42 protein-coding genes, 1 tRNA gene and 1 riboswitch are annotated in these 42,038 nt (G+C 73.6%); of the genes, 30 read left to right on the top strand and 13 right to left on the bottom strand.

The genetic code is table 11. The features are described from left to right. Positions 1-195 precede the first annotated feature (195 nt). Positions 196-266, bottom strand: a tRNA-Cys gene (locus ACWEMJ_RS10765). Positions 267-535: 269 nt separating this feature from the next. Next, positions 536-602: riboswitch (guanidine-III (ykkC-III) riboswitch) on the top strand. Positions 603-635: 33 nt separating this feature from the next. Between ACWEMJ_RS10765 and sugE the strand changes: the two genes are divergently transcribed. Together sugE and ACWEMJ_RS10755 are read left to right on the top strand one after the other, a co-directional pair. Then, complete coding sequence (sugE, locus tag ACWEMJ_RS10760) at positions 636-950, top strand: quaternary ammonium compound efflux SMR transporter SugE (RefSeq protein WP_452136639.1); 315 nt, start codon at positions 636-638, stop codon at positions 948-950. Positions 951-1,083: 133 nt separating this feature from the next. Continuing rightward, positions 1,084-2,493: an MFS transporter gene (locus ACWEMJ_RS10755; RefSeq protein WP_452136647.1), complete on the top strand. Its 1,410-nt coding sequence runs from the start codon at positions 1,084-1,086 to the stop codon at positions 2,491-2,493. Between the two features lie 55 nt (positions 2,494-2,548). Here the strand turns inward: ACWEMJ_RS10755 and ACWEMJ_RS10750 are convergent, their stop codons facing one another. After that, on the bottom strand, positions 2,549-3,841 hold the full coding sequence (locus tag ACWEMJ_RS10750; RefSeq protein WP_452136638.1) for a hypothetical protein: 1,293 nt from the start codon (positions 3,839-3,841) through the stop codon (positions 2,549-2,551). A 286-nt stretch (positions 3,842-4,127) separates the two neighbouring features. Here ACWEMJ_RS10750 and ACWEMJ_RS10745 point away from each other — a divergent pair, with 286 nt between their 5' ends. Next, positions 4,128-6,632 (top strand): phosphatidylglycerol lysyltransferase domain-containing protein, encoded by a 2,505-nt coding sequence (locus tag ACWEMJ_RS10745; RefSeq protein ID WP_452136637.1) that lies wholly within the window; start codon positions 4,128-4,130, stop codon positions 6,630-6,632. 88 nt (positions 6,633-6,720) lie between these two features. Continuing rightward, positions 6,721-7,341 (top strand): class F sortase, encoded by a 621-nt coding sequence (locus tag ACWEMJ_RS10740; protein WP_452136636.1) that lies wholly within the window; start codon positions 6,721-6,723, stop codon positions 7,339-7,341. 53 nt (positions 7,342-7,394) lie between these two features. On the opposite strand, the gene ACWEMJ_RS10735 is transcribed toward ACWEMJ_RS10740, so the two are convergent. Further along, a complete protein-coding gene (locus ACWEMJ_RS10735) occupies positions 7,395-7,886 on the bottom strand; it encodes an SsgA family sporulation/cell division regulator (RefSeq protein WP_452136635.1) in 492 nt (163 codons plus the stop codon). Positions 7,887-8,346: 460 nt separating this feature from the next. On the opposite strand from ACWEMJ_RS10735, the gene ACWEMJ_RS10730 reads away from it, so the two are divergent. From ACWEMJ_RS10730 to ACWEMJ_RS10710, 5 genes are all read left to right on the top strand, one after another. Continuing rightward, a complete protein-coding gene (locus ACWEMJ_RS10730; protein WP_452136646.1) occupies positions 8,347-10,170 on the top strand; it encodes a DEAD/DEAH box helicase in 1,824 nt (607 codons plus the stop codon). 214 nt (positions 10,171-10,384) lie between these two features. Beyond that, on the top strand, positions 10,385-10,621 hold the full coding sequence (locus ACWEMJ_RS10725; protein WP_452136634.1) for a TM2 domain-containing protein: 237 nt from the start codon (positions 10,385-10,387) through the stop codon (positions 10,619-10,621). Between the two features lie 80 nt (positions 10,622-10,701). Further along, the gene (locus ACWEMJ_RS10720) at positions 10,702-11,079 is read left to right on the top strand and encodes a DUF2752 domain-containing protein (protein ID WP_452136645.1); all 378 of its coding nucleotides are present in this window, start codon (positions 10,702-10,704) and stop codon (positions 11,077-11,079) included. A 353-nt stretch (positions 11,080-11,432) separates the two neighbouring features. Next, positions 11,433-12,083: an IclR family transcriptional regulator gene (locus tag ACWEMJ_RS10715; RefSeq protein ID WP_043914174.1), complete on the top strand. Its 651-nt coding sequence runs from the start codon at positions 11,433-11,435 to the stop codon at positions 12,081-12,083. A gap of 58 nt (positions 12,084-12,141) precedes the next feature. Continuing rightward, positions 12,142-12,948, top strand: a complete 807-nt coding sequence (locus ACWEMJ_RS10710; RefSeq protein WP_452136633.1) for a S16 family serine protease — start codon at positions 12,142-12,144, stop codon at positions 12,946-12,948. Between the two features lie 20 nt (positions 12,949-12,968). On the opposite strand, the gene ACWEMJ_RS10705 is transcribed toward ACWEMJ_RS10710, so the two are convergent. The 3 genes from ACWEMJ_RS10705 to ACWEMJ_RS10695 form a co-directional block, all read right to left on the bottom strand. After that, positions 12,969-13,736 carry a helix-turn-helix domain-containing protein gene (locus tag ACWEMJ_RS10705; RefSeq protein ID WP_452136632.1) on the bottom strand — a complete coding sequence of 256 codons (768 nt, stop codon included), beginning with the start codon at positions 13,734-13,736 and terminating at the stop codon, positions 12,969-12,971. A 180-nt stretch (positions 13,737-13,916) separates the two neighbouring features. Continuing rightward, positions 13,917-14,411: an Lrp/AsnC family transcriptional regulator gene (locus tag ACWEMJ_RS10700; RefSeq protein WP_452136631.1), complete on the bottom strand. Its 495-nt coding sequence runs from the start codon at positions 14,409-14,411 to the stop codon at positions 13,917-13,919. Positions 14,412-14,493: 82 nt separating this feature from the next. Then, positions 14,494-15,117 (bottom strand): hypothetical protein, encoded by a 624-nt coding sequence (locus ACWEMJ_RS10695; RefSeq protein ID WP_452136630.1) that lies wholly within the window; start codon positions 15,115-15,117, stop codon positions 14,494-14,496. 167 nt (positions 15,118-15,284) lie between these two features. Here ACWEMJ_RS10695 and ACWEMJ_RS10690 point away from each other — a divergent pair, with 167 nt between their 5' ends. From ACWEMJ_RS10690 to ACWEMJ_RS10680, 3 genes are all read left to right on the top strand, one after another. Continuing rightward, a complete protein-coding gene (locus tag ACWEMJ_RS10690; protein ID WP_452136629.1) occupies positions 15,285-15,992 on the top strand; it encodes a response regulator transcription factor in 708 nt (235 codons plus the stop codon). A 17-nt stretch (positions 15,993-16,009) separates the two neighbouring features. Next, positions 16,010-17,401: an ATP-binding protein gene (locus ACWEMJ_RS10685; RefSeq protein ID WP_452136644.1), complete on the top strand. Its 1,392-nt coding sequence runs from the start codon at positions 16,010-16,012 to the stop codon at positions 17,399-17,401. A 417-nt stretch (positions 17,402-17,818) separates the two neighbouring features. Next, the gene (locus ACWEMJ_RS10680) at positions 17,819-19,219 is read left to right on the top strand and encodes a glycosyltransferase 87 family protein (RefSeq protein WP_452136628.1); all 1,401 of its coding nucleotides are present in this window, start codon (positions 17,819-17,821) and stop codon (positions 19,217-19,219) included. A gap of 67 nt (positions 19,220-19,286) precedes the next feature. Here the strand turns inward: ACWEMJ_RS10680 and ACWEMJ_RS10675 are convergent, their stop codons facing one another. After that, complete coding sequence (locus ACWEMJ_RS10675; RefSeq protein ID WP_387866798.1) at positions 19,287-19,706, bottom strand: SsgA family sporulation/cell division regulator; 420 nt, start codon at positions 19,704-19,706, stop codon at positions 19,287-19,289. Between the two features lie 404 nt (positions 19,707-20,110). On the opposite strand from ACWEMJ_RS10675, the gene ACWEMJ_RS10670 reads away from it, so the two are divergent. Further along, positions 20,111-21,811 carry an RDD family protein gene (locus ACWEMJ_RS10670; protein ID WP_452136627.1) on the top strand — a complete coding sequence of 567 codons (1,701 nt, stop codon included), beginning with the start codon at positions 20,111-20,113 and terminating at the stop codon, positions 21,809-21,811. 109 nt (positions 21,812-21,920) lie between these two features. Continuing rightward, positions 21,921-22,598 carry an RDD family protein gene (locus tag ACWEMJ_RS10665; protein WP_452136626.1) on the top strand — a complete coding sequence of 226 codons (678 nt, stop codon included), beginning with the start codon at positions 21,921-21,923 and terminating at the stop codon, positions 22,596-22,598. A 64-nt stretch (positions 22,599-22,662) separates the two neighbouring features. On the opposite strand, the gene ACWEMJ_RS10660 is transcribed toward ACWEMJ_RS10665, so the two are convergent. Further along, a complete protein-coding gene (locus ACWEMJ_RS10660; protein WP_452136625.1) occupies positions 22,663-22,971 on the bottom strand; it encodes a hypothetical protein in 309 nt (102 codons plus the stop codon). Positions 22,972-23,226: 255 nt separating this feature from the next. On the opposite strand from ACWEMJ_RS10660, the gene ACWEMJ_RS10655 reads away from it, so the two are divergent. From ACWEMJ_RS10655 to ACWEMJ_RS10625, 7 genes are all read left to right on the top strand, one after another. Next, the gene (locus ACWEMJ_RS10655; RefSeq protein ID WP_452136624.1) at positions 23,227-23,916 is read left to right on the top strand and encodes an endonuclease V; all 690 of its coding nucleotides are present in this window, start codon (positions 23,227-23,229) and stop codon (positions 23,914-23,916) included. 142 nt (positions 23,917-24,058) lie between these two features. Then, complete coding sequence (locus tag ACWEMJ_RS10650; RefSeq protein ID WP_452136623.1) at positions 24,059-24,520, top strand: hypothetical protein; 462 nt, start codon at positions 24,059-24,061, stop codon at positions 24,518-24,520. 64 nt (positions 24,521-24,584) lie between these two features. Then, a complete protein-coding gene (locus tag ACWEMJ_RS10645) occupies positions 24,585-26,048 on the top strand; it encodes a WXG100 family type VII secretion target (protein WP_452136622.1) in 1,464 nt (487 codons plus the stop codon). 87 nt (positions 26,049-26,135) lie between these two features. Next, positions 26,136-27,521, top strand: coding sequence for a S8 family serine peptidase (locus tag ACWEMJ_RS10640; RefSeq protein WP_452136621.1), 1,386 nt, complete (start codon positions 26,136-26,138; stop codon positions 27,519-27,521). 176 nt (positions 27,522-27,697) lie between these two features. After that, a complete protein-coding gene (gene mycP, locus ACWEMJ_RS10635; protein WP_452136620.1) occupies positions 27,698-29,110 on the top strand; it encodes a type VII secretion-associated serine protease mycosin in 1,413 nt (470 codons plus the stop codon). Positions 29,111-29,168: 58 nt separating this feature from the next. After that, the gene (locus tag ACWEMJ_RS10630) at positions 29,169-29,648 is read left to right on the top strand and encodes an HIT family protein (RefSeq protein WP_452136619.1); all 480 of its coding nucleotides are present in this window, start codon (positions 29,169-29,171) and stop codon (positions 29,646-29,648) included. 79 nt (positions 29,649-29,727) lie between these two features. Then, positions 29,728-30,267: a DinB family protein gene (locus ACWEMJ_RS10625; RefSeq protein ID WP_452136618.1), complete on the top strand. Its 540-nt coding sequence runs from the start codon at positions 29,728-29,730 to the stop codon at positions 30,265-30,267. Here the strand turns inward: ACWEMJ_RS10625 and ACWEMJ_RS10620 are convergent. From ACWEMJ_RS10620 to ACWEMJ_RS10610, 3 genes are all read right to left on the bottom strand, one after another. Next, a complete protein-coding gene (locus ACWEMJ_RS10620) occupies positions 30,239-31,366 on the bottom strand; it encodes a DUF2332 domain-containing protein (protein WP_452136617.1) in 1,128 nt (375 codons plus the stop codon). The two genes, ACWEMJ_RS10625 and ACWEMJ_RS10620, sit on opposite strands and share 29 nt — an antisense overlap. Positions 31,367-31,680: 314 nt before the next feature. After that, positions 31,681-32,133: a hypothetical protein gene (locus ACWEMJ_RS10615; protein WP_452136616.1), complete on the bottom strand. Its 453-nt coding sequence runs from the start codon at positions 32,131-32,133 to the stop codon at positions 31,681-31,683. A 647-nt stretch (positions 32,134-32,780) separates the two neighbouring features. Beyond that, positions 32,781-33,353, bottom strand: coding sequence for a hypothetical protein (locus ACWEMJ_RS10610; RefSeq protein WP_452136615.1), 573 nt, complete (start codon positions 33,351-33,353; stop codon positions 32,781-32,783). Positions 33,354-33,670: 317 nt separating this feature from the next. Here ACWEMJ_RS10610 and ACWEMJ_RS10605 point away from each other — a divergent pair, with 317 nt between their 5' ends. Further along, on the top strand, positions 33,671-34,738 hold the full coding sequence (locus tag ACWEMJ_RS10605; RefSeq protein ID WP_452136614.1) for a hypothetical protein: 1,068 nt from the start codon (positions 33,671-33,673) through the stop codon (positions 34,736-34,738). A gap of 59 nt (positions 34,739-34,797) precedes the next feature. Here the strand turns inward: ACWEMJ_RS10605 and ACWEMJ_RS10600 are convergent, their stop codons facing one another. Both ACWEMJ_RS10600 and ACWEMJ_RS10595 read right to left on the bottom strand, forming a co-directional pair. Then, positions 34,798-35,388, bottom strand: coding sequence for an isochorismatase family protein (locus ACWEMJ_RS10600; RefSeq protein ID WP_452136613.1), 591 nt, complete (start codon positions 35,386-35,388; stop codon positions 34,798-34,800). A 121-nt stretch (positions 35,389-35,509) separates the two neighbouring features. Continuing rightward, positions 35,510-36,817, bottom strand: coding sequence for a nicotinate phosphoribosyltransferase (locus ACWEMJ_RS10595; protein WP_452136612.1), 1,308 nt, complete (start codon positions 36,815-36,817; stop codon positions 35,510-35,512). Between the two features lie 142 nt (positions 36,818-36,959). Between ACWEMJ_RS10595 and clpS the strand changes: the two genes are divergently transcribed. From clpS to ACWEMJ_RS10555, 8 genes are all read left to right on the top strand, one after another. Beyond that, a complete protein-coding gene (clpS, locus tag ACWEMJ_RS10590) occupies positions 36,960-37,253 on the top strand; it encodes an ATP-dependent Clp protease adapter ClpS (protein WP_452136611.1) in 294 nt (97 codons plus the stop codon). 43 nt (positions 37,254-37,296) lie between these two features. Then, positions 37,297-37,872 carry a DUF2017 domain-containing protein gene (locus ACWEMJ_RS10585; protein ID WP_452136610.1) on the top strand — a complete coding sequence of 192 codons (576 nt, stop codon included), beginning with the start codon at positions 37,297-37,299 and terminating at the stop codon, positions 37,870-37,872. Between the two features lie 164 nt (positions 37,873-38,036). Next, entirely contained in the window at positions 38,037-39,476 is a 1,440-nt protein-coding gene (locus ACWEMJ_RS10580) for an amino acid permease (protein ID WP_452136609.1), read from the top strand. 20 nt (positions 39,477-39,496) lie between these two features. After that, entirely contained in the window at positions 39,497-39,928 is a 432-nt protein-coding gene (locus ACWEMJ_RS10575) for a Mov34/MPN/PAD-1 family protein (protein WP_452136608.1), read from the top strand. Between the two features lie 140 nt (positions 39,929-40,068). Further along, positions 40,069-40,182, top strand: coding sequence for a putative leader peptide (locus ACWEMJ_RS10570; RefSeq protein WP_338015809.1), 114 nt, complete (start codon positions 40,069-40,071; stop codon positions 40,180-40,182). Between the two features lie 115 nt (positions 40,183-40,297). Then, on the top strand, positions 40,298-40,576 hold the full coding sequence (locus tag ACWEMJ_RS10565; protein ID WP_452136607.1) for a MoaD/ThiS family protein: 279 nt from the start codon (positions 40,298-40,300) through the stop codon (positions 40,574-40,576). After that, positions 40,576-41,544 (top strand): PLP-dependent cysteine synthase family protein, encoded by a 969-nt coding sequence (locus ACWEMJ_RS10560; RefSeq protein WP_452136606.1) that lies wholly within the window; start codon positions 40,576-40,578, stop codon positions 41,542-41,544. Before ACWEMJ_RS10565 ends, ACWEMJ_RS10560 begins: the two co-directional genes overlap by 1 nt. A gap of 244 nt (positions 41,545-41,788) precedes the next feature. Beyond that, on the top strand, positions 41,789-41,977 hold the full coding sequence (locus ACWEMJ_RS10555) for a MerR family transcriptional regulator (protein WP_452136605.1): 189 nt from the start codon (positions 41,789-41,791) through the stop codon (positions 41,975-41,977). The last annotated feature ends 61 nt before the right edge of the window (positions 41,978-42,038 follow it).

Raw genomic sequence — 42,038 nt, 5'->3', positions numbered from 1 at the left:
TGCGGGGGGGGGGGGCCCCCCCCCCCGTGTTTGTGTTTTTTTGGCGGAGTACCACGCGGGGGGGGGGGGGGGGGCGGGGGGGGCGCGGGCCCCCCCCCCCCCCCCCCCGCCGCACTGTTCGGGGCGGAATGGAAATGGGCAGCGAAATTCACCGGGCGCGACGGTGCGGAAATCGCGCCCGGTGAATTCCGGAAGAGACCGTGACGGGAATCGAACCCGTGTAAACCGTTTTGCAGACGGTTCCCTGACCACTCGGGCACACGGTCGTGAAAAGGGTGCGCGCAGGCGTCAACGGGCCTGGCGGCAAAGGGGGTTGCGACTCAGGCGCAACAACGGGAGCCCGGACAGGGGGCACAGGTGCGGGGCACTGCGAGGGCCTCCGGCTTCCTGTTCATGGCCTTCTCCTGTCGTCGGGCGGTACTGCTCCGGATCGTTCCGGTGAATTGACTGTAGCGGACCGGGCGCGGGTGGTGTCAACGGAATACGCGAATTCCTTGATGAATTCCGTGTGTCGGCACTGTGCTACGGTCGGGAGCGAGGCGGGTGCTGGTGGCCCGTCCCGGACGAGGTGCGTCGTACCCGGTATGACAAGACGGCGCGGTAGGTGTTTCGACTACTGCGAGGAGTCCGTCGTCATGGCGTGGGTGGTTCTGGTCGTGGCCGGTGTGCTGGAGACCGTCTGGGCGGTGGCCCTGGAGGCCACCAAGGGGTTCTCCCGGCTGGTGCCGAGCGTGGTGTTCGCGGTGGCGTTGGCGCTGTCGATGGGCGGGCTGGCGTACGCGATGCGGTCGATTCCGTTGGGGACGGGCTACGCGGTGTGGGTGGGCATCGGCGCGGTGGGGACGGCGCTGTACGGGATGGCGGCGATGGGGGACGCGGCGAGCGCGGCCCGGATCACCTGCCTGGTGCTGATCCTCGCGGGAGTGGTGGGGCTCAAGGTGCTGCACTGAAGTGGCACTGAAGTCCCAGGGCCGGCGGAGGATGGCCGGTTCCACCCCGGGGTCAGGATCAAAACGCCGTAACGGCACTTACCATGTCGAGGTGACCACCACCTCCCAGGCCGACACGGCACCACCGCAGCAGATGTCCGACGACGGCGACGACGGCACGTCAGGCGTGCTCAGCGGCCCCTGGCGGGCGTTGACGCTGGGCATCGTCTCGGTGGTGCTGCTGCTCGCCTTCGAGGCCACCGCCGTGAACACCGCGATGCCGACCGCCGCCCAGCAGCTCGACGGCATCCCCCTGTTCGCCTTCGCGTTCTCCGCGTACTTCACCACCACGCTGCTGGCGATGGTGGTGTCGGGGCAGTGGTGCGACCGGCACGGGCCGCTCGCGCCGCTGTTCACCGGGATCGCGGTGTTCGCGGCCGGACTGGTGACCGCCGGCACCGCCGTGAACATGTGGATGTTCATCGCCGGCCGGGCGGTGCAGGGCCTGGGCGGCGGCCTGGTGATCGTGGCGCTGTACGTGGTGGTCGGCCGGGCCTTCCCGGAGCGGCTGCGCCCGGCGGTGTTCGCGGCGTTCTCGGCGGCCTGGGTGCTGCCGTCCATCCTCGGCCCGGTGATCTCCGGCGCGGTGACCCAGCACCTGGGCTGGCGCTGGGTGTTCCTCGCGGTGCCGGCGCTGGTGCTGCTGCCGCTGGCCGTGATGGGCCCGGCGCTGCGCCGCTCCGAGCGCCGGCAGCCGCCGCGCCGGCCGCAGCCGTACGACTGGCGGCGGACCCGGGACGCGGCGATGGTCGCGGTCGGCGCGGCGCTGCTCCAGTACGCGGGCCAGCGGCTGGACGGCTGGGCGCTGCTGCCGGCGGCCGCCGGGGTGGCGCTGATCGGCCCGGCGGTGCTGCGGCTGCTGCCGAAGGGGACGCTGCGGGCGGCCCGCGGCCTGCCGACGGTGATCCTGCTGCGCGGGCTGGCGGCGGGCGCGTTCTTCGCGTCCGAGCTGTTCATCCCGCTGATGATGCAGACCCAGCGCGGCCTGTCGGTGACGATGGCGGGCCTGACGCTGGCGCCGGGCGGGCTGTCCTGGTCGCTGGGGTCCTGGCTGCAGGGCCGGCCCGGGGCGGAGCGCCACCGGGGGGCGATGATCCGGTTCGGCTTCGTGCTGACGGCGGTGGCGATCGGCGCCCTGCCGCTGGTGCTGCTGGCGTCCGTGCCGGTGTGGGTGCCGGCGGTGGCCTGGGCGGTCGGCGGCATCGGGATGGGTCTGGCGATCGCCAGCATCAGCGTGCTGATGATGCGGCTGTCGGCGCCCGAGGAGACCGGCGAGAACTCGGCGGCGCTGCAGCTGAGCGACGCGCTGGGCAACGTCCTGCTGACCGGGCTGGCGGGCGTGCTGTTCGCGGCGCTCGGCGGCGGCGCGGTGAGCGCGGTGGCCGAGGACGCGTCGCTCCCGGCGGGGCCGTTCGCCGCGGTGTTCCTGGCCATGCCGGTGGTGGCGCTGCTCGGCGCGCTGCTCTCCGGCCGGGCGGCGGTGTCCGGGGCGAAGACGGCCTGACGGCCCGACGCACCCCGGCGGGCCGGCGACGGCGCGCGCGGGGTGCGTCGTCCGGCTACTTGCCGCCCGCCACCGGCGGGACGGACGGCCGGGGGGTGACCGGGCCGGAGCCGCCGAGGTAGGCGTTCCAGCCGCCGTCGGGGCTCTGGCCGGGGGTGAGGGCCTGGAGCTTCCTGAGCACGGCCGGGTCCTGCGCCTCCAGCCATTCGACGAGCTGCCGGAAGGACACCATCCGGACCTCGGGCTTGTCGGCGATCGCCTTCAGGACCTCCTCGACGGCGTTCATGTAGATGCCGCCGTTCCAGCCCTCGAAGTGGTTGCCGATGACGAACGGCGCCCGGTTGCCGTGGTAGGCGCGGTCGAAGCCGGCCAGGTAGGCGTCGCGGGCCTGGGTCTGCCAGAACGAGCGGCGGCCGGGGTCGCCCTTGGTGTTGTCGCCGGACTGGTTGTACATGATGTTGTAGTCCATCGAGAGCACCTGGAAGGTGTGCCCGGGGAACGGGATGGACTGCAGCGGCATGTCCCACAGCGCGCCGCCGGCGAACTTCTGCGGCCACATCTGTAGCCCGCCCGGGCCCGAACTGTCGTACTTCCAGCCGCGCTTGACGGCGGTGGGCAGCAGACCGCGCTGGCCCTCCAGGCAGGGGGTGCGGCCGCCGATCAGCTCCTTGCGGTAGTCGAAGGGCAGCGCGGGCAGGTCGGTGTTGCCGGTGTTGGTCTTCCAGTTCATGACGAAGTCCATCGCCTGCTGGATCTCGCTGTCCCAGTCCTCGGGGGACCAGCGGCCGCCGCCGTTGGCACCGCAGAAGTGCCCGTTGAAGTGGGTGCCGATCTCGTGGCCGTCCAGCCAGGCCGCGCCGATCTGCTCGATGGTGGCGCGGATGTGCGGGTCGCTCAGGTAGCCGATGTCGGAGGCGCCCACGGAGTGCTGCGGCGGGTGGTACATCGACCGCTTCGACTCCGGCAGCGTGTAGATGCCGGAGAGGAAGAACGTCATGGTGGCATTGTGGTCCTTGGCCAGCTGCCGGAAGCGGCTGAACAGGCGGTCGTCGAGCTCGCCCGCGCCGTCCCAGGAGAACACCACGAACTGCGGGGGCTTCTGGCCGGGTTCCAGCGGTTCGGGGACGGGCTGGTTCGGCTGCGGGCCGGTGTCGGAGGTGGAGCCGTCGCCGATCAGCGTGGCGGGGGGCTTCGGGACGGCGCTGGGGCTGCCGTTCGCGGTGAGGCCGTCGGCCTGGGCCGGCTGGGCGGGGCCGCCGCTCCCGGAGGTGCTCGCGCAGCCCGCCGCGAGGGTGGCGGCGGTCGCCGCTCCGGCGGCCAGCAGCGTCCTGCGGGAGAGGGCGTCCATGTCTCACATCCGTTCACCAGGGAGTAAGGGGAAGGCACCGGCCGGAGGAACGGTCCATCAGATGGAATGACCGATGCGTCGTCCGGGGGAGTCGCCCCAGCATCGCACGGGCCGGAGCCGCGCGCCGGGAAGCACACCCCGGGGTACGGATGACCGGGGGACGCCACGCCGAACAGCTCACCTGTTCGGCGCACCGGGACGCCACGGCGCGGGCGTCCGGGAGTTGAGCCGACATCAGGCGGCACGGTCGCGCGGACCGGGCCCGGACACGGAGGTGGGACCGCCGATGTGGCAGTCGCTGCTGGACGCCTACCGCGACCGGATCGTCGAGACCGGGCGGGAGCCGCTGTTCCTGCTGCTGCTCGGGCTGGTGCTGTCCTTCCTGTTCATCCGGCTCAGCACCCGGCTGATCCGCGCCCAGGTCCGCTGGTGGCCGGGCAACGTCACCCCCGGCGGACTGCACATCCACCACGTGGTGTTCGGCCAGGCCCTGCTGCTGATCTGCGGCGTCGGCGCGTTCGCGGTGCGCGGTGACGGTGGCGCCTGGTGGAAGCTGCTCGGCTTCGGGTTCGGCGTCGGCTGCGGCCTGGTGCTGGACGAGTTCGCGCTGGTGCTGCACCTGAAGGACGTCTACTGGTCGACCCAGGGCCGCACCTCGGTGGACGCCGTGATGCTCGCCGTCGCCACCATCGCCCTGCTGCTGCTCGGCGAACTCCCGCTCGGCGGCTTCGCCCGCCACCCCGACGGGACCACCCTGGCCGGGGCCTGCGCGCTGCTCGCGCTGGTGGTGGTCAGCCTGCTCAAGGGCAAGACCTGGACGGGGCTGCTCGGCATCATGCTCTGGCCGCTCGCGCTGGTCGGCGCGGTCCGGCTGGCCCGGCCGCAGAGCCCCTGGGCGCGCTGGCGCTACCGGGCCCGGCCGCGCCGGATGGCCCGCGCCGAACGCCGCGAGGACCGCATCCACCGCCGCCTGGTCGCCGCCAAGACCGCCGTCTACGACCTGGTGGCCGGCACCCCCGACGCCGGCCTCGAACCCGCCGAACCGGCGCCGGCGCTCCCCGCACCCGCGCCCGAGCCCCCGCCGCCCGCCGTCGAGCCGCCGCCGCCCGCGCCCTGGCGGCTGCGCTGCGCCGCGTCCGTACAGTGGTACCTGCGGATCGTCGCCCTGGTCGACCTGCTCGGCGCGGTCGTCGCCCCGTTCCGCGCGCAGGTCCAACGGGTCGACCGCGGCGAGTACTTCACGCCCGTGCTGGTCACCTCCGGGTTCACCGCCGCGCTGCTGGCCGGCCTGCTCGCCGTGATGCTGCGCCGCCGCAAGCGCGCCGCCTGGATCGCCGCGCTGGCCGTCGTCCTGGCGCACGCCGCGCTGTACGGGCTGGCGTTGGCCTTCCCCGAGTTCCGCGCCCACCCGTTCAACTGGTTCTCCGCCGCGCTCACCCTCGCCGTGCTGCTCGCCCTGCTGCTCGGCCGGCCGGTGTACCGGGTGCGCGGCGGACGCGGCAACCTGCCGCTGGCCGCCGCCGTGCTGGCGGTCGGCGCGGCGCTGCTCGCCGGACTCGGCGCGGTCGCCGTCCGGGTCGCCCACGCCGACGGCCTGCCGGACTGGGGCGAGGCCGCCCGCTACGGCCTGCTGCGGCTGGTCACCCTGTCCGGCGCCGTCCGGGTGCCCGGGGTGGACGCGCCGCGCTGGATCGACCTGGCGCTCAACCTGCTCGGCACCGCCCTGCTGCTGCTCGCCCTGCGGATCCTGCTGCGCTCCCCGCGCGGCACCGACCGGCAGAGCCCCGAGGAGGAGGCCGAGCTGCGCCGGCTGCTGGAGCGGCACGGCGGACGGGACTCGCTCGGCTACTTCGCGCTGCGCCGCGACAAGGCGCTGTGCTTCGCGCCGGACGGCGCGGCCGCCGTCGCCTACCGGGTGGTCAACGGCGTGGCGCTGGCCTCCGGCGACCCGATCGGCGACCCGGCGGCGTGGCCGCCCGCCATCGAGGAGTGGCGGCGGCGGGCCCGCGCGCACGCCTGGATCCCCGCCGTCACCGGCGCCGGCGAACGGGGCTGCGCCGCGTACGCCGGGGCGGCCGGGCTGCGGGCGCTGCACCTGGGCGACGAGGCGGTGGTCGAACCGGCCCGGTTCGCACCCGACGATCCCGGGCTGCGGCAGACCTGCGGCCGGGTCGGGCGGGCCGGGTACCGGGTGGTGGTCCGCCGTCACCGCGACATCCCCGCCGAGGAGTTCGCCGGCCTGGTCCGGCTCGCCGACGCCTGGCGGCACGGCCGCACCGAACGCGGCTTCTCGATGGCGCTCGGCCGGCTCGGCGACCCCGCCGACGGCGACTGCCTGATCGCCGAGTGCCGCGACGAGGCCGGCCGGACCGCCGCCCTGCTGTCCTTCGTCCCCTGGGGCGCGGACGGCCTGTCGCTCGACCTGATGCGCCGGGACCGGGAGTCCGACCCCGGGCTGGTCGACTACACCGTCGTGCGGCTGCTCGAACACGCCCGGGACGCCGTGCCCGCGGTGCGGCGGGTGTCGCTGAACTTCGCGATGCTGCGCGAGGTGTTCGAGGACCGGCTCGGCGCCGGGCCGGTGCGGCGGCTGTGGCGCGCCGTGCTGCGGTTCCTGTCGCGCTGGTGGCGGCTGGAGGAGCTGTACCGGGCCAACGCCCGCTACCGGCCCGACTGGCAGCCCCGCTACGCGCTGTACGAGAAGGCCTCCGAACTGCCCGCCATCGGCCTGGCCAACGCCCTCGCCGAGGGTTACCCGACCCGCCCCCGGCTGCGGCGCGGCCGGCGGTGACGGGCGGTCACCCGGCCGGAACGCCGGGCGTGCCGCGGCGGGCGGCGGTGGATTGACTGGGCGCACGACCGGGACGACGGAGGATGCGGTGGGCGAGCGGACGTGGGGCGGCGCGGCGCTGGCGGCGGGAGCGGTCGTCGCGGGGGCCTGGCTGCTGCACGGCGGGGTGCTCGGCACGCTGCCGCCCGCCCCGCTTGCCGCGCAGGCGTACGACGGGACGCCGGTGGGGCCGGCGGTGCCCGCGCTGCCGCCCGCGCCGCCGGTGCGGGTGCGGATCCCGGCGCTGGGCGTGGACGCCCCCGTGGACCCGCTCGGCCTGGACGGCGCGGGACGCCTCCAGCCGCCGCCCGAGGCGGACGGCAACCTGGCGGGCTGGTACCGGGGCGGCGCGTCCCCCGGGTCGAGCGGCGCGGCGGTGCTGGCCGGGCACGTCGACACCGCGCGCGGCCCGGCGGTGTTCTACCGGCTGGGCGCGCTGCGCAAGGGCGACGTGGTGGAGGTCGCCCGGGCCGACCGGGCCACCGCCTGGTTCCTGGTGGACGGCGTGGAGGTCTACCCGAAGCGCGAGTTCCCCGACACCAAGGTGTACGCGGCCACCCCCGACGCCCAGCTGCGGCTGATCACCTGCGGCGGCGGCTACACCCGGGAGGGCGGCTGGGACGGCAACGTGGTGGTGTACGCGCACCTGATGCGCACCGAGCGGGCCTGACGAGTACCCAGCGGACCTGACGGCACTCGTCCGAACCCCGCGTCGGCGACCGTTCAGGCCAGCAGCTGGGCGAGCGCCCGGTCGCAGTCCAGGTGCCGCAGCTCCTGGCCCTCCGGGACGGCCAGGTGGCTGCGCCACAGGAAGCGGCGCAGGTCGGTGCGGGCGAACTGGAGCAGTGCGACGCCCTCGGGGGAGCGCAGCTCGACCATGGTGCGCATGCCGAACGCGGGCCGGATCCGGACGTCGCCCTCGCCGGCCGCCCGGTCCAGGCCGACCGAGAGCAGCTGGCGGGCGAACACCCACTCGATGTCCGGCGTCGAACGGTCGGCGGGGGCGGCCGTGTCGAACGGGTCGTCGGGGTCGTGCGGGCCGTGGGGGTCGTACGGGTCGGCGTCCAGCGCGTACTCGGCGGGGAAGACCATGCGGACGGCGAGCGGGTCCTCGCAGCGGTAGCGCAGGGTGACCCGGAGCAGGGCGGAGCGGTGGGCGCCGAGGATCAGGCGGGCCTGGGTGTGTTGTTCGACCGGCGTGGGGGCTGCGGACACGACGTTTCCTCCGGGTGGTGGGGGTGCGACCGGTGTCGCCTTCCGTGAGGGAAGAGTCGGAAGGGGCGGGAGGAATTACACCGCTTTTGGGGTCATTTCACGTGATCTGCGCCACGTCGCGAGGGATCTTTCGGGCATATCGGTCGCCCGGTGCGGCGGCCGGGCCCGCGGGGCGACCGGAGCGGCGCCGCTCGACGAGGGCTCGGCGCTGCTGCCGGGGGCGTCCCGCAGCCGGGCACGGTGAACGGCCGGCCGTGCCGCGTGAAGGTGTGGTGAGGGCGGCGCGACGGGAGTGGGACGCGCGCCACAGGGGCGCGGGATCGCCACGGTCCGCCCCCCGGAAGGGGCTAGGCTGGGCGGGTTCCACGCCCGCCCGCAGACCGCGGATCGGTGGCCTCACATGGGCCCTGACCTGCGACGACCCCGTTCGGAGACCGTGACTACCGCCGCCTCCTCCTCGATGGCCCCGCTGTTCTCGCACGCGGACAGCCTCCACCCCCGCCCCACCGGCACCTCCGCCGCCGCACACCTCTCCCCGGCCTTCCCCGGCCGTGCCCCCTGGGGCACCGCGGGCAAGCTCCGCGCCTGGCAGCAGGGCGCGCTGGACACGTACATCGAGAAGCAGCCCCGGGACTTCCTCGCGGTCGCCACCCCGGGCGCCGGAAAGACCACCTTCGCCCTGACCCTGGCGTCCTACCTGCTGCACAACCACCTGGTGCAGCAGATCACCGTGGTCGCGCCCACCGAGCACCTGAAGAAGCAGTGGGCCGAGGCCGCCGCCCGGATAGGCATCCGGCTGGACCCGGCGTACTCCTCGGGCCCGCTCTCGAAGGACTACCACGGCATCGTGGTCACCTACGCGGGCGTCGGCGTCAACCCGATGCTGCACCGCAACCGCACCGAGGCCCGCAAGACGCTGGTGATCATGGACGAGATCCACCACGCCGGCGACTCCAAGTCCTGGGGCGAGGCCTGCTTCGAGGCGTTCGAACCCGCCACCCGCCGGCTCGCGCTGACCGGTACGCCGTTCCGCTCGGACACCAACCCGATCCCGTTCGTCGCCTACGACGCGGGCAGCGACGGCATCCGCAAGTCCGTCGCCGACTACACCTACGGCTACGGGCACGCGCTCGCCGACCACGTCGTCCGGCCGGTGATCTTCCTCAGCTACTCCGGCAACATGCGCTGGCGCACCAAGTCCGGCGACGAGCTGGAGGCCCGGCTCGGCGAGCCGATGACCAAGGACCTGATCGCCCAGGCCTGGCGGACCGCGCTGTCCCCGCAGGGCGAGTGGATCCCGGCCGTGCTGCAGGCCGCCGACCGGCGGCTGACCGAGGTCCGCAAGGGCATCCCGGACGCCGGCGGCCTGGTGATCGCCACCGACCAGACGGTGGCCCGCGCCTACGCCAAGATGCTGCGCGAGATCACCGGCGAGAAGGTCACCCTGGTGCTCTCCGACGAGTCCGAGGCGTCCAAGCGGATCTCCGAGTACTCCGAGGGCACCTCGCGCTGGATGGTCGCCGTCCGGATGGTCTCCGAGGGCGTCGACGTGCCCCGGCTGTGCGTCGGCGTGTACGCCACCTCGATCTCCACCCCGCTGTTCTTCGCCCAGGCCGTCGGCCGCTTCGTGCGCGCCCGCAAGCGCGGCGAGACCGCCTCGGTGTTCCTGCCGACCATCCCGATGCTGCTCGGCTTCGCCAACGAGATGGAGCTCCAGCGCGACCACGTCCTGGACCGTCCGAAGAAGGACGGCGAGGGCCTGTTCGACGAGGAGGACCGGCTGCTCGCCGAGGCCGAGAAGGCCAACGACGGGCCGGACACCGGCAGCGAGGAGTTCTCCTACGAGGCGCTGGGCAGCGAGGCGGTCTTCGACCGGGTGCTGTACAACGCCATGGAGTTCGGCATGCAGGCGCACCCCGGCAGCGAGGAGGAGGAGGACTACCTCGGCATCCCGGGCCTGCTCGAACCCGACCAGGTGCAGATGCTGCTGCAGAAACGTCAGCACCGGCAGATCCAGCGCTCCAAGGCCCGCCCCGCCGAGGAGGCCGACCTGCTGGAGCTGCCCGCCGAGGAGCGCCCGGTGGTCACCCACCAGGAGCTGCGCGAGCTGCGCAAGGAGCTGAACGCGCTGGTCGCCGCCTGGCACCACCGCACCGACCAGCCGCACGGCGCCATCCACAACGAGCTGCGCCGCCAGTGCGGCGGACCGCTCACCGCGCAGGCCACCGCGAACCAGCTGAAGGCGCGGATCGGCCGGATCCGGGAGTGGGCGACGGCGGGCTGATCGGAGCGCCCGGTGAGGGTCTGACCGTCCGTCAGGACATCGGGACGGGAATTGGCGAAGAAAGTGTGGAGGCGAGCGGGCCTATGATCCGCTAATCTTCCGCGTGCCGGTGCTGGGGGGCCAACACGCACGTGTGGTGCGCCTCGGCATGCGGTCGACCTGCCGATGCCGTCCCGTCCGACGCTCCGGCCCGCACTTCCACGAGGAGCCCACGGTGGCGTACCCCAACCAGAACCCCCAGCTGTCCGACAAGTCCAAGGTCGTCGCCGGAATCCTGCAGATCCTGCTGGGCGGCTTCGGCATCGGCCGCTTCTACACCGGCCACGTCGGCATGGGCATCGCCCAGCTGCTCACCTGCGGCGGCCTCGGCGTCTGGGCGCTGATCGACGGCATCATCTTCCTGGTCAGCGACACCCGCACCGACGCCCAGGGCCGTCTGCTGCGCAGCTGACCTTGCACGCCGAGGCGAACGGCCGGCACCCCCGCCTCGCGGACACCCGCGGCGGGGGCGCCGGCCGTTCGCGCTTCGCGCTGCTGCGCCACCCCGCCGCCGCCCCGCTCGGTCTGCTCGCCGCCGGCCTGGCCGGGGCCGGCTACCTGTACACGCGCAACCCGCACCTGCCCGGCCAGGCGCTGCCGTTCTGCCCCTGGCGCCGGCTGACGGGCCTCCAGTGCCCCGGCTGCGGCGGCACCCGGATGGCCTGGGACCTGCTGCACGGCGACCTGGTCGCCGCCTGGCACGACAACGCCGCGCTGCTGCTCGCGCTCCCCTTCGTCGCCGCCTGGTACCTGGTGCGGCTGCGCCACGGGCTGGCCGGCCGGCACTGGAAGCTGCGCCTCGGGCCGCGCGCCGTCACCGCGATCCTCGTCGCCACCGCGCTCTGGGCCGTCGGCCGCAACGTCCTCTGACCCCCGCCGCCGGGAGGCGGTGTCCGGCTACCGGTCAGATATCGAACACCAGAGCGATACGGCCCGGAGTTTTGGGTGTCTTGTCCGTTTTTTCATCGCGACTTTCCAACGATGTGGATCGGATTTTGAACAACCACTTCCCCCGAGCATGTCCCGTTCACTAGCGTCTCCCCAACCCCGTCCGGGCCCCACCCCTCCGCCCGGCCGGACCCCCGCGGAGCCCTGCGACCGGCGGACCACGCCCAGGCCGGACTCCCACGTCGGACACCCCTCTGACGTGTGATCAATTCCGGTACTGGCCACGGCAGTTGTGTCGTATGGTCGGAACTTGCCGCGGAAAGGACCTGGCGTTCGTGACTGCTGAGACCTCCCAGACCCTGGACCGGGGTGTCCGGGTGCTGAAACTGCTCGCCGACTCCGAGCGCGGGCTGACCGTGACCGAACTGGCCGCCCGACTGGCCGTCAACCGCACCGTCGTGTACCGCCTGCTGGCCACCCTGGAGCAGCACGGACTGGTCCGCCGCGACATAGGCGGCCGCGCCCGGGTCGGCCTCGGCGTGCTGCGCCTGGCCCACCGGGTGCACCCGCTGCTGCGCGAGGCCGCGCTGCCCGCCCTGCGCTCGCTCGCCGAGGACCTGGGCGCCACCGCCCACCTCACCCTGGTCGACGGCAACGAGGCGCTCGCCGTCGCCGTGGTCGAGCCGACCTGGACGGACTTCCACGTCGCCTACCGCACCGGGCTTCGCCACCCGCTCACCGAGAGCGCGGCCGGCCGGGCCATCCTGGACGCCCGCGGCTTCCCCGGCCAGCGCCGTCCCGAGCAGGGCTTCGTGATCACCCGCGCCGAGGAGCAGTCCGGCGCCTGCGGGGCCGCCGCCGCGCTGATCGGCCTGAGCGGCATCGAGGGCAGCGTCGGCGTGGTGATGCTCAACGGCCTGGTGCCCGAGCGGGTCGGCCCGCGCGTGGTGGAGGCCGCCACCGAGGTCGCCGACGCGCTGCGCTGAACCCGGCGGATCCGCGCGCCCGCCCCGGGCACGGCCCCGGTGTGTTTGGATGCGGGGTGTGCCTCTGAAGAACCTGTCCAAGGCCCTGACCGCCCCGCGCAGCCGCGCCCTCGGCCTGTGCGCGCTGCCGGTGCTGGCGCTGTTCGGGGTGGCCGCGTTCGTGCCGCTGCCCTTCACCCTGGAGTCGCCGGGTCAGACCGCCGACACCCTGGGCACGCTCGACGGGCAGCAGGTGATCACCATCACCGGGGCGTCGCAGCGCCAGACCTCCGGGCAGCTGCGGGTGGTGACGGTCGAGGCCACCAACCCCGCCCAGCGCAACACCCTGTGGGACTCGCTGGCGGCCTGGGTCGACCCGCAGCGGGCCGTGGTGCCGACCGCCGAGGTCTTCCCGCAGAGCGACCCGCACAAGGCCAACGAGGCGACGCAGCAGCAGATGACGCAGTCCCAGGACAGCGCCACCCTGGCCGCGCTGGGCTACCTGCACCTGTCGCCCGAGCAGGTGGACGTGCAGATCCGGCTCGGGAACATCGGCGGCCCGAGCGGCGGCCAGATGCTGGCGCTCGGCATCATCGACAAGATCGCCGGCGACGGCCGGGGCGGCGACCTGACCGGCGGCACGAACGTGGCCGGCACCGGCACCATCGACGCGGACGGGCGGGTCGGCCAGGTCGGCGGCATCCCGCTGAAGACCCAGGCGGCCCGCCAGGCCGGCGCCACCGTGTTCCTGCTGCCGCGCAGCGAGTGCGCGCAGGGCAAGGTCAACACGCCGGACGGGCTGCGGCTGGTCCCGGTGGAGACGCTGTCCGAGTCGGTCGCCGCCCTCCAGGCGCTGCGCGACGGCGGGGCCGTCCCGAGCTGCTGAACCGGTGGGCGGCCCGGCCGCTACACGCCGAACGCGGCGGTCACCAGATCCTCGCCGATCCGGGCCCGCAGCTCGCAGGCCACCGCCAGCAGGCGGTGCGCCTGCGAGGACGGCAGTCCCACCCCGATCGCGGCCAGGTCGCTGCCCAGCACGATCGGCACCGCCGCCCCCACCAGGCCCAGCTGGTATTCCTGGTACTGGGTGATCGGCGCGGCCCGCTGCGGCCCCGGCCCGAACAGCAGCGGCAGCTGGGCCGGCTCGCGCAGCGTGTACGGGGTGAACGGCACCATCGGGTGGCGCTCCAGATGGGCCCGGCGCTCCTCGGCGGACATCAGCGCCAGCAGGGTCTTGCCGCTGGCGTGGGCGTGCGCGCCGGCCGCGAAGCGCGCCGGGTCGGCGGTGGCGGCGCCCGGCGCGGCCCGGGCGGCGACCAGCTCGACCTCGCCGTCCTTGTAGCGGGCGAAGTGCACGGAGGCGTTCAGCTCGTGCGCGATCCGGCCGAGCACCCGGTCCAGTCGGACCCGTCCGGCCTCCGGCCCGTCCATCCGGCCCTCCGTGCTCAGCCCCGACACGGCGGGGCCGGTGCGGTAGCGGCCGTCGCGGCGCTCCAGGTAGCGGTCGTGCACCAGGGTGCGCAGCAGGTGGTAGGTGGTGCCGAGGGCCAGTTCGGTGTCCCGGGCGAGCTGTTTGGCGGTGGCGCCGGCCGGGTGCTGGGCGGCCGCCTCCAGCAGGCGCAGGGCGCGCTGCGCGGAGGCGATCAGGGTGGGGGCCTCGGCGGTCCGCCGCATTACGGTTCTCCGGCGGCGGGAACGGCAGCCGGCCGGGGGCGGGGGAGGGCGGCCCCGGGGTTCGTGGTCGGGTTCATTGCGTGCACGAGCCATAGGCATATGCCAAAAACCGTCCGGCGTCATCCGTGACACCGCCCCGCAGGTGGCGGCCCTCCGCCAGCTTCGATTGGCGGTCCCCCGTCAAACCGCTTCCGGGGCTCCCGCGGCCTGCTCCACCAGCGGCAGGATCCGGTACGGCACCGGGTTCTCCAGGGCGATCGCGGTGGACGCCCGGACGATCCCGTCGAAGCCCACCACCCGGTCGATCACCCGCTGCAGGTCCGCGTTCGACCGGGCCACGATCCGCACCAGCATGTCGCCGTGGCCGGTGATGGTGTGCAGCTCCAGCACCTCCGGCACCGCCGCCAGGTGCGCCCGCACCACCGAACCCTGCCCTTGCGAGATCTCCAGCGTCGCGAACGCCGTCACCGGATAGCCCAGCGCCGCCGGATCCACCTGCGGGCCGAACCCGCCGATCACCCCGCGCGCCTGCAGCCGGTCCAGCCGGGCCTGCACCGTGCCGCGCGCCACCTGGAGGCGGCGCGAACACTCCAGCACCCCGATCCGCGGCTCCTCGGCGAGCAGCCGGATCAGCTTTCCGTCCAGCGCGTCGATGGCGTCGGGCTGCGGGGGCACGGGCGGCTCCTCGGTGGTGCGGGCGTCGACCGACATTGTGGGGTCGGCGCGGGCCGTCCGTCAGCCCCCGGCCCGGCGAGCCTCAGCCCGGGACGACCTGCACGGTCGGCTCGAAGCCGTTCCAGGTCACGTACACCGAGGAGACTCGGTCGTCCCTGCTGAAGTTGATCCGCATCCACTGGTCGCCGCGCCAGACCTGCATCGTCCAGCCCGGCTCCGGGGTCGCCGACACCAACTCGGCGTCGTGCTCGCGCAGTTCGATCGCCACCCGGCCGCCCGGCATCAGGTAGCTGCGCACCGTCCCGGTGGTGCTGCTCGGCGAGGAGAGCATGGACGCGGAGCCGCCGTGCGACGGCGAGGACGGGCTGCGGGTCGGGCTCGGGCTGCGGGGCGGACCGGCGGTCGGGTCCGGGCCGGGGCGCGGGGTCGTCGAGCCGGGGGAGGAGCCGGAAGTGCCCGCGCCGCCCGGGGTGCCGGTGGCGCCCGGGGATCCGGTGCCGGCCGGCGGGGTGTCGGTCGTGCCCGGGGCGGGCGGCAGGGACGCCGCGGGCCCCGGCGGCGAGGTGGCCGTCGAGGGCAGCGGAAGCGCGACCGGCCCCTCGAACACCGTGTCGGCCAGCACCGCGTGCACACCGAGCCAGGACAGCGCCACCGCCGCCCCGGTGGCCGCCGCCCAGGCACCCAGTTGAACCCATCCGCTCCGCATCGCGGGCCCATCCTGCCGTACTCAGGTCACGAGCCGGTCAGTGACCCGGTCAATCCTCAGCAACCTTGCGTACGGCGTCTCCAGAGGACCCGTCAGGTCACGGCCGCGGAACTCCCGCACCCCCGAGGTACAGACCAGTTGGCCGCTATGCCGTACCGTGCAGCCCCATGGCAACAGTGCTTGTGGTCGAGGACGACCCCTTTGTGCGTTCCGCCCTGATCCGCCATCTGGCCGATTCCGGCCACGCCGTGCGCTCCGTCGGCACCGCCCTGGAGGCACTGCGGGAAGTCGCCCAGGTGGGCTGCGACCTGGTCATCCTCGACCTGGGCCTGCCCGATCTGGACGGCAGCGAGGCGCTCAAGATGATCCGCGGACTGACCAACGTACCGGTCATCATCTCCACCGCCCGGGACGAGGAGGCGGAGATCGTCCGGCTGCTGAACGACGGCGCCGACGACTACCTGGTGAAACCGTTCTCCGGCGAGCACCTCACCGCCCGGATGGCCGCCGTGCTGCGCAGGCTCGGCGGCGGCTCCCTGATGGCCCCGCAGATCCTGCGGGTCGGCGGCCTCGCCATCGACCCGCAGCGCCGCGAGGCCCTGCTCGACGGAGAACGCCTCGACCTCACCCGGCGCGAATTCGACCTGCTGGCCTTCCTCGCCGCCAGGCCCGGCGTGGTCGTCCCCCGCAAGGAGATCCTCGCCGAGGTGTGGCGGCAGACCTACGGCGGCGACCAGACCATCGACGTCCACCTGTCCTGGCTGCGCCGCAAGCTCGGCGAGACCGCCTCCAGCCCGCGCTACCTGCACACCGTGCGCGGCGTCGGCGTCCGGCTCGAAGCGCCCTCCGAACCCCCGGTCGGGTGCGCGACATGAAACGCCTGCTCCGCTCGCTGCGCTGGGCGATGGTCAAGGCCGCCATCGCCGGCACCGTCATGGTCGCGCTGGCGTTCCTGATCCCGCTCGGCCTGGTCGTCCAGCACACCGCCCGCGACCGGGCCTTCACCACCGCCCAGCGGCAGGCCGCCGCGCTCGGCCCCGCGCTCGCCATCACCACCGACCAGGACGCCGTCGCCCGCGCCCTCGCCTCCACCGAGGCCGGAGCGCAGGACCGGCTCGCCGTCCACCTGCCCGGCGGCCCGGTGGTCGGCCACCCCCGGGTCGACGCCGGGCAGCTCACCTCCGCCGAGGACCAGGACCAGGGACGGCCCCGCTACCGCGGCGGCACCGTCCGCACCCCGGGCGGCTACGCGCTGCTCGAACCGGTCGCCGTCGACAACGGCCGGGTCGCCATGGTCGAGGTGTTCGTCGCCGACGCCGATCTGACCCGCGGCGTCAGCACCGCCTGGCTGGTGCTCTCCGGCGTCGCGCTCGCCCTGGTCGCCGTCTCCGTCTGGGTCGCCGACCGGATGGGCATCCGGATCGTCCGCTCCGCCCGCCGCCTCGCCACCGCCGCCCGCTCGCTCGGCTCCGGCAACCTCACCGTCCGGGTACCCGTCGACGGGGCCGAAGCGGCGGGCGCACCCGAAGAACTCCGCGAAGCCGCCTACGCGTTCAACGCCATGGCCGACCGCGTCGTCCACCTGCTCGCCGCCGAACGGGAACTCGCCGCCGACCTCTCGCACCGGCTGCGCACCCCGCTCACCGTGCTCCGGCTCAACGCCGCCGCCCTCGGCGCCGGCGACGCCGCCGACGCCACCCGGCACGCCGTCGCCCAGCTCGAACGCGAGGTCGACCAGATCATCCGCACCGCCCGCCGGCACCCCGTGGACGCCCCACCCGTCGTCCTCGGCTGCGACGCCGTCGAGGTGATCCGCGAACGCGTCGCGTTCTGGTCCGCCCTCGCCGAGGACGAAGGCCGCCCCTGGCAGCTCAACGGCGACACCGAACCCGCGCCCGTGCCCGTCCAGCGCGGCGACCTGGCCGCCGCCGTCGACGCCCTGCTCGGCAACGTCTTCCGGCACACCGCCGTCGGCACCGCCTTCGCCGTCGACCTCGCCGCCGACCAGGACGCCGTGACCGTCCTGATCGGCGACGCCGGACCGGGCTTCGCCGACCCGGCTCCGGCGATCCGCCGCGGCGCCGGCCACGGCGGCGAAGGCTCCACCGGCCTCGGCCTGGACATCGTCCGCAAACTCGCCGAGAGCACCGGCGGCGACGTCACCCTCGGCCGCTCCGCCGCACTCGGCGGCGCCGAGATCGGGGTACGGCTCAACACCCGCACCCAAGTCGAACTGCCGCGCCAGCAACGGCGCCGCCCCGGCCGACCGCTCCGCAAGGACTGACGCAGGCCGATGACACCGACACAGCAGCTGTTACCGCGGGGGCGACAGCTGGTGTCGCTCCTCTTCCTTAAGAACTCCCTAGCACCGCCTCAGCTGCGCCTGATGCCGCCCCGGCCGCGCGGCCGCGCTCCGTGCGCCCGGCTAGGGTCGTCCGCACGTCGATCGTCGTCCGCGTCGGCGGACCGCACCCCGGACGCGGCCGTCCGGCCGCCGGGTGCGGTCGCCCCGGGCCGGGGCCGTGTCCGGACGGTCGCCCTTCCCCGCGGCCGCTCGGCCGGCCCCCGGAGGGGAGCCCGGGGCGACCGCAGGTCAGGACCCCTCGGATCCCGCGACCGGTGGCGCGAATCGGACCGTCGGGTAGTGTCGGCTGCTGGCCCAGCGCAGGTCGACGGCGGACGGAGCAACACAGTGACCACGGTGCAAGCACAGCGCGCCACGCCCACCGGCGGACCTGAACAACCACCCGTCCCCGCCTGGCGGCGCGCCCTCACCGCACCCCTGCGCCTGCTCGCCGACCTCACCGCCGCCCTGCGCGCCGCCCCCCGGCGGCCGCTCGGCATCGCCGCGGCGATCGCCCTGGTCTCGCTGCTCGGCTACGCCACCGTGCGGCACCTGGCCGGCACCTCGATGGTCGACATGATCGTCTACCGGGCCGAGGGCGCCGCCGTCGCCCACGGCCAGGACCTGTACGCGCTGCGGGTCACCGAGTGGAACCTGCCCGCCACCTACCCGCCGTTCGCCGCCATGCTGTTCGTGCCGACCACCTGGTTCGGCATCCCGTTCCTGCGCGTCGCCGTCACCGCCGGGAACCTGCTGCTGCTGGCCGCCCTCGCCCACCTGTCCTTCAAACTGGTCGGCTGGCCGCGCCGCGAACTGCGGCCGATCGGCGTGGTCCTGATCACCGGACTGGGCGTCTGGCTGGAACCCGTCTTCACCACCCTGCGCTACGGACAGATCAACCTCGCCCTGGCCTGCCTGATCCTCTGGGACCTCACCCGCCCCGACCACGCCCGCTCCAAGGGCCTCGCCATCGGCCTGGCCGCCGGCATCAAGCTCACCCCCGGCCTGTTCGCCGTCTACCTGCTGATCACCGGCCGGATCCGGGCCGCACTGGTGGCCGGCGCCGCCTTCCTCGGCACCTTCCTGATCGGCGCCCTCGTCCTGCCGGACGCCACCCGCGGCTTCTGGACCGAGTACCTCTTCGACTCCACCCGGGTCGGCAAGACCGTCATCGTCGACAACCAGTCGATCAGCGGCATGGTCGCCCGCCTGCTGCACACCGAGAACCCCGGCCCCGCCGCCACCGCGCTCGCCGCCCTGGTCGCCGTCGGCGGCCTCGCCGTCGCCGTCTGGGCCCACCGCAGCGCCCACCGGTCGCCCCGCGCCGAAGCCTGGAGCGTGTGCGCCGCGCTCGTCACCGCCGTGCTGATCTCCCCGATCAGCTGGACCCACCACTGGGTGTGGTGCGTGCCGATGCTGGTCCTGCTCGCCGCCGAGGCCGCCCACGAACGCTCCCGGCCCGCCGCCGTCCGGCGCCTGCGCTGGCGGATCGTGTTCGGCCTGACCCTGCTCGGCTTCCTCTCCTTCGCGATGTGGGTCGTCCCGCACAAGGGCGACCTGGACCTGCGACTGTCCCTCCCCAGCCAGCTGCCGGCCTCGATCTACCCGCTGATCGGCCTGTGCTTCCTGGCCGTCGCCGCCCTGCGCCTGCACTCCCGCAGCCGCGCCGCCGCCCCGCTGGTCGCCCTCCCCGCGCCGCGCACCGGCTCCGACGGGCTGGGCAGCACCGGCAGCCAGAAGGCCCCCGCGGCCCACTGAGCACCGGGCCGGCTCACAAGGGCAGCACGGCTCGCGCCGGCCGCTGGTGTCGCGCCGGCCGCCCGGTTCACGCCAGCAGCTCGGCGAGCGAACCGTCCAGGTCCATCGCCTCCAGCTCGGCGCCCGGCGGCACCAGCCGGTGCGCCCGCTCCAGCCACGCCGCCACCGTCGGCAGCGGCGCCTCCAGCAGCGCGTCGCCCGCCGGCGAGCTCAACGCCATGCACAGCACGCTGCGCCGCCCCGCCCGGGTCGGCCAGATCCGCACGTCGCCCTGACCGCACGGCCGGAACGTTCCCTCCACCAACAGCTCACGGGCGAACACCCAGGTCACCGGCGTCCCACTGTCCAGGTGGAAGGTCACGTACACCGCGAACGGGTCGTGGCTCCCGTACGACAGCCGGGCCGGCACCGCGACGCTGCGCTCCGGCGACAGCACCAGTTCCAGCTCCAGCTCCTGCTCCACCACTCCGGTCGACTGTCCGGCCATGCCGCTCACCCTCTCGCCTCCGCTGCGCGGCCGCCGATCGGCCCCGCAGCAGGAGAGAGCGGGAGCGGTGCGCACTCTTACACGGGTTTCCGGGAAACTTTCCGACGGACTTTTCGCAGAACCTTTTCCCGGCCGTCCCGGTTGTTCCGGACGGGACACCGGACCGACTGTTCGGGACGGGACACCGGGCCGGCCGACGTTCGGCACGACCGACCCGGCTCAGGACTCGTGCCCTACCACTCGCACCCGTCCCGTTCCACCGGTTTCACGAGTTACCGGGAACCAGGCGGACCGGGCCCCTCCAGGTACTACTCTTTGTGACTGCCCGGCGACTCTCCGCCCGCGGCCCGGTTGCGCACATCCGCACACCTGCACGCCGCGGTGCCGGTACGAAGGAAGAGGCAATGACGGACCGGCCCCCCACCGCAGCACCGATGCTCGGCACGACCGTGCCCGCCGACGCCGGAGCACCCGGCTACTACCCCGACCCCTCGGTACCCGGCTTCGTCCGCTACTGGGCCGGGCACGCCTGGGTCCCCGGCACCAGCCGGGCCGCGCCCGCCCCCGGCCAGCAGCTCCAGCCGCCGCGCTTCGTCGCCCGCTACCTCGGCCCGCCGCCGTACGCCGTCCCGCCCGGGCTCGCGCCCGCCGCACCGACCGGACCGCTGATCGAGACCGGGCCGATCTACCTCGACGAGACCGGGGCGCACACCGCCTTCAACATGCCGGCGCACCCGGGGCCGGTGGCGCCGCCGCCCGCCCCGGTGGAGAGCGGGCCGCGGGCCGTCGAACCGGTCGCCCCCTGGGCCGTGAGCGGGGGTGGGATGCAGCCCGCGGTCGTCGAGTCCTGGGCCACGGCGGCCGCGCTGCGGCTGGGGCCGGTCTCGGTGCCGGAGGCGGCCGGGGCTTCCGGGGCCGGGGCGTCCGGGGTGGTGGGGTCGCAACGCGTGCGGCCGGCCGAGGTTCGGGAGCCGGCGGTGGAGGCGTCGCCGCCGGGGGCGGAGCCGGTCGTCGCCGTGGAGGAGGTCGTGGAGGAGGCCGTGCCGCGTCCTGCCCAGCCGCTCGGTGGGACGCCCTGGCACGGAGGCGGGGACGGAGAAGGGCGGGGCGGCTCGGTGGGGATGGCGGCCGGGTCGGCGCCGCTGTACGAGCCGCTGTGCGGGCTGGGAGCGGGTTCGTCGCGTCCGGGCGGGCCGTCCGTGGTGGCGGAGGAGCCCGCCGCCTCCTCGGGTTGGCGGGCGGACCCGCGGGCGCAGCGCGGGCTGATGGACACCGGCGAAGCGCCCCGACGCGTCTCCTGGGGCGTCGACGCGGCCCCCGGCGAGGCCCTCGCGTCGCCGCTGGAGCAGGCCGCCGCGCGTCCGGAGCCGCAGGGCGCCGCCGCGCAGGCGGTCGCGCCGGAGACGCGGGCGGCTGCCGCGCAGGCCCGGGCGGTCGCGCCGGAGACGCGGGCGGCTGCTCCGGCGGCGCAGGTCACCGGTGAGCGGGTGCGGCCGCCGCGCGAGAGTGCCGCGGAGTCCCGGGTCGCCCCATCGCCCGGGGCGAGCCCCGCAGGGCGGGCGCGCGCCGGTGGTGGCGGCGGGGAGCAGCGGCGGTCGGCGGCGCCGGCGGCCGTGCCGGCCGGGTTGGCGGCGCGGGCGTTCGGGTGGCTGGTGGACGGCGCGGTGACGGTGGTGGTCGGGGCGGCCGTCGCGGTGCCGATGGCGGCCACGGTGTCGGAGCACGTCCGGAAGAAGATCGAACAGGCGCAGCGCGCCGCCCAGTTGACCGGTCGCCAGCACCAGGTGTGGCTGCTGGACCAGACGGTACTGGGCCGGGTCGGCGTGGTGCTCGGGGTGCTGGTGCTGTTCGCGCTGCTGTACCAGGTGCTGCCGGTCGCGCGGACCGGCCAGACCTTCGGCAAGCGGCTGGCCCGGATCCGGGTGGTCGCCGCGGGCGGCAGCCGCCCGCCGGGCTTCGGGCGTTCGCTGCTGCGCTGGCTGGTGGGCGGGCTCGGCACCGTCCTGCTGGCGGGCCTGGTCGCGCCGCTGCTGGACCGTCCCGCCCGACGCGGCTGGCACGACCGGGCGGCCCGGACCCGGGTGGTGCGGGTGGTGCGGCGCTGACCGCCGGGCTGTCGGGCGCGCCGCCGGCGGCCGCCCGGCTGCCGTTGAAACGGGCGGAAACGTCGCGAATGTCCCAAGTGCGTAGGAATCGCGGTGTTCTACTCGTGCCATGAGCAGCCAAGACCCCTCTGGGACCGAGCCGGAGGAGGGCGGCACGCCTTCCTTCGACAAGCAGCCGCCGTCGGCGGGCAGCCCGTACGACACGCCGCCCGGCTACGGCGGCCAGTACGGCGCGCCGCCCGGATCGGGCTCCCCCTACGACAACCGGCCCCCCGGCTACGGCCCCCCGCCCGGCCAGAACCCGCCCCCCGGCAGCCCGTACGGCTCGCCCTACGGCACGCCCGGCCCCGGCCCGGTCCCCGGGATGCCCGCGCTCGGCGGCTGGGGCGCGCGGATCGTCGCCCGCCTGGTCGACTGGATCATGGTGGAGGTGCTCGCCGTCCTGGTGCTGCTGCCGTTCGCCAACTTCGGCAAGCAGGACGGCTGGGTCGGCTCGGCCTGGCTCGGCTACGCGTTCTACCTGGTCTACGAGGGCCTGATGCTCAGCCGGGACGGCCAGACCCTCGGCAAGAAGCTGATGAAGGTCCGCGTCGCGATGCTCGCCGACGGCTCCGCCCCGACCACCAGCGCCGCCTGGACCCGCGCCGCCGTCTTCGTCGTGCCCGCGCTGATCTGCTGCGGCGGCCTGTGGTGGCCCGTCGACGGCCTGTTCGGGGTTTTCGACAAGCCCTACCGGCAGTGCATCCACGACAAGGCGGCCAAGACGGTGGTGGTCTCGACCGCCTGACGGACGCCCCTCCGGTTGGGCCCCGGGCCCGTGGCAGCCATCGACCTGCCGCGGGCCCGGGAGTTCATCGGTGCGCGTACTCGCGGACGTTCTCGGGACGGCGGAGGTCCCGGGCGGGCGGCCTCGGGGCGGTGGGCGCGGCCGGGGGCGCCGCGACGCGGGGGCGGGCGGCGAGCAGGACGGCGGACAGCGTCCCGAGTGCGACCCCGAACGCCACCAGCACCGCCACCCGCCACACCCCCGTCTCCCCGGACACCGCCAGCAGCGCCACGGTGGCGGCCGTCGCGATCAGGGTGCCGAGACCGACCTGGACCGGGCCCGGGCGGGGGCTCTCGTGGGGGCTCTTGGAGGGGCGTGCGGCGGGGCGTGTCACGGCGGGGCGTGTCACGGCGGGGCGTGTCATGGCGGTCAACCCTTCGCGCGGGGAAGGCGGCTGGGTCTGGAGCGGTAAGTCAAGCCTAGCCTCCGGGAGTTGAGTGATCCGGGGGCACAGGGGGCGCACGGGCTCACGTGGTTGCGCCCGACCGTCGGTCCCGTCATGTTTCGTCGAGCGATAGCGTGCCCACGGACAACACCGGGGCGGGTGGCCGCCCCGTGCCACCCCCATCCGACCCCGCCCGGAGCCGCCGTGACCGTCCCCGCCGACTGGCCCACCACCGCGGAAGCCGCCCGCGCCGAACAGGAACGCCTGCGTCCCCTGGTCGTCCCCGAGGGCCCCGAACCGCCGCGCCGCCCCGGCACGTTGATCGCCGGCGTCGACGTCGCCTACGACGACGAGCGCGACGTGGTCGCCGCCGCGGCCGTCCTGCTCGACTACGCGACCCTCGACGTCGTCGAACAGGCCACCGCCGTCGGCCGGGTGGCGTTCCCCTACCTCCCCGGGCTGCTCGCCTTCCGCGAACTCCCCGCCGTCCTCGACGCGTTGGCCCGCCTCACCCGCACCCCCGACCTCGTCGTCTGCGACGGCTACGGCCTCGCCCATCCCCGCCGCCTCGGTCTCGCCAGCCACCTCGGCGTCCACACCGGCCTGCCCACCCTCGGCATCGCCAAGACCCCCTTCACCTTCACCCACCAACCGCCCGGCGAACGCCGCGGCGATTGGTCCCCGCTCCTCGACGGCCCCGAGACCGTCGGCCGCGCCGTCCGCACCCGGCAGGGCGTCAAGCCCGTCTTCCTCTCCGTCGGCCACCGCATCGGCCTCACCGAAGCCACCGCCGTCACCCTCGCGCTCACCCCCTCCTACCGCCTCCCCGAAACCACCCGCCGGGCCGACTCCCTCTGCCGCCGGGCCCTCGCCGCCACCGCACCCACCCCCTGACCCCACCCTCCGTCACCAGGGGGCGTTTTGACGGACCGTTCCATGTGTTAGACATATGGACTGGAGCCAACTTTTTCCATCAGGCCCCAGGCGGTCGAGTGGGCAGTCCAGCGGGCAGCAAGTACGGGGGAGGTACGAGTACATGAGCACAGGCGGCGGCAAGGGCTACCAGGTAGAGGTGGACAGCCTGCGCGCATTCGCGGCGCAAGTCCGAGGACTGCTCAAGGAGTTCGAGGACGGCGCCGGCGGCGCGAAGGTCCACGGACAGACGGGGCTTGCCCCGGCGGCGTTCGGGTCGTTCCCGGAGGCGGAGGCGTTGCACGCCAAGTACGGGGAGATGCGGGACGGGCTGAAGAGGGTCCTCGACTACATCCAGCAGGCGATCGACGAGGCGCAGCAGAACGCGGACCGGACTGCGACCAACTACGAGGAGCAGGAGCACGACGCCAGCAAGCAACTGAAGCTGGCGAGTGACGGTTGGTCCACAGCGGTCCCCAATCCGGTGACCTCGACCCAGCGGACCGCAGCGGGGGCGCCGCAGGCCGGGCCGCCGGTCGGAACCGTGTCTCCGGCGGGCAGCGGAGAGCCGAGGCCGCAGTGGTGATCGTCCGGGACGCAGCGAAACTGGGTGACCGCCGAGGCAGCGTTCGGCGTGAGGGGAGCCAATCGTGACCGACATGACCAACTTCAACGGCTACAGCCACGGCCAGATGCGCGACATGGTCCAGTCGATGGACTCCGGTGCGGTGATGGCGGCCGCCGACCCGTGGCGTCGTGCCACCAACACCCTGAAGCAGATCCGCACCGCGCTGAACACCGCGGCTGCTGACACCAGTGATTCCTGGCAGGGCGATACGAGCGACGCGTTCTACTCGCGGATGACTGCGCTCGCCAACGACGTGAACAGCGTCGCGGCCTACTCTAACGACGCGGCCAACGCGCTGGAGATGATGTCCGAGGCCATCGACAAGGCCAAGCGTGACATGCCCGAGGAGCCCGGCTTCTGGGACAAGGTGGGTGACGCGGTCAGCGACACCGCCCAGCAGACCGTCGGCGTCGACAACGAAGACACCCGCACTGCCGTCGCGGACTCGCGGAAGCAGGAAGCGGTCACCGTGATGCAGACGCTCGCGGCGAGCTACCGTGCGACCACCACCTATCTGCAGCCGCCGAAGCCGATCCGTGACGGTGATAGGGAACTGACGCCGCCGGACAACGGTGGTGCGTCCGCTCTCGGAGCCTTGATCGCCGGAGTCGGCGGCGGTCTTGTGCAGGGCAGCACAGGGTCGGCGAGTGGCAGTGCCGGATCGCGGACCGCTGGTCGACAGTTGGGGACCAGCGGCACGCCGCAGGCGCCAAAGCTCCAGCCCACCGTGATCCGGCCGACCGACGCGGGCATCTCCGGTGGAACGGCCAACGCGATTCCGCAGCCGAAGGGCCCGGGCACGGGTATCGACGGAATCCCGGGTGCCAACGGCGGTGTCCGCGGCGGCACCGGGACGATCGGTGGTACCGGGGGTGCTGGAACGGTGCACAGCCCGGTCGGCGGCGGTGGCCTCGGTCCGGCGGGCGGCGTGGGTACCGGTCCGATCGGCCGCGGCGATGGAGCCCTGCTGGGCGGGGGCACCGGCATCGGCAGCAGCCGTGCCGGGTTCACCGGCAACAGCGTCTCCAAGGCCGGCACCTTTGGCTCCGGCGGCCTGGGCGGCAGCGGAGGGCCGGGCGCAGGCGGTGCCGGTGGCATGGGGGCTCGCTCGGGCGGCGGTCTCGGCAACGGCGCTCTTGGCGGTGGCGGTGCCGGCGGTGGAAGCGGCATTGGCGCGCGTTCCGGCGGTGGCCTGACCGGCAAGGCCGGCGGAGTGATCGGCGAGGCCACCCACTCCGCTGCCGGAGGGCGGGCGTTCACTGAGGGCGGGTCGGGCATCGGCCGCAACCGTTTCGGCCAGGGTGGCGCCGGCGGCCAGGCCGGCGGCCCGGGCCAGGCAGGTGCCGGGCACGGCGGCGGCATGGGCGGCCAGGGCCAGGCCGGCAAGAAGGACAAGAAGCGCGGCAAGGACCGCCCGGACTACCTCGTCGAGGACGAGGAAACGTGGGCATCCGGCAATCAGGTCAACCCGAACGTGGTGGAATGACGTTCGGTCAGTAGTCGAAGACGACCGGCCGTCCCGCAGATCCGATGGTCTGCGGGGCGGCCGCTTCAACGAGTGGGGTGACGAGGCTTGACGACCAGCCGATCCGTGCGCGGTCTGGCCGCGCTCGCTGCGGGAGCCCTGGTGTGGGGTGTCGGTGCCGGGCCTGCCGCTGCGGACACCATCCGCGACGGACAGTGGGCGCTGAAGAACTATCGTGCGGCTGAGAAGGTTTGGCCGGTCAGTGAGGGCGCGGGAGTCGTTGTCGCGGTCCTTGACACGGGTGTCGATGCGGCGCACCCGGATCTGACGGGCCAGGTTCTCCCGGGGAAGGATTTCACGGGCAGGGACGCGAACGGTCAGAACGATGTCATTGGCCACGGGACCGGTATGGCCAGCATCATTGCCGGTCATGGGCACGGCGACAACGCCGGCATCATGGGGTTGGCGCCGAAGGCCAGAATCCTTCCGGTGAAGATCGGCGTTGGCAATGCCGAACACCTTGAGTCAGGCGACGAGAAGCAGGTCGGAGAGGCGATCCGCTACGCCGTCGACAATGGGGCCAAGGTTATTAACATGTCCTTCGGCGCCGGCACCGCGTTCGACGAGGGATACCAGGCGGCGATCGAGTACGCCGTTCAAAAGGACGTCATTCTCGTTACCGCCAGCGGAAACGACCCCACCATGCAGCTCGACTACCCCGCCAAGTTCCCCGGAGTGGTGGTCGCCTCGGGAGTCACGGAGCGAGGTGAGCTGTGGCCCAAGTCGACGACTGGTGCAGAGGTGACGCTCGCAGCCCCCGCCGAGAACATCTATCGCGCAAATGGGAAGAAGGGCTACAGCGCAGGAGATGGCACCTCCGACTCCGCCGCATTCGTGTCCGCGATTGCCGCGCTGGTGAGGGCGGAGTATCCGGACCTGTCGGCGGGCCAGGTCATCAATCGGATGATCAAAACTGCGGTGAAGCCAGAAGGCAAGGGGCCTTTCCCGAACCCCCAGTTCGGATACGGAATCGCCTCCCCGTCCGGCGCGTTGGCCGCCAACCCCGAGGTGGACAACGGCCCGAAGGAGAACCCGCTGCTCAAGCGTGGCGGTTCGACCTCCAAGCCCTCCGGTGCCGCGTCCGACCCCGCGAAGACGCCTGCGGCCGGCGGCGACTCGACCGGTTCGCAGGCGAGTGGTGGTGACTCCAAGAGCGGGAACGGGATGCTGATCGCGGTCGGCGGCGGCGTCGTGGGCCTGATCGTCATCGTGGTGATCGTGCTGTTGGTACGTCGCTCCAAGGGTGGCAACGGTGGTGGGCCTGGCGGCCCCGGCGGCCCTGGTGGTGGGCCTGGGCACGGATATCCGCCGCAGCAGCCCGCCGGCTATGGGCAGCCGGGCCCGGGTTACCCGCAGCAGGCGCCCTACCCGCAGCAGCCGCCGCCGTATCCGCCGCAGCAGCCGCCGGGTGGGGGGAACCCGTACCAGCGCTGAGTGGGGTTCTGTTTTCGTCGGGTCCTGAGGCTTGGTTCGGCCGTTTTTCAAGAGCGAGCGGACGACCTTGTCGAAGGATGGTACGGCGCTCGGTGAGCTGAACAGTCGAAGAAAGACGACCGACCGTCCCGCAGATCTGACGATCTGCGGGACGGTCGTTTCAATGAGTGGGGGCGATGAGATTGGTGACCGGCCGATGCGTGCGTGGTCTGGCTGCGATCGCTGTAGGGGCTCTGGTGTGGGGTTCCAGCGTCGGGCCTGCCGCCGCGGACACCATCCGCGATGGGCAGTGGGCGCTGAAGAACTACCGTGCGGCCGAGAAGGTCTGGCCGATCAGCCAGGGCGAGGGGGTGGTCGTCGCGGTCCTGGACACCGGTGTTGCGGATCACCCGGATCTGGCCGGCCAGGTTCTCTCCGGGACCGACTTCACAAGCCCGGGCAAGGACGGGCGGACCGATACCCAGGGCCACGGAACCGGAATGGCCAGCGTCATTGCCGGGCGTGGCCATGGTGACAAGGCGGGAATCATGGGGCTCGCGCCCCGAGCCAAGATCCTTCCCGTCAAGATGAACATCGGACTGGACGGGAGCGCCCGGTCCGCCAGTGAGACGGAGATCGGCGATGCCATTCGCTATGCGGTCGACCACAATGCGAAGGTCATCAACATGTCCTTCGGGTGGGGAGGCAAGCTCGAAAAGGGCTACCAGGACGCCATCAACTACGCGATCCAGAAGGATGTCGTCCTCGTTGCGGCACCCGGAAACGATGCCGATCTGAAGATCAGCTACCCGGCGGCCTTCCCTGGGGTGGTGGTGGCCACTGCGATCGACGAGAAGGGCGATCTCTGGCCCAAGTCGACCACTGGGCCTGAGGTGACGCTCGCAGCTCCGGGCGTCAATATCTACCGCGCGAACGAAAAGCAGGGCTACGGCACGGCGAACGGCACCTCCGACGCTGCGGCCTATGTGTCTGCGACTGCTGCGTTGGTGCGGTCGAAGTATCCGGAGCTGTCGGCGGGGCAGGTCATCAACCGGATGATCAAGAGCGCGGTGAAGCCCGAGGGCAAGGGGACGTTCCCGAACAACCAGTACGGCTACGGAATCGTGTCGCCGTCCGGCGCGTTGGTCGCCAACCCCGAGGTGGACAACGGGCCGAAGGAGAACCCGCTGCTTCAGCGGGGCAGTTCGACCTCCCGCCCCTCCGGCGGAGCGTCGGATCCGGCGCAGGCCCCGGCAGCAAGCGGGGCGACGTCGGCGCAAGCGGGCGGTGGTTCCAGGAGCGGGAACGGGATGCTGATCGCGGTGGGCGGCGGTGTTCTCGGTGTGATCGCCATCGTGGTGATCGTGCTGCTGGTCCGCCGCAACAAGCGCGGAGACGGCGGTGGGCCGGGCGGTCCTGGTGGTCCCGGCGGTGGTCCGTACGGGTATCCGCCGCAGCAGGCCGGTGGCTATGGTCAACCGCAGTCGGCGTATCTGCCGCAGCAGCCGGGGCCGGGGTATCCGCCGCAGCAGGCGCCGTACCCGCCGCAGCAGGGGAGTGGGTATCCGCCGTCGCAGGGGCCGGGTGGGGGGAATCCTTACCAGCGCTGAGTGCGGGGTGTTGTCTGTCGGCTCCCCGGGGAGTGGCTGTGCCGCTGCTCGGGGAGCCGTGCTGTGCAAGGGGATGGAGGGGGTTCGGGCGGTGGGGTGCTATTCGTGCGAGCGGGAGGCGGAGTTCGAGGGGTTGCCGCTGTATCAGCGGATCGCGGTGGACGAGTACTGGCGGGTGGCGCATGCGGTGGATTGTGCGTTGCCGGGGTGGTTGGTGCTGTTGCCGCGGCGGCATGTGGAGTCGATGGCGGAGCTGAGTGCGGGGGAGGCGGCGTCGCTGGGTGGGTGGTTGGTGAGGTTGGCGCGGGCGGTGGAGGTGGTGACGGGGTGCGAGAAGGCGTATGTGGCGCAGTTCGGGGAGGCCGCGGGGTTCGCGCATGTGCACTTTCATGTGGTGCCGCGGGGGCGGGAGTTGGGGGTGGAGTTGCGGGGGCCGCGGGTGTTCGGATTGTTGAAGGCGGGTGAGCGGGCGGTGTCGGCGCCGGAGATGGACGCGATCGGGCGCGGGGTGGCCGCCGCGCTGGGCGGGTCGCGCTGAGGGCGGGTGGCGGGATCTCGACGGCCGGTGGCGGTGGTGGCCCTGGTGGGGCGGGGGAGGGGCGGGTGATGCTGGGCGCATGATGATCCCTGACACCAAGGACTGGACCTGGGTGCTTGAGCGCCCCTGCACGGAGTGCGGGCTGGACACGCCGGCCGTGCGGTTCGAGCAGGTCCCGGGCATGATCCGGGCGAACGCGGCGGCCTGGACGGAGCTGCTGGCGGGCGATCCGGCGGCGTTGCGGGAGCGGCCGCGGCCGGAGGTGTGGTCGGTGCTGGAGTACGCGTGCCACGTGCGGGACGTGTTCCGGCTGTTCGAAGTGCGGCTGAGGCTGATCCTGGGCGAGGACGACCCGCTGTTCGCCAACTGGGACCAGGACGCGACCGCCGTCGAGGAGCGTTACGGCGAGCAGCAGCCGGCCGTGGTGTCGGAGGAACTCGCCGCCGCCGCCGAGCAGTTGGCGCGCGCCTTCGAGGCGGTGCCGGACGGCGCCCGGGGGCGGACGGGGCTGCGCAGCGACGGCGCCCGGTTCACGGTGGAGTCCTTCGCCCGTTACCTGATCCACGACCCGGTGCACCACCGCTACGACGTCACCGGCGCGAAGCACCTGGCGGGTTGAGGGCGGGGTCGTCGGCGTCCAGGGTCCACGCGGGCAGGCCGTGCGGCATCGCCTCGGCGAGCACCGTGGTGGGCCCGGCGCCGAGGCGGGCGGTGAGCAGAAAGCGGTGGCCGGGGCCGACCCGGCGCGGCTCCAGGGCGAGGTGGACGAACGGGGCGGACGGGCCGGACGCGGCCGCCAGGCGGTCCAACTCGGCTTCCACGGACCGCCATTCGTCGGCGGGCACGTACTGGCGCATGATCGAGTGCCAGACCACGGTGAGCGCCCCGTCGGCGACCCGGACGTCGCGCAGGAACGCGGCCGCGCCGACCGGTTCGACCGGGGCGGGGAAGCGGGCTGCGAGGGCGAGGGCGCCGTTCAGACGTTCCACGCGCGGGAGTTGGTCGGCCCAGAGGTAGGCGCGCAGGGCGAGGGCGCCGTCCGCGGACCGCGGGTCGATCGGCGTCGGGTCGCAGCCGCGGCGCTCCACCACCCGCTGGAGGGGCGCGCCGCGCAGCCAGGCGGGCGGCTCGCCGCGCCAGGCGTCGGCGAGGACCACGGGCGAGTCCGGCGGGCCGTACGCGAAGCCGGGGGAGACGCAACGGAACTGCTCGGCAAGGAGGTTGAGCCCCGCGCTGGAGCCGAGTTCGTACAGTCGGACCGGCAGCGGCGCGGCGGCGGGCGCGTCCTCGGCGAGCCGGTGCTGGGCCCAGGCCAGGCCGGTGAGCAGCAGGTTGGCGCGGCCGACCTCGTTGGTCTGCGGCGGGCGGGTGAGCCACTCGCGGATCCACGGCAGGTGGTCGGCGACGGTGGCGCGGAACGCCGGCCAGGGGGCGTCCGGGTCGGCGGGGTCGAAGGCGCCGCCCGCGCTCGGGTAGTGGACGGCGAGGGCGGGGGCCCGGCCGGAGATCACCAGGGCGTGGACGGCGCCGAGCAGGCGCAGCGCGATCGCGGACGGGCCGGGGGCGTCCTCGTGGCCGGCGATCGCGGCGGCGCACGGGCCGCCCGCCGCGAGGTCCTCGGCGGCCCGGCGCAGCAGCGCGGCGGACAGCGGGGAGCCGAGCTCCGCGCAGGCCTCGGCCTGGTGTCGGAACATGGCCACGGCGTGCTCGACGGTCATGCGGGAACTCCTCCGTCCTGAGGTGATCAGGACGTCATCCTTCGCCCCCGACCGGCCCTCCGGTAGCGGCTCCGGCGGTGATTTGGCTCACGGGGCACCGCGGCTGTCGGGGCGGCACGGAACCCCGCTGCGACCGGCGTGGACCACCGGGCGACCGCGCGGGAAGCGCACAAGGGGCGACGGGGGCAACCCGGGGGCGCGCGGCGCGCGTTGTGCGCCTGCTCCCCTCCGCCTGCGCCTGGCCCGAGCCCCCGCCCGGCGCGTCCGGGAGGCCGGTCACCGACCGGGAGGCCGGTCACCGACCGGGAGGCCGGTCACCAGTCGGTGGTGCGTCGCCGGTGGGTCTGCCGGAGCTGGCTGGTGATGCTGGCGGTGTCGACGCCCACCACGTCGGCGATCTCGGGGGTGGCCAGGCCGACCACGTAGTGCAGGATCGCCAGGTCCTCCTCGGCGTCGACGTCCGGGCGCAGCTCCTCGGCCCCGGCCAGCGCGTGCTGTTCGGTGACGGTGTCGCGCAGGATCTGCCAGGCCGCGGCCGCCGGATTGGGGCTCTCCAGCACGGCGGGCCAGACCTCGGCCAGTTCGCGCAGGGCGAGCCGGACCACCCGGTGGGCGGCGGCGGGTTCCTCGAACCAGACCCGGGCGTAGCTGCGGTACCGCGGCTCGTGCAGCTCGCAGAACGCCGCGAACTCGACCGAGATGCGGGGGAGTTCGGTGGACCGATCAGCACATGCCGAGTCCGCGGCCGGGACATGACGATCAGTCACATCAGCTGCCTCTCGATCTGGGTCCGGACGGGGAGCGTCTGCGCTCACTCTAGGCCCTCGGGCGGGTGCTGTGGGTGACAAGTCTGCTGAGATGCCCGGGGCCGGAGCCGGTTCCGGACGCCGCGCGACGAGCAGCCGGCGGCCGCCGTCCGCCCGGCCCGGCCGCGAGCGCGTCGCGCCTGGTCAAGGGCGGTGGATCGGCAGTGGCCGCACGGCAGTTGGCGGGCCGTCTTAGGCCTCGCGGGTGAACGCGGACGCGGCGGCGGGGCTCACCTTCGCGGGCGAAACCCGGACCGCGGGCATGACCACCATCACACATCGGGCCGGCCGCACCGCCGCGAACACGCACGCCGGCACGCGCGCGGGGACCGTGCCGGCCACCCGCGACGGCCACCCGCGCCGACCGGGGGCGGGAGCGGGAGTGCGAGCAGGGACGCGAACAGGAGCGCGAACGGCGGCGCGAGCCGGAGCGCGGGCGGCGACATCCGCGCCCGCCCCGGGTTGCGGCCGCCGCGGCCCGCGTCGACCACCCCGACCGAATCCGAACCCCCCGGCATCGGGACCGCTCACGACGCCGAGCGCCTGACGTACCGTCAAAAACCGCCCCAGGGAGCCCAGAAGGGCTCCCTGGCGACCTTGCGGGGCGGTCAGCGACCCTCGGGGCCACCCGCCTCCCGAACGGGGCGCAGAGCGGCCCTGGAGCCCTCGCCCCGCACCTCGCCCCGCACTTCGCCTCGCACTTCGCCTCGCACTTCGCTCCGCGCCTCGCCCCGGGGGCCCGCCTCCAGGGCCGCCTCCGCAGCGGCCGTCGCGGCCTCCGCCGCAGCCGCCTCGGCGGCCCGCGCGGCGGCCGCCACGCTGTCGGGCTCGCGCCGCAGCTGCTCGGGGATGCCGGCGGTGCGCCGGACCCGGCCGTTCTCCTCGGCGGCCTCGCGGGCGGCCAGGTAGGCCTGCACGGCGGCGATGCCGTACACCGGCTGGATCAGCTGGTGGCCCTTGAAGAACGGCCGCGCGGGGGCGAACCCGGCGGCCGTGACCAGCTCGCGGATTTCGGTTATCTCCTCTTCGCTGCGCGCCGTGAAACGGACTTCCCAGCCCTTCTTGTACGCACGTCCGTCCTCTCCGCCGCGCCGGGCGGGATCGGGTTGGCGGACGTAGCCGGGCAGGCGGCCGAGGCGCAGTCTGGCAGCGCGCTGGGCGGATGACTCGTCGCGGGACATGTGCCTGATGGTAGGCAATTCGCAAAGCCCGCCGATGCCCCCGGGGGTGTCGCTCCGTGGGGGGACGGTCACGGTCGGTCAGATTCCGCAGGTGGGAGGCCCGGAAGCGATCGGATCGCAATGCTGTGTTGATCCAATGAAAATCGGATTGTAGGTGGTACGTCCGATCCGATCCGACAACGGTTCGAATGCCCGATACGCCGAATGGGTGAGGGTATGGGGACTTTAGTGCAGGGCAGTCCCGGTTTGACGACGGTTGGGTAACAGGTCGTCAGGTCCGGCGTCGGCTGTCAGGGGCGAAGGGGAATGTGAGCGGTATGAGCTACCGGATTCCGCAGCAGCCCACCTCTCTCGAAGAGCTCGCCCGGCGCCAGCAGAATGTGGTGACGGCCAGCCAGTTGCGCGCCCGGGGCGTGCCGGCCCGCCTGGTGAGCGAGCACTGCCGGCAGGGCGGTCCGTGGCAGCGCCTGCTGCCGCGGGTGTACCTGCTCCAGGAGGGGCCGCCGACCCCGGAGCAGCGGATGTGGGCGGCGCTGCTGTACGCGGCGCAGAACGGCCGCGCCGAGGGCGGCCGGGAGCGGGCGGTGATCACCGGCGCGGCGGCGCTGGCGCTGTACGGGTTCGTGTCGATGCCGAGGCTGCCCGCGGTGCTCGGGGTGGAGGTGCTGGTGCCCCGGCAGCGCCGGCTGCGGGATGCGGGACAGGTCCGGATCCGGCGCACCGAACGGGAGTTGGTGGCCCGCGAGGTGCACGGGCTGGCCTGCGCGCCGGTCGCCCGGGCGGTCGCGGACGCGGTCCGCGAGTGGGCCGAGCAGGGCGCGTTCGAGCCGGGCGGCCCGGGTGCGCAGGGCGAGCACGGCGCGTACGAGGCCTGCCGGGTCGGCCCGGGGCTGCTGCGGGCGGTGCTGCGCGAGGCGTTGGAGCGGGTCGGCGGCTGCGGCGTGTCCGAGCTGCTCGCGGAGCTGACCGACGCGGGCCTGCTGGCGGAGCCTCCGGTGCGCGCGGCGGTGGACGAACTGCTGGCCGCGCAGCGGGAGTCGGCGCTGTCCTCGCTGCTGGAGCTGGCCGTCGAGCAGGGCCTGCCGCTGCCGCTGCCCGGCCCCGAGCTGCGGATGCGCGGCGGCACGTACATCGCGGTGCCGGACCTGTTCTGGCCCGAGGCGGCGGTGGCGGTGGAGGTGGACTCCGAGGTGCGCTGCGTCAGCGAGGGCGAGGCGGCCTGGGTGCGGGCCGGGCAGCACCGGATGGAGTACCTCGGGGTGCGGGTGGTCTACGTCGGCTCGGCCCGGCTCGCCGCCGAACGGGACGCGGTCGGCGACGAGCTGGCCGAGGCGTACCGGCTCGGCGGCGAGGACGTGGTGGCCCTGACGGTCACCGAGCGCTGAGCCCCCGGGCACCGAGCCTCCGGCGAGGCCCTGGGGGCCGCACCACACAGTCGCACAGCTCAGCCGCGGACCACCGGCGTGCCCGTCAACTCGACGCCGGCAGTGCGCAGTTCGTCGAGCGCGGCCGTGGTGGTGGCGGGCGCGACCCCGGCCGTCAGGTCGAGCAGGACGCGGGTGGCGAAGCCCTCCCGGGCGGCGTCCAGGGCGGTGGCGCGGACGCAGTGGTCGGTGGCGATGCCGACCACGTCGACGTCGGTGACGCCGCGCTCGTTCAGCCAGTCGGCGAGCGAGCCGCCGTGCTCGTCGCGGCCCTCGAAGCCGCTGTAGGCGGCGGCGTACTCGCCCTTGGAGAAGACCGCCTCGATCGCGCCGGAGGTCACCGAGGGCGCGAAGTTGGGGTGGAAGCCCACGCCCTCGGTGCCGGCCACGCAGTGCGCGGGCCAGCTGCGGACGTAGTCGGGCTCGGCGGCGAAGTGCGCACCGGGTTCGATGTGGTGGTCGCGGGTGGCGACGATGTGGGCGTAGCCGGGCGCGGAGTCGGCGATCAGGTCGGTGATCGCGGCCGCGACCTCGGCCCCGCCGGCGACGGCGAGGCTGCCGCCTTCGCAGAAGTCGTTCTGCACGTCGACGACGATCAGGGCCCGGTGCATGACTGGCTTCTCTCCGTGGGGTGCGGTCCGGGGCGGGCCCCGGTCGCACAGGTGTCGGGGTGGGGACGGTGGGGCGGTTGGCACTCTAGGGAGTGCCGGGCGGCGGCGGAAGTGCCGGGCCTCAGTACCGCTCGGTGCCGATCACCGGCTCGCCGCGGGACAGCTGGGTGGCGGACAGCGGCAGCGCGGCGCGGGCGCGGCGGTGGCGTTCGCGGGCGGCCTCCAGCGGCTCCCGGCCGACCACCTCGCCGGCGGTGATCAGCGGGACGTGCAGCAGGTGCGGCTCCAGTTCGGCGGGCACCGGGCCGGTGCCGACCACCTCGGCCTCGGCGACGCCGTCCGTGTCGGGGCGGCGGGCGGCCCACTTGCGGCCGCCGATGCTGGTCTTGCCGCCGGCCGAGCGCTTGGCGACCGGGACGAGCTCGCCGCCGGCCGAGGACTCGCGGGCGACCAGCTTGTAGACCATCGCGCAGGTCGGGTGGCCGCTGCCGGTGACCAGGCTGGTGCCGACGCCGTAGCCGTCCACGGGCGCGGCAGCGAGCGCGGCGATGGCGTACTCGTCGAGGTCGGAGGTGACGATGATCTTCGTGTCGGTGGCGCCGAGCTCGTCGAGCTGGCGGCGGACCCGGTGGGCCAGCAGCGTCAGGTCGCCGGAGTCGATCCGGACGGCGCCGAGGCCGGGCCCGGCCACCTCGACGGCGGTGCGGACCGCCTCGGCGAGGTCGTAGGTGTCGACCAGCAGGGTGGTGGCGCGGCCCATCGACTCGATCTGCGCGGTGAAGGCGTCCTTCTCGCTGTCGTGCAGCAGGGTGAAGGCGTGCGCGGCGGTGCCGGTGGTCGGGATGCCGTACGTGAAGCCGGCCTCCAGGTCGGAGGTGGCGGAGAAGCCCGCCAGGTACGCGGCCCGGGCGGCGGCGACGGCGGCCTGCTCGTGGGCGCGGCGGGCGCCCATCTCGATCACCGGGCGCTCGCCCGCGGCGGCCGTCATCCGGGAGGCCGCGGCGGCGATCGCCGAGTCGAAGTTGAGGATCGACAGGATCACCGTCTCCAGGATCACCGCCTCGGCGAAGCTGCCCTCGACGGTCAGCAGCGGCGAGCCGGGGAAGTACACCTCGCCCTCGGGGTAGCCGTGGATGTCGCCGGTGAAGCGGTAGTCGGCGAGGAAGCGCAGGGTCTCCTCGTCCACCACCCGCTGGTCGGCGAGCCAGTCGAGCTGCGCCGTCGTGAACCGGAAGTCCTCCACGGCGTCCAGCACCCGGCCGGTGCCCGCCAGGACGCCGTAGCGGCGGCCGTTCGGCAGGCGGCGGGTGAACACCTCGAAGACCGAGCGGCGGTGCGCGGCGCCGCTGCGCAGGGCGGCCTGCAGCATGGTCAGCTCGTAGCGGTCGGTGAGCAGCGCGGAGCTGCGCCGCGCGGTGATGGCGTTCATGGGAATGATGCTACTACCACTTAGCGTCAGAGTGACGATTTCCCTCGCGGTCCGTGTCGGGCGACCCTGATTCGCTCCGCCGTCGCTCGGATGGAAGCATGGGCCGAGGGGGAAGGCCGAGGTCGACGAGGAGAGACGGACTGTGAGTGTCGCGCCGGTGGAGATCGAGCGCCCGGAGGTGGAGGGGCTCGCGGTCACGGAGCCGGACACTCCCTGGGTGACCATCGTCCACAACGACCCGGTCAACCTGATGACCTACGTGCAGTACGTGTTCCAGAGCTACTTCGGCTACCCGAAGGACAAGGCGCGCCGGCTGATGATGGACGTGCACACCAAGGGGCGGGCGGTGGTCTCCAGCGGCACCCGCGAGGAGATGGAGCGCGACGTGCAGGCGATGCACGGCTACGGCCTGTGGGCCACCCTGCAGCACGACTGACGGCCCGTCACCCACCGATCCACGAGGGACTGATCCGAAACACATGGCCGGTTTGTTCGAGAGCGCCGCGGGCGGCGGCGCGGCGATCCCGCTGGACGAGTTCGAGGCTTCCATCCTGCGCTCGCTGGAAGTGCAGATGCTGGAGCTGATCGGCCCGCCGCCCGGCGGGGAGCACGAGGACCCGCTGGCGGCGCTGTTCGCCGAGGGCCCCAGCGAGGCGCCCGAGGACCCGGCGCTGCTGCGGCTGTTCCCCGACGCGTACGGCGGCCCGGGCGCGCCCGAGGACGGGCGGACCGCCGAGATGGCCTCCGAGTTCCGCCGCTACACCGAGCTGGACCTGCGGGCCCGCAAGCGCGAGGACGCCCTCGCGGTGGTGCGGGCGCTGGACGGCCTCGGCGGCGAGGGCGGCGTGGTCGCCGTCGGCGCGCAGGAGTGCCCGCGCTGGCTGGGCGCGCTCAACGACCTGCGGCTGACCCTCGGCTCCCGGCTGGAGGTCACCGAGGAGGACGACGACGGCCTGTACGACCTGCCGGAGAGCGACCCGCGCAAGCCGCTGGTGATCGCCTACCTGTGGCTCGGCGCGATGCAGGAGAGCCTGCTGGAGGCGATGACCGGCTGAAATCGGCCCGCCTGGGCCCCCGTTCGCTCGTATTGTCCGATTGTTCTGCGAACGCCCCGATACGCGCCGTTCCGCGGCTTTCCCATGATTCACTGCTGCCAGCCAGGGAAGACGGGGCGCGCCGACCGCCCGGTCGGCGCGGACCGGGAGGGCGAGGCGGGCAGATGGCACACGGGACGAACGAGGCGACCGACGCGGTCCCCGACGAGGAGGGCTACCAGCGGGGGCTCGGCAGCCGGCAGATCCAGATGATCGCCATCGGCGGGGCGATCGGCACCGGCCTGTTCCTCGGCGCCGGCACCGCCATCTCCAAGGCCGGCCCGAGCCTGCTGCTGGCCTACGCGGTGGCCGGCCTGGTGATCTTCGTGATCATGCGGGCGCTCGGCGAACTGCTCACCTACCGCCCGGTGTCGGGCAGCTTCGCCGAGTACGCCCGGGAGTTCCTCGGCCCGTTCGCCGGCTTCGTCACCGGCTGGACGTACTGGCTGTTCTGGGTGGTCACCGGCATGGCCGAGACCACCGCCGCCGCCGTCTACGTGCGGTTCTGGGAGCCCGGCGTCCCGCAGTGGGGGACGGCGCTGGTGTTCCTGCTGCTGCTGTACGGGGCCAACCTGATCTCGGTGAAGCTGTTCGGCGAGATCGAGTTCTGGTTCTCCATGGTCAAGGTCACCGCGATCGTCGGCATGATCCTGATCGGCATCGGCGTGCTGGTCTTCGGCTTCTCCGCGGCCGGCGACACCGCCTCGATCACCCACCTGTGGAAGGACGGCGGCTTCTTCCCCAAGGGCGTCGGCGCCACCGTGATGTCGCTGCAGATCGTCATGTTCGCCTACCTGGGCGTGGAGCTGGTCGGCGTCACCGCGGGCGAGAGCGAGAACCCCGAGCGGATCCTGCCGCGGGCGATCAACACCCTGCCGGCGCGCATCGCGCTGTTCTACGTCGGCGCGCTGCTGATCATCCTGTCGCTGGTGCCGTGGAACGAGTTCGAGCCGGGCGTCAGCCCGTTCGTCGCCGCGTTCGGCAAGGTCGGCATCCCCGCGGCGGCCGGCATCATCAACTTCGTGGTGCTCACCGCGGCGCTGTCCTCCTGCAACTCCGGGATGTACTCCACCGGCCGGATGCTGCGCGACCTGGCGCTGCGCCGGCAGGCCCCGCGCCGGCTCACCCGGCTCACCGCCAGCCGCACCCCCGCCGCCGCGATCACCGTCTCCTGCCTGCTGATGGGCGCCGGCGTGGTGCTCAACGCCCTGGTCCCGGAGCGGGCGTTCGAGTACATCACCTCGGTCGCCACCGTCTGCGGCCTGTGGACCTGGGGGGCGATCCTGGCCAGCCAGCTGCGCTACCGCAGCGCCTGGAAGGCCGGCCGGCTGCCCGCGCCGACCTTCCGCGCGCCCGGCGGCAACTGGAGCCGCCGGCTGGCGCTGGCCTTCCTCGGACTGGTCGCGGTGCTGATCGGCATCGACCCGAACGCCCGGATCTCGCTGTACGTCTTCCCGGTCTGGGCGCTGCTGCTGGTGGTCGGCTACCGGGTGCTCAGCCGCCGTGACCCGGCCGCCGTGCACGGCGATCCGCACAGCCACCTGCACGCCTCAAGCGGCGACTGACCCCTCGCTATCCTGGCCGCATGCTGACCATCACCCGAGAACTGCGCGACCGGATGGTCGCCCACGCCCGCGCCGACCACCCGGACGAGGCGTGCGGCGTGATCGCCGGACCGGCCGGCACCGGCCGGCCCGAGCGGTTCGTCCCGATGCTCAACGCGGCCCGCTCGCCCACCTTCTACGAGTTCGACTCCGGCGACCTGCTGAAGCTCTACCGCGAGATGGACGACCGGGACGAGGAGCCGGTGGTGATCTACCACTCGCACACCGCCACCGAGGCCTACCCGTCCCGCACCGACGTGAGCTACGCCTCCGAGCCGTTCGCCCACTACGTGCTGGTCTCCACCGCCGAGGGCGCCGGCGAGGACGACCCCTACCAGTTCCGTTCGTTCCGCATCGTGGACGGTGTGATCACGGAGGAAGACGTCCAGGTGGTCGAGGCCTACCAGGCCTGAGCCCAGCAGCCCCTCGACGGGCCCGCCGAGGCCGCGCGGTGCGCGGCGGGCGGGCCCGTTTTCTCATTGCCCGGAACGAAGACGACCGGATGCCGAGACGGGCATGTCAAAGCAGGGGCGGGAATCTATACGATGTGTCCATGCGTTCCGTCGATGTGAGCATTCAGGCCCCAGGCACCCGCCTCGTGGCACGCCTGCACGTCGACCTGTGCCGGCTCGCCAGCGCGATCTGTCCCGGCACCGCCGCGCGCTGACGGCAGAGCCGACCGACAAGCTTCTGATCCTCCCGCCCCGGCCGCCCCGGGGCCCTTCCCCCTGCCGTGCCCCGACCGGCCCGGCAACCCGACTTCACTCCACAGGAGCGCAGCCATGGCCATCGAGGTCCGCATCCCGACCATCCTCCGTACCTACACCGACGGCGCCAAGGCCGTCGACGGCAACGGCGCCGACCTCGGGGAGCTGTTCACCGACCTCGACGCCCGCCACCCCGGCATCGCCGCCCGCCTGCTGGACGGCGGCGAGCTGCGCCGCTTCGTCAACGTCTACCTGAACGACGAGGACGTCCGCTTCCTGGACGGCGTGGCCACCGCGCTGACCGACGGCGACAGCGTCACGATCCTCCCGGCCGTGGCCGGCGGTATGCGGTAATGCGCTACGACAGCCCGATCGAGGCCGTCGGCAACACCCCGCTGGTGCGGCTGCCGCGGATCTCCGCGGCGGTGCCCGGCAACGAGGACGGCCTGGTCACGCTGTGGGCCAAGCTGGAGGACCGCAACCCGACCGGCTCGATCAAGGACCGTCCGGCGCTGCACATGATCGAGCGCGCCGAGGCCGAGGGGCGGCTCACCCCGGGCTGCACGATCCTGGAGCCGACCAGCGGCAACACCGGCATCTCGCTCGCCATGGCGGCCAAGCTCAAGGGCTACCGGATGGTCTGCGTGATGCCGGAGAACACCAGCGAGGAGCGCCGCGAGCTGCTGCGGATGTGGGGCGCGGAGATCATCCCCTCGCCGGCCGCCGGCGGCTCCAACACCGCGGTGCGGATCGCCAAGGAGATCGCCGCCGAGCACCCGGACTGGGTGATGCTCTACCAGTACGGCAACCCGGACAACGCCGGCGCGCACTACCACGGCACCGGCCCGGAGATCCTCGCCGACCTGCCCACCGTCACCCACTTCGTGGCGGGCCTGGGCACCACCGGCACCCTGATGGGCGTCGGCCGGTACCTGCGCGAGAAGGTCCCCGGCGTGCAGATCGTCGCCGCCGAGCCGCGCTACGACGACCTGGTGTACGGCCTGCGCAACCTCGACGAGGGCTTCGTCCCCGAGCTGTACGACGCCGAGGTGCTCACCACCCGCTTCTCGGTCGGCTCGGCCGACGCGGTCGCCCGCACGCGTGAACTGCTGCAGCAGGAAGGCATCTTCGCGGGCGTCTCCACCGGCGCGATCCTGCACGCCGCGATCGGGGCGGCCCGCAAGGCGGCCCGGGCCGGCGAGCGGGCGGACGTGGTGTTCGTGGTCGCCGACGGCGGCTGGAAGTACCTGTCCACCGGCATCTACACCGCCGAGTCCACCGAGGCGGCGGTCGAGGCCCTGCAGGGCCAGCTCTGGGCCTGACGGAAGACGTCGGTCCGACGGCGCGGCACCCCCACCGGGGTGCCGCGCCGTCGGCGTTCGCGCTGGTCGTACGGTATGCCGGTGTGATGGTCCGCTCACTGTGACAACCCGGTATTTGTCCGTTCCGGGTGACCGCTCTGTCACGGAACCGCGACCGCCGCACGTCGCGCGCCCGCCCCGCGCGAGCGCCCCCGAGGCTGACGGCGCACCGCTTGGTTCACCGTCACCGTGGAGGTGGGCACCCATGCCCGGCCGGAAGCTCTGGTCCTACGTCGAGATCGCCCGCCACATCGGCGTGCAGGCCGAGACCGTCCGCAACTACAAGCGCCACGGCCTGCTTCCGCACCCCGACCGGCTGGACCCCGAAGGCCGCCCCCGCTGGTACCCGCAGACCATCCGGCACTGGGCCCGGGCCCGCCCGGGACGGCGCTGAGACGCCGCGCCCCGTCCTGGTGATTCCGCCCACAGCGCGGCACGGGAGAGGGGGCAAAGTG

This window comes from Kitasatospora sp. NPDC004531 (genome assembly GCF_053602195.1).
The sequence above is the reverse complement of the archived record's forward strand: the minus strand, read 5'-3'. Positions and strand labels throughout refer to the sequence as shown.

Coding starts and splice junctions, on each gene's coding strand:
- ACWEMJ_RS10575 (WP_452136608.1), top strand. CDS start 39,497: ATGCTGACCATCACCCGAGAACTGCGCGACCGGATGGTCGCCCACGCC.
- ACWEMJ_RS10555 (WP_452136605.1), top strand. CDS start 41,789: ATGCCCGGCCGGAAGCTCTGGTCCTACGTCGAGATCGCCCGCCACATC.
- ACWEMJ_RS10650 (WP_452136623.1), top strand. CDS start 24,059: ATGAGCACAGGCGGCGGCAAGGGCTACCAGGTAGAGGTGGACAGCCTG.
- ACWEMJ_RS10600 (WP_452136613.1), bottom strand. CDS start 35,388: ATGCACCGGGCCCTGATCGTCGTCGACGTGCAGAACGACTTCTGCGAA.
- ACWEMJ_RS10750 (WP_452136638.1), bottom strand. CDS start 3,841: ATGGACGCCCTCTCCCGCAGGACGCTGCTGGCCGCCGGAGCGGCGACC.
- sugE (WP_452136639.1), top strand. CDS start 636: ATGGCGTGGGTGGTTCTGGTCGTGGCCGGTGTGCTGGAGACCGTCTGG.
- mycP (WP_452136620.1), top strand. CDS start 27,698: ATGAGATTGGTGACCGGCCGATGCGTGCGTGGTCTGGCTGCGATCGCT.
- ACWEMJ_RS10745 (WP_452136637.1), top strand. CDS start 4,128: ATGTGGCAGTCGCTGCTGGACGCCTACCGCGACCGGATCGTCGAGACC.
- ACWEMJ_RS10755 (WP_452136647.1), top strand. CDS start 1,084: ATGTCCGACGACGGCGACGACGGCACGTCAGGCGTGCTCAGCGGCCCC.
- ACWEMJ_RS10595 (WP_452136612.1), bottom strand. CDS start 36,817: ATGAACGCCATCACCGCGCGGCGCAGCTCCGCGCTGCTCACCGACCGC.
- ACWEMJ_RS10675 (WP_387866798.1), bottom strand. CDS start 19,706: ATGGCCGGACAGTCGACCGGAGTGGTGGAGCAGGAGCTGGAGCTGGAA.
- ACWEMJ_RS10620 (WP_452136617.1), bottom strand. CDS start 31,366: ATGACCGTCGAGCACGCCGTGGCCATGTTCCGACACCAGGCCGAGGCC.
- ACWEMJ_RS10570 (WP_338015809.1), top strand. CDS start 40,069: ATGCGTTCCGTCGATGTGAGCATTCAGGCCCCAGGCACCCGCCTCGTG.
- ACWEMJ_RS10730 (WP_452136646.1), top strand. CDS start 8,347: ATGGCCCCGCTGTTCTCGCACGCGGACAGCCTCCACCCCCGCCCCACC.
- ACWEMJ_RS10625 (WP_452136618.1), top strand. CDS start 29,728: ATGATGATCCCTGACACCAAGGACTGGACCTGGGTGCTTGAGCGCCCC.
- ACWEMJ_RS10565 (WP_452136607.1), top strand. CDS start 40,298: ATGGCCATCGAGGTCCGCATCCCGACCATCCTCCGTACCTACACCGAC.
- ACWEMJ_RS10695 (WP_452136630.1), bottom strand. CDS start 15,117: ATGCGGAGCGGATGGGTTCAACTGGGTGCCTGGGCGGCGGCCACCGGG.
- ACWEMJ_RS10580 (WP_452136609.1), top strand. CDS start 38,037: ATGGCACACGGGACGAACGAGGCGACCGACGCGGTCCCCGACGAGGAG.
- ACWEMJ_RS10560 (WP_452136606.1), top strand. CDS start 40,576: ATGCGCTACGACAGCCCGATCGAGGCCGTCGGCAACACCCCGCTGGTG.
- ACWEMJ_RS10585 (WP_452136610.1), top strand. CDS start 37,297: ATGGCCGGTTTGTTCGAGAGCGCCGCGGGCGGCGGCGCGGCGATCCCG.
- ACWEMJ_RS10665 (WP_452136626.1), top strand. CDS start 21,921: ATGAGCAGCCAAGACCCCTCTGGGACCGAGCCGGAGGAGGGCGGCACG.
- ACWEMJ_RS10605 (WP_452136614.1), top strand. CDS start 33,671: ATGAGCTACCGGATTCCGCAGCAGCCCACCTCTCTCGAAGAGCTCGCC.
- ACWEMJ_RS10705 (WP_452136632.1), bottom strand. CDS start 13,736: ATGCGGCGGACCGCCGAGGCCCCCACCCTGATCGCCTCCGCGCAGCGC.
- ACWEMJ_RS10690 (WP_452136629.1), top strand. CDS start 15,285: ATGGCAACAGTGCTTGTGGTCGAGGACGACCCCTTTGTGCGTTCCGCC.
- ACWEMJ_RS10670 (WP_452136627.1), top strand. CDS start 20,111: ATGACGGACCGGCCCCCCACCGCAGCACCGATGCTCGGCACGACCGTG.
- ACWEMJ_RS10610 (WP_452136615.1), bottom strand. CDS start 33,353: ATGTCCCGCGACGAGTCATCCGCCCAGCGCGCTGCCAGACTGCGCCTC.